Annotated in this window: 44 protein-coding genes and 1 pseudogene (1 of these 45 running past the window's edge); 20 read left to right on the plus strand and 25 right to left on the minus strand. The window is 57.8% G+C overall.

Annotated elements, in window-relative coordinates; translation table 11 throughout:
- The first annotated feature begins 57 nt into the window (after positions 1-57).
- Entirely contained in the window at positions 58-1,698 is a 1,641-nt protein-coding gene (locus tag BN3911_RS16475) for a Na/Pi cotransporter family protein (protein ID WP_066867538.1), read from the plus strand.
- Positions 1,699-1,811: 113 nt separating this feature from the next.
- On the opposite strand, the gene BN3911_RS16480 is transcribed toward BN3911_RS16475, so the two are convergent.
- The 3 genes from BN3911_RS16480 to BN3911_RS16490 all read right to left on the minus strand — a co-directional run bounded on the left by BN3911_RS16480 (position 1,812) and on the right by BN3911_RS16490 (position 5,670).
- Positions 1,812-4,181 carry a CotH kinase family protein gene (locus BN3911_RS16480; protein ID WP_066867541.1) on the minus strand — a complete coding sequence of 790 codons (2,370 nt, stop codon included), beginning with the start codon at positions 4,179-4,181 and terminating at the stop codon, positions 1,812-1,814.
- 85 nt (positions 4,182-4,266) lie between these two features.
- Complete coding sequence (locus tag BN3911_RS16485) at positions 4,267-4,938, minus strand: DUF4956 domain-containing protein (protein WP_066867544.1); 672 nt, start codon at positions 4,936-4,938, stop codon at positions 4,267-4,269.
- Positions 4,939-4,992: 54 nt separating this feature from the next.
- Positions 4,993-5,670 carry a polyphosphate polymerase domain-containing protein gene (locus BN3911_RS16490; RefSeq protein WP_308211533.1) on the minus strand — a complete coding sequence of 226 codons (678 nt, stop codon included), beginning with the start codon at positions 5,668-5,670 and terminating at the stop codon, positions 4,993-4,995.
- Between the two features lie 263 nt (positions 5,671-5,933).
- Here BN3911_RS16490 and BN3911_RS16495 point away from each other — a divergent pair, with 263 nt between their 5' ends.
- The 3 genes from BN3911_RS16495 to BN3911_RS16505 all read left to right on the plus strand — a co-directional run bounded on the left by BN3911_RS16495 (position 5,934) and on the right by BN3911_RS16505 (position 8,364).
- Positions 5,934-6,614, plus strand: a complete 681-nt coding sequence (locus BN3911_RS16495) for a response regulator transcription factor (protein ID WP_066867547.1) — start codon at positions 5,934-5,936, stop codon at positions 6,612-6,614.
- Positions 6,611-7,870, plus strand: coding sequence for a sensor histidine kinase (locus tag BN3911_RS16500; protein WP_066867550.1), 1,260 nt, complete (start codon positions 6,611-6,613; stop codon positions 7,868-7,870). The genes BN3911_RS16495 and BN3911_RS16500 overlap by 4 nt, the downstream gene beginning before the upstream one ends.
- Before the next feature lie 140 nt (positions 7,871-8,010).
- Positions 8,011-8,364, plus strand: coding sequence for a HEAT repeat domain-containing protein (locus BN3911_RS16505; protein WP_207644526.1), 354 nt, complete (start codon positions 8,011-8,013; stop codon positions 8,362-8,364).
- Between the two features lie 294 nt (positions 8,365-8,658).
- On the opposite strand, the gene BN3911_RS16510 is transcribed toward BN3911_RS16505, so the two are convergent.
- From BN3911_RS16510 to BN3911_RS16535, 6 genes are all read right to left on the minus strand, one after another.
- Positions 8,659-9,276, minus strand: a complete 618-nt coding sequence (locus BN3911_RS16510; RefSeq protein ID WP_066867556.1) for an ABC transporter ATP-binding protein — start codon at positions 9,274-9,276, stop codon at positions 8,659-8,661.
- Complete coding sequence (locus BN3911_RS16515) at positions 9,266-10,213, minus strand: ABC transporter ATP-binding protein (protein ID WP_066867559.1); 948 nt, start codon at positions 10,211-10,213, stop codon at positions 9,266-9,268. Before BN3911_RS16515 ends, BN3911_RS16510 begins: the two co-directional genes overlap by 11 nt.
- Positions 10,214-10,223: 10 nt before the next feature.
- Complete coding sequence (locus tag BN3911_RS16520; protein ID WP_066867562.1) at positions 10,224-11,060, minus strand: ABC transporter permease; 837 nt, start codon at positions 11,058-11,060, stop codon at positions 10,224-10,226.
- A complete protein-coding gene (locus BN3911_RS16525; RefSeq protein ID WP_066867565.1) occupies positions 11,050-12,045 on the minus strand; it encodes an ABC transporter permease in 996 nt (331 codons plus the stop codon). Before BN3911_RS16525 ends, BN3911_RS16520 begins: the two co-directional genes overlap by 11 nt.
- Before the next feature lie 63 nt (positions 12,046-12,108).
- Complete coding sequence (locus tag BN3911_RS16530) at positions 12,109-13,791, minus strand: ABC transporter substrate-binding protein (RefSeq protein WP_066867568.1); 1,683 nt, start codon at positions 13,789-13,791, stop codon at positions 12,109-12,111.
- Positions 13,792-14,115: 324 nt separating this feature from the next.
- The gene (locus BN3911_RS16535) at positions 14,116-14,997 is read right to left on the minus strand and encodes an AraC family transcriptional regulator (protein ID WP_066867570.1); all 882 of its coding nucleotides are present in this window, start codon (positions 14,995-14,997) and stop codon (positions 14,116-14,118) included.
- Between the two features lie 214 nt (positions 14,998-15,211).
- Between BN3911_RS16535 and BN3911_RS16540 the strand changes: the two genes are divergently transcribed.
- From BN3911_RS16540 to BN3911_RS16555, 4 genes are all read left to right on the plus strand, one after another.
- A complete protein-coding gene (locus BN3911_RS16540) occupies positions 15,212-16,267 on the plus strand; it encodes a zinc-dependent alcohol dehydrogenase family protein (RefSeq protein WP_066867573.1) in 1,056 nt (351 codons plus the stop codon).
- A gap of 61 nt (positions 16,268-16,328) precedes the next feature.
- A complete protein-coding gene (locus BN3911_RS16545) occupies positions 16,329-17,345 on the plus strand; it encodes an aldo/keto reductase (protein WP_066867576.1) in 1,017 nt (338 codons plus the stop codon).
- Positions 17,339-17,800, plus strand: coding sequence for an RbsD/FucU family protein (locus BN3911_RS16550; RefSeq protein WP_066867578.1), 462 nt, complete (start codon positions 17,339-17,341; stop codon positions 17,798-17,800). Before BN3911_RS16545 ends, BN3911_RS16550 begins: the two co-directional genes overlap by 7 nt.
- A 72-nt stretch (positions 17,801-17,872) precedes the next feature.
- Positions 17,873-19,333, plus strand: coding sequence for an alpha-L-fucosidase (locus BN3911_RS16555; RefSeq protein WP_066867581.1), 1,461 nt, complete (start codon positions 17,873-17,875; stop codon positions 19,331-19,333).
- 94 nt (positions 19,334-19,427) lie between these two features.
- On the opposite strand, the gene BN3911_RS16560 is transcribed toward BN3911_RS16555, so the two are convergent.
- The 7 genes from BN3911_RS16560 to tpx form a co-directional block, all read right to left on the minus strand.
- Positions 19,428-19,826: an NUDIX hydrolase gene (locus BN3911_RS16560; protein WP_066867583.1), complete on the minus strand. Its 399-nt coding sequence runs from the start codon at positions 19,824-19,826 to the stop codon at positions 19,428-19,430.
- Positions 19,810-21,027: a hypothetical protein gene (locus BN3911_RS16565; protein ID WP_147578641.1), complete on the minus strand. Its 1,218-nt coding sequence runs from the start codon at positions 21,025-21,027 to the stop codon at positions 19,810-19,812. Before BN3911_RS16565 ends, BN3911_RS16560 begins: the two co-directional genes overlap by 17 nt.
- 188 nt (positions 21,028-21,215) lie before the next feature.
- The gene (locus BN3911_RS16875; protein WP_074039145.1) at positions 21,216-21,389 is read right to left on the minus strand and encodes a FeoB-associated Cys-rich membrane protein; all 174 of its coding nucleotides are present in this window, start codon (positions 21,387-21,389) and stop codon (positions 21,216-21,218) included.
- A 27-nt stretch (positions 21,390-21,416) separates the two neighbouring features.
- Positions 21,417-23,825, minus strand: coding sequence for a ferrous iron transport protein B (feoB, locus tag BN3911_RS16570; RefSeq protein ID WP_066867593.1), 2,409 nt, complete (start codon positions 23,823-23,825; stop codon positions 21,417-21,419).
- 99 nt (positions 23,826-23,924) lie between these two features.
- A complete protein-coding gene (locus BN3911_RS16575) occupies positions 23,925-24,146 on the minus strand; it encodes a FeoA family protein (RefSeq protein WP_066867596.1) in 222 nt (73 codons plus the stop codon).
- 32 nt (positions 24,147-24,178) lie between these two features.
- Complete coding sequence (locus tag BN3911_RS16580) at positions 24,179-24,391, minus strand: FeoA family protein (RefSeq protein WP_066867599.1); 213 nt, start codon at positions 24,389-24,391, stop codon at positions 24,179-24,181.
- A gap of 326 nt (positions 24,392-24,717) precedes the next feature.
- A complete protein-coding gene (tpx, locus tag BN3911_RS16585) occupies positions 24,718-25,233 on the minus strand; it encodes a thiol peroxidase (protein ID WP_066868129.1) in 516 nt (171 codons plus the stop codon).
- Positions 25,234-25,467: 234 nt separating this feature from the next.
- On the opposite strand from tpx, the gene sfsA reads away from it, so the two are divergent.
- Positions 25,468-26,169 carry a DNA/RNA nuclease SfsA gene (gene sfsA / locus BN3911_RS16590; protein WP_066867602.1) on the plus strand — a complete coding sequence of 234 codons (702 nt, stop codon included), beginning with the start codon at positions 25,468-25,470 and terminating at the stop codon, positions 26,167-26,169.
- Here the strand turns inward: sfsA and BN3911_RS16595 are convergent.
- Positions 26,148-27,266 (minus strand): LCP family protein, encoded by a 1,119-nt coding sequence (locus BN3911_RS16595; RefSeq protein WP_066867605.1) that lies wholly within the window; start codon positions 27,264-27,266, stop codon positions 26,148-26,150. The genes sfsA and BN3911_RS16595 overlap by 22 nt on opposite strands.
- A 39-nt stretch (positions 27,267-27,305) precedes the next feature.
- Positions 27,306-28,958 (minus strand): alpha-glucosidase, encoded by a 1,653-nt coding sequence (locus tag BN3911_RS16600; RefSeq protein WP_066868132.1) that lies wholly within the window; start codon positions 28,956-28,958, stop codon positions 27,306-27,308.
- Positions 28,959-29,206: 248 nt separating this feature from the next.
- On the opposite strand from BN3911_RS16600, the gene BN3911_RS16605 reads away from it, so the two are divergent.
- A complete protein-coding gene (locus BN3911_RS16605; RefSeq protein ID WP_066867608.1) occupies positions 29,207-30,217 on the plus strand; it encodes a hypothetical protein in 1,011 nt (336 codons plus the stop codon).
- A gap of 26 nt (positions 30,218-30,243) precedes the next feature.
- On the opposite strand, the gene BN3911_RS16610 is transcribed toward BN3911_RS16605, so the two are convergent.
- Positions 30,244-31,359 (minus strand): helix-turn-helix domain-containing protein, encoded by a 1,116-nt coding sequence (locus tag BN3911_RS16610; protein WP_066867611.1) that lies wholly within the window; start codon positions 31,357-31,359, stop codon positions 30,244-30,246.
- A gap of 134 nt (positions 31,360-31,493) precedes the next feature.
- On the opposite strand from BN3911_RS16610, the gene BN3911_RS16615 reads away from it, so the two are divergent.
- Positions 31,494-33,608 (plus strand): glycoside hydrolase family 36 protein, encoded by a 2,115-nt coding sequence (locus tag BN3911_RS16615; protein ID WP_066867613.1) that lies wholly within the window; start codon positions 31,494-31,496, stop codon positions 33,606-33,608.
- Here the strand turns inward: BN3911_RS16615 and BN3911_RS16620 are convergent.
- From BN3911_RS16620 to BN3911_RS16630, 3 genes are all read right to left on the minus strand, one after another.
- Positions 33,605-34,255: a lysoplasmalogenase gene (locus BN3911_RS16620; protein WP_066867616.1), complete on the minus strand. Its 651-nt coding sequence runs from the start codon at positions 34,253-34,255 to the stop codon at positions 33,605-33,607. The genes BN3911_RS16615 and BN3911_RS16620 overlap by 4 nt on opposite strands.
- A gap of 255 nt (positions 34,256-34,510) precedes the next feature.
- A complete protein-coding gene (locus BN3911_RS16625; RefSeq protein WP_242871167.1) occupies positions 34,511-35,656 on the minus strand; it encodes an S-layer homology domain-containing protein in 1,146 nt (381 codons plus the stop codon).
- 86 nt (positions 35,657-35,742) lie between these two features.
- A complete protein-coding gene (locus tag BN3911_RS16630) occupies positions 35,743-37,479 on the minus strand; it encodes an FAD-dependent oxidoreductase (protein ID WP_066867622.1) in 1,737 nt (578 codons plus the stop codon).
- A 502-nt stretch (positions 37,480-37,981) separates the two neighbouring features.
- Here BN3911_RS16630 and BN3911_RS16635 point away from each other — a divergent pair.
- Positions 37,982-38,560 (plus strand): manganese efflux pump MntP, encoded by a 579-nt coding sequence (locus BN3911_RS16635; RefSeq protein ID WP_066867625.1) that lies wholly within the window; start codon positions 37,982-37,984, stop codon positions 38,558-38,560.
- Positions 38,561-38,690: 130 nt separating this feature from the next.
- Entirely contained in the window at positions 38,691-39,491 is an 801-nt protein-coding gene (locus tag BN3911_RS16640; protein WP_066868135.1) for a ZIP family metal transporter, read from the plus strand.
- A gap of 307 nt (positions 39,492-39,798) precedes the next feature.
- On the opposite strand, the gene BN3911_RS16645 is transcribed toward BN3911_RS16640, so the two are convergent.
- A complete protein-coding gene (locus tag BN3911_RS16645; protein WP_066867628.1) occupies positions 39,799-41,730 on the minus strand; it encodes a glycoside hydrolase family 127 protein in 1,932 nt (643 codons plus the stop codon).
- 238 nt (positions 41,731-41,968) lie between these two features.
- Here BN3911_RS16645 and vanR point away from each other — a divergent pair, with 238 nt between their 5' ends.
- The 5 genes and pseudogenes from vanR (at position 41,969) to BN3911_RS16670 (ending at position 46,609) form a co-directional block, all read left to right on the plus strand.
- Positions 41,969-42,667 (plus strand): VanR-ABDEGLN family response regulator transcription factor, encoded by a 699-nt coding sequence (gene vanR / locus BN3911_RS16650; RefSeq protein ID WP_066867631.1) that lies wholly within the window; start codon positions 41,969-41,971, stop codon positions 42,665-42,667.
- Between the two features lie 40 nt (positions 42,668-42,707).
- The gene (locus BN3911_RS16655; RefSeq protein WP_082942337.1) at positions 42,708-43,793 is read left to right on the plus strand and encodes a sensor histidine kinase; all 1,086 of its coding nucleotides are present in this window, start codon (positions 42,708-42,710) and stop codon (positions 43,791-43,793) included.
- 362 nt (positions 43,794-44,155) lie between these two features.
- Positions 44,156-44,692 (plus strand): annotated as a pseudogene (locus BN3911_RS16660) (M15 family metallopeptidase); the annotation flags it as partial.
- Positions 44,693-44,928: 236 nt separating this feature from the next.
- Positions 44,929-45,690 carry a DUF2087 domain-containing protein gene (locus tag BN3911_RS16665; protein WP_066867644.1) on the plus strand — a complete coding sequence of 254 codons (762 nt, stop codon included), beginning with the start codon at positions 44,929-44,931 and terminating at the stop codon, positions 45,688-45,690.
- Positions 45,691-45,769: 79 nt separating this feature from the next.
- The gene (locus BN3911_RS16670; RefSeq protein WP_066867647.1) at positions 45,770-46,609 is read left to right on the plus strand and encodes a LysM peptidoglycan-binding domain-containing protein; all 840 of its coding nucleotides are present in this window, start codon (positions 45,770-45,772) and stop codon (positions 46,607-46,609) included.
- Between the two features lie 244 nt (positions 46,610-46,853).
- On the opposite strand, the gene BN3911_RS16680 is transcribed toward BN3911_RS16670, so the two are convergent.
- Both BN3911_RS16680 and BN3911_RS16685 read right to left on the minus strand, forming a co-directional pair.
- Positions 46,854-48,713 (minus strand): ATP-binding protein, encoded by a 1,860-nt coding sequence (locus BN3911_RS16680; protein ID WP_066867653.1) that lies wholly within the window; start codon positions 48,711-48,713, stop codon positions 46,854-46,856.
- Complete coding sequence (locus BN3911_RS16685; protein WP_066867656.1) at positions 48,707-49,453, minus strand: LytR/AlgR family response regulator transcription factor; 747 nt, start codon at positions 49,451-49,453, stop codon at positions 48,707-48,709. The genes BN3911_RS16680 and BN3911_RS16685 overlap by 7 nt, the downstream gene beginning before the upstream one ends.
- A 244-nt stretch (positions 49,454-49,697) precedes the next feature.
- On the opposite strand from BN3911_RS16685, the gene BN3911_RS16690 reads away from it, so the two are divergent.
- Together BN3911_RS16690 and BN3911_RS16695 are read left to right on the plus strand one after the other, a co-directional pair.
- Entirely contained in the window at positions 49,698-49,928 is a 231-nt protein-coding gene (locus BN3911_RS16690; protein ID WP_066860590.1) for a hypothetical protein, read from the plus strand.
- 19 nt (positions 49,929-49,947) lie between these two features.
- Positions 49,948-57,671: part of a GLUG motif-containing protein coding region (locus BN3911_RS16695; RefSeq protein ID WP_187127782.1), annotated on the plus strand (this coding region is incomplete at its 3' end). 82 nt of the annotated region lie beyond the right edge of the window; the window shows 7,724 of its 7,806 annotated nt.

The following is a 57,671-nucleotide window of genomic DNA, read 5'->3' on the forward strand; positions in this document are numbered from 1 at the left end:
GAATTTTCTGCAAGGCAAAGCAGCAATCACCCCTTTGGAAAGGATTGGACGAAAGCCATGAAAGTAGCTGATATTCTGGGTCTGCTGGGAGGACTGGCACTTTTCCTGTATGGTATGCAGATGATGAGTTCCGGCCTGGAGGCCGCCGCAGGCAACCGCATGAAACGTATTTTGGAACGTCTGACCTCCAATCGCTTTTTGGGCGTGGCAGTAGGGGCGGGAATCACCGCGGTGATTCAGTCTTCCTCCGCCACTACAGTTATGGTGGTCGGTTTTGTCAATTCCGGAATGATGACCCTTTCACAGGCGGTATGGATTATTATGGGCGCCAACATCGGTACTACCATTACCGGCCAGCTGATTGCCCTGGACGTAGGGGCTCTGGCCCCCCTCTTCGCTTTCTGCGGCGTGGCCCTGGTTGTGTTCCTGAAGAAAGCTGTGTTTCATCACTACGGCCAGATTATTGCGGGCCTTGGCATCCTGTTTATCGGCATGGAAATGATGAGCTCCGCCATGATGCCCCTGCGGGAATCCAAAGCCTTCATTAACCTGATGACCCAGTTCAGCAACCCTCTTTTGGGAATTCTGGCAGGTATGATTTTTACCGCCGTCATCCAGTCTTCCTCCGCCTCGGTAGGCATTTTGCAGGCCCTGGTCGCCAGCGGCCTCATCGGTCTGCCCAGTGCGGTTTACGTCCTCTTCGGCCAAAATATCGGCACCTGCATCACCGCGGTGCTGGCCGCCATCGGCACCAGCAGAAACGCCAAACGCACCACGGTGCTTCACCTGCTCTTCAATGTAATCGGCACAACGCTTTTCACCCTGGCCTGCATGTTCACTCCTCTCACCCCGCTGGTCGCATCCTTCACCCCTGGCAACCTGCCCGCTCAAATCGCCAATATGCACACTGTGTTCAACGTGGTGACCACTCTTCTGCTGCTGCCCTTCGGAAACTATCTGGCAAAGCTTGCCGTGCGCATTCTGCCTGAACATGCCTCTGAGGAAAGCGCCGGCCCCAGGCTTCTCTACCTGAAGCCCGTGGAAAGCTCCCATGAATACCAGATCGGCACCTCGGCCATCGCCCTTAACGGCGTCTGGAAAGAGCTGGCGCGCATGTCGGAAATGGTCCATTCAAACGTGGAAAAGAGCTTTCAGGCCGTGGAGCAGGAAGCGCCCCAGCTGTTGGGGCCGGTAGAGGAGGCAGAGGAATACCTTGACTATCTCAACAAGGAAATTTCCAAATATATCTCTCATGTAATCGTCTATGAGAACAACGAGAAAGATTCCGCCCAGATCAGCGCCTTCTTCCGTGTCTCCGGCAATCTGGAGCGCATCGGCGACCACGCCATGAACATCTGCGAGTACACCAAGCGCATCGCAGAAAAAGGAATCTCTTTTTCACCTGCAGCCAAAGCTGAAATCGCGGAAATGCGTAAGACCAGCCTGGCTGCCTTGGACCTGCTCGGAAACCTGCAGGGAATTTCTGTAGAACGGCTTTCCCAGGTTGCAGCCGCAGAACAGAAAATTGACGACATGACGCTGCGGTACCGCCAGAACCAGATGGACCGCATCCGGGACGGCCTCTGTTCTGATGAGGCCTGCGTGCTTTATTCGGAAATGCTCACCGATTTTGAGCGCATCGGCGACCATATCCTGAACATCGGTCAGGAGCTGACGCAGATAGACATTCCGGATTAGTTTAAAAAGGGGACGCTGCAGGATGAAGCTGCAGCGTCCCCTTTTTTGTTTCCTCCCAAGTTTCCAACGGCCTGAAACGTCTTCAGGAGAATAGGACATGGCGTTGCGGGAAATCAACGGTAAAGCTTGGCAAAGATCAGCCCGCCCGCCAAAAACAACGCCGAAACTCCCAGCAGAAGTCCCGTTTCCAGGGAAGCGGAGGCAGCCTGACCCGCAGACTCGGAGCCGGGTATCCCCGGCATTCCGACGCCCGCCTGCCCACGGCTCCAGTTTTCCCAATCCTGTCCGGGCTGTTCCGCAGGAGGCTCTGTCTCCGGGCCGCTTTCCCCTTCCGCAGAATCCGCGGGGGAATCCTGGGAAGCCTCTGAAGAGGAAGAGGAGGTTTCCTCTTTCCCCCCGCTCTTGAAGCCTTCCGGAACCTTCCCGTTCTCTGGGGGCTGCATTCCCTGCCCTTCTCCATTGGGAAGCTCCGCCCCATCCGGGGGCTCCATTCCGTCCGGAGGCGAAAATGCACCTTGATTTTCCCTTCCATCCGCCGCCGGCTGGGCCGCTGTCACTGTTATCGTTTTCTCAGCAACTTCTTCGTCTCCTGCTGCAGCCGTCTTGTTTTCCGGCTGCTCCTGTTGCCGTTCCGTCTCGTCCTCTTCCGGAAGCGCAGCGCCGGTTTTCCCTTTTTCACCCCAGCTGCCGAATCCCATTCCGTTTCCGCCGCCCATCCCCTGGGAGCCCATGTCGGATACTGTCAGGTGGGAAGCGTCGATGAGAGCGCTGGAATCCGCTGTTTGTCCCTCTGAAGTGGAAGGAATGGAACCATCCAGCTGTCCCCGGATACTCTCCGCCCGGAGCAGGCAGAATTCCTTCAGCGTGTCGGCCCCTTTGAGAAATTCCTCATAGGTACAGAACGCGGTGGGGTCCTTCTCCACATAAGGGGAAATCAGGGCCAGGGTTTCCTCGAAGAACTCCTCAAAATAGCCGCTTTCAAAATAGGAGGAGATAAAATCGTCAAAGGCTTCGTGATATTGCTGCGTGTAGGCGTCATTTTCAAAAATCCAGGCAACCATAGGGCGTTCGGAAAGCTCGCCGCTGGAAACGGGGGAATCGATGGGGGAATTCACAGAGGAAGTGGCGCCATCCCCACCCCCCATAGCTCCCATCCCCATACCCCCGAAAGCCAGGTTGTAGTCCCAGGCGATCATGGAAAGAAGCCCTTCGTCCTCATGGAGGTAATAGTTGTGGATAATGCTGCCGGTATAGCTGTCGCCGTTGAGCACAAAATTGTGCGCTACAAAATAGCTGATCACCTCATCCACATTTACAGATTCCTCGATGTTCCCCTCGTTCAAATTCTTCAGGGCCTGGATGAGCCGGTCCTTATCGGCATTCGTCACATCAAATACCGCGTTGTCGAAGATATTGGGGTAGCTGTCGTAAGATTCATCCGTATAGACCAGCAGAACGTCCGAGCTGCCTCCCATCCCTGCCATGCCGCCAAAACCTTTTCCTTCGCCGCTTTCTCCTGCATCGGGAAGCTGCATCCCCCCGCCCTCGGAGAAACCCCCGCCCTGCAGGAGGGACGCCAGTCGCTGCAGTTCTTCCGGCAGCGTGATTCCGCCCTCTTCCAGACGGGCGAGGATGGCCTGAAGGTCATCCGGCAGGACCAAAGCTCCGGACTCCAGCTCTTCCAGAATGGTTTGCACCTCTTCAGGATAAGCGCCGCTCTCATCTTTCAGGCCTTCCAGCAAGGTCTTCCAATCGCCGAACGAATTCCCGCCGCCGGGGCCGCCTTCCATCCCTTCCGGCAGTTCCTGTCCCACTTCATTTCGATTTTTGGCTTCGGCTCCCCGACCGCCTCCGCCCATAGACATGCTGTCGGGCTTGTATATCGCGCCGTAATCGGAGCCGTAGGTCCGCTCGGCAAAACTCTCTTCCACACCCTCCGCGGCGATATAGAGGCCCCAGTCCTCGCCGTTTACCGTGATCCAGACATAGCTTGTCAGCGGCGTTTCCGCGCCCGTATAGGCCATCATCTGGTAGCAGAGATAATCCTTCATATAGGTGTTATCCTGTATGACATTGTTCAGGCAGAGCTTGTCGAGGCCGTAATAGGTAGAGGTGCTGTCATAATGGTCAAACTCAATTTTGAAGCTGTACCGGTCGGAATCCGAATTTGCCACCGTGCTTAGGGAGGTGTTCCCCTTAGGCCGGATTCCCACATTTTTATAGCTTTCCCCATCAATGACCAGCGCGCAGGAGATATATTCCTCCGCCATGGCGTTTGAGAGCATCTCCTGCCAGTCGTCTTCATCGGCCACAATATCTACCGTATGAACCCTGCTGGTATCAAAAATTCTGGACACATAGGGCATATCTGCGGCGGCGGCTTCCAAAAATATACCGCCTCCGCCCAGAAACAGCACCGTGACCAGCACCATAAAAACTGCCGTCACCATACAGATGAGATCGATGCGCTTGCTTTTGGACATAGTTGGAGTTTTCCCCCTTTCTTAGGCCATCTATCTTTGGTATGTTTCAACTGACCCGGTATTCTTTGTCCCAGGGAAGCACCATTCACCCCATATACTCCCCATTGTAGCTGACGAGCACCGCACTGGTGACGCCGCTGATTCCGGTAAGCCCGTTGACAAAGGAGGTGTCGCTGCCCTTCAGGCGGATTTCGTAGTTGAGCTCGATCTGATCCCTGGTGACGGTTTTGCTTTTTACCACGCTTTTCTCCACCGTTGCAGCCAGAAAGTCCCGAGCCATCTGTTCGGCGTGATCATCCTCACAGGTGATCACCGCAAGATAGGGGTTCTGATGGGGCTTCCGGTTCACAAATACCAGCAGCATCACCCCGATGACTACGCTGCCGATGACAGCCAGAGGGATCATGCCCGCTGCCAGGACGATTCCCGCGGCAATGGCCCAGAAGAGGAAGGCGATGTCCAGCGGTTCCTTGATGGCGGTGCGGAAGCGGACGATGGAGAGCGCGCCTACCATGCCCAGAGAGAGCACCACATTGCTGGTCACCGCCAAAATGACCAGGGTGGTGATCATGGTCATGGCGATGAGAGAGACGCCGAAGCCGGCGGAATACATCACGCCGCTGTAGGTCTTTTTATAGACGAAGAAGATGAACAGGCCCACGCAAAAGGAAAGCACAATGGCCAGGACCATATCCAACACTGTGACGCTGGTCACATTTTCCAAAAAATTCGATTTGAAGATATCGCTGAAAGTCATAAAGGTTACTCCTGTTCTGTTTTTATTTTTGACGGCGCCTGACCCGGTTCTCCCTCAGCCGAAAGCCCGGGAGGCCGCATATTTGGAAAACGCGCCCGCCTGCCGGTTTCCCAGCTGCACCAGATCCCGGATCATCTCCGGCAGAAATTCATCGTATTTCACCTCCAGCAGGACGCCGTTTCCCGCTGGAAGCATGGCAAGGGGCTTTTCCAGCAGATCGGGCCGAAACGGCGCCGTGTGAAGCTCCCGGTCCAGCGTGATCCGCACGTTCCCAGGAGGGAACACAAAGGGCTCCCGCAGATAATCCACCACCGTTTTCGGCCTCAGCTGCTGCGTCTTCATCTTACCGTAAAGTTCTGCCGCCACCGGACGGCCGGACACCTTCATCCAGCCCGTGTCCCCATGGAACAGCCGGTCCGCTTCCTGAGCCGTGATGCTGTCTCCCTTTTTGCTGCAGAGGCCGTCCCGTTTGCTCTTTTTTTCCAATGTGAGATAGGAAAGCTCGCCGTTGTAATACCGAATCCGGAATTTTTCCCGGTTGTTCACGCCGTCCAGCTTTTCCCGCAGGGCCTTGTCTTCCAAATTGTCAAAATAGACGCTGCGAATCCCATATTCCCCTGTGGTTCCTGCATGGGGATCATGCCGCAGCGCCGCCAAAAGACGGGAGCGGACGATGAAATAGTCGCTCACGCTGAGGGCAAACTTGTATTCATGCCTGTACTTCAGTTCCAATTGCAGTCATCCCTTCTCCGGTTGTTACCGGTTTCTGTGATGTTCCCGATTGTAGAAGCTCCGCCTTAAACAAGCCTGAAAATTTCACGTGGATTTTACGTTCTGGATTTCAGGTTCCTTTCAGATTCTACTGCTAAAATGTGATATAATATAAGATCTAAAAGACAACGCCTCTCCCTCAAAGCCTGCAGCGCCTGGAACTGACCGAAAAGCCACAGAAGCCGGAGAGCGCGAAACAAGTAAGAAAAAAGGGGAGATTTCTGATGCGCATTCTGGTTGTGGAGGATGAAAAAAGGCTCGCAGACACACTGTGTGAGCTGCTCGCTTACCACAGGTATACCGCAGATGCGGCGTATGACGGCGAAACCGGACTTGACAACGCTTTGAGCGGCATCTATGACGCCGTGATTCTCGATGTGATGATGCCGAAAAAAAACGGCTATCAGGTGGTGCAGGAGCTCCGGAAGGCAGGCGTCAGCACTCCGGTGCTGATGCTCACTGCAAAATCTGAAACCAGCGATAAGGTGGAGGGCCTGGATCATGGCGCAGACTACTACCTGACAAAGCCCTTTGAAACCGAAGAGCTGCTGGCCTGCCTGCGGGCTCTGCTGCGCAGGCAGGAGGAAATCGTGCCGGAGGAGCTGACCTTTGAGGGCCTTTCCCTGAATCTTTCCTCCTGTGTGCTCAGCTACGAGGGCCATTCCGTACGCCTGAGTTCCAAGGAATTTGAGATGATGCGGCTCTTGCTTTCCGGCAGCGGAAATGTCATCCCCAAGGAAACCCTGCTTTTGAAGGTATGGGGGTATGATTCCCAGGCGGAGGATAACCATGTGGAGGTTTATATTTCGTTCCTGAGAAAGAAACTGTTTCACATCCATTGCCCTGTCACCATTGAATCGGCCCGCCGCCTGGGCTATTTTCTGAAGGGAACGGACACGGTATGATTCAAAAGCTTCGCAGAAAATTTGTGGCCGTCGTCATGGGCGTAGCCGCCTTCCTTCTGCTCGCCGTGTTCGTCATTCTGCTGGTCACCACCCAGACCGGGATGGAACGGCAGGGCATGGACATGCTGGGAAGCGCTTTGGACAGCGCCCTGCGCAAGGACGGCTTTTTCAAGCAGGCCGTACCGGACGGCCTGCTTCCAGGAGAGGCAGAAAACAACGGCAGAAAGTGGAACGGGCGGTTTAACGTCTTCACCGCGCTGGTGGACGGCGGCGGGAATGTCATTGTCCAGGCCAAGGTATCCTTTCTGCAGGAGGAGCTGGACTCGGAGGCCATTGAGGAACTGGTTCGTACGGCTGCAGCTTCGTCCAGCTACTCAGGCGTGCTTCCTGCCAGCCATCTCCGCTATCTGAAAAGGGACGTGGGAAACAGCATGATCGTGGCCTTTGCCGACACCTCGGGTGAGGCCAGTGCTATGGCGGAGCTGATCAAGAACTCCCTGATCGTAGGCCTCGCAACCCTGCTGGTATTCTTCGGCGCCAGTCTCCTTCTAGCCCGCTGGGCAGTCCGCCCCGTGGAGAAGGCCTGGCAGCAGCAGAAGCAGTTTGTAGGAGACGCCTCCCACGAGCTGAAAACCCCTCTCACAGTAATCTTATCCAACGCCGACATGATCCTCAGCCATCCGGAGGAGCAGCCCCGGCGCTGGGCAGAAAATATCAAGGCGGAATCGGTGCGTATGAAGCATCTGACGGAGGAGCTGCTCTCCCTGACGAGGTCAGAGGACGCCCAACGGAAACCGGTGCTCCAACGGGTGGATTTTTCCTATCTGGTGACCGACAGCATCCTGCTGTTCGACGCTTCGGTGTTCGAAAGCGGGAAAGCTTTATCCTACGATGTGGAGGAGGAAATCCATGTGGTGGGGGACGCCCCTGCCCTCTCCCAGCTGCTGGAGATCCTGCTGGACAACGCGGTGAAGTATTCCCCGGAGGGCGGAACCATCGCCCTCCGGCTGGAAACGGCAGGCAGAAATGCAAAACTTTCTGTCTCCAATACGGGGCAGCCCATACCTGAACAGGACCTTCCCCACATTTTTGAACGCTTTTACCGGGGAGACCCTTCCCGCCAATCCACCGGAGGCCATGGCCTCGGCCTGGCTATTGCCCGGAGCATCGTGGAGGTCCATAAGGGTAAAATTTGGGCAGAATGCCGAAATGGGCTCGTTATTTTTACCGTTTCACTCCCCTGTGAGAAAAAATAGCCGGAAAATAGGTTATAAATTTTACGTCCATTCACAAAAAGTTCATCTTTTTTCAACAATTTCGCAATCTAGTTTCGGTATGCTTGCTGTTAGCAGACTAACAAACTGAAGTGTAGTCTGCTGAAGGAAGAACAACATAATTGGAGGTCGTTGTTATTATGTTCGGCAACAAATTAGACAAAATCCCAAAATTAGTAGAAGGCGGAAAAGAAGCTGCTCTCATCAAGCTGGCAAAGGACAAGGACAAGACTGTGAAGCTGGCCGCCATCGCAGCCCTGGGCAAGATCGGCAAGGATGATTCCTTCAATATCATGGTTCCCGATATGCTCATTGATGACGATCCGGACGTCCGCATCGCCGCTGCCCTGGCCCTCGGCGAGATGAAAAACGCCCATGCAAGCGCCCATCTGCGTTATTATCTTGAGCGTGAAAAGGACGCAAAAGTGGTTACGGCCATCAAGCAGGCAATTACCAGCCTGGGCGGCAGCGACTGAGTTTCCCTTTCTCTTTTTTTCCATCCATCTTCTGCTTGTAAGCCTTTCCGGGTTTTCCGGAGAGGCTTTTTGTTTTTATCCTCCCCGGAAGCTTTCGGTTCTTTTGATTCGCTGTTAGATAAAAACACAGCCAGCCATACTAAAATTGGACTTTTTTTAAGTGAGATGATATGACACATGCCTGCATAGGAAGTCCGGGTTCAAATCTCTCTGAAAACGGCCTTTCCCTATGCTCTTTCCGAAAAAGGACACAGGACCGCGTGCGGCAATTCGCATGCGATCCTGTGTCCTTTTCTATTCTCCGTCTGTCTCCACAGACAGTTCTACTACCCGTTGGCACACCCGGTCTGCCAGCGCCCGGTTATGGGTGACCATCAGCAGGCCCAGCTGCCGCTGTTCCACCTCTTTCAGCACCAGGTTCCAAATCTGTGCCTGGGTGATCACGTCCAGCATGGTACTCATCTCGTCGGCCAGCAGAAATTGTGTGCCCTCGAACAGGGAACGGGCCACGCAGAAACGCTGCAGCTCCCCGCCCGACAGCTCCCGGGGATACCGGCTGAGCCATTCCTCTTCGATTCCCAAAGCCTCCATGATTTCCCGGCGGAACATGCCGGATTCTTCCAGCACCTTCTTCATCTTCCACCTGGGGTTGATGGCCTTTTCCGGGTGCTGGTAGATCAGCTGGACCGGGCAGACGCCCTTTTGGGGCAGCGGCTTTCCGTCCAGCAGGATTTCTCCGGAAGCAGGCTTGAGATATCCTCCCATCAGCCGCAGCAGGGTGCTCTTGCCGTAGCCGCTGGGGCCCACCAGCCCAACCCGCTCCCCTTTTTCCACGGAAAGGCTGATCTCCCGGAGAATCCAAGGGGAATGTTCCCGATACCGGAAGCTCACGTTTTTTGCTTCAAGTCGCATGAATACACCTCACCATCCCGCCTCGCAGCTCTCTCATGGGGATTTCCCCACCGCATTCCTCCGTCCGCCAGGGGCATCTCGGCGCGTACAGGCAGCCCTTGGGAAGCGCCTTGGCATAGGGCTGAAAGCCAGGAACCGGCTGAAAACCGTTTTGGGGCAGCGCGTTCCACAGCGCCTTGGAATAGGGGTGGCGCAGCGCCTCCGGCCCCCGGAGGAAATCCCCGGAGGGAGCGGTCTCCACCGTGGTTCCCGCATAGAATACTGCCACCCTGTCGGCCACTTGAAAGGCCAGATCGATGTCATGGGTGATGAGGACCACCGCCCTGCCCTCGTCCGCCAGCTCCCGAAAACATTGAAGAGCCTCCAGCGCCATCTCCAAATCCATGCCGGGCGTGGGCTCGTCCGCCAGAATCAAACTTGCCCCGCTGAGCACCGCCGTGGACACCAGCACCCTTCTGGCCATGCCGCCGGAAAGCTGAAACGGGTAAAGGCGATCTACCGCCTCTGCCAGATGAAACCGATCGAACACCTCTCTCTGCCGCTGTCTCCTCTCACGGCTGGGACGGGGCCCCGTCACCTGCGGTCCCACCTTCATGGAAGGATCCAGAAAGGTGACCGACTGAGGAACCAGGGCAAATTCCTTTCCCCTGAGCCGTTCCATGTCCTTTTGCTCCAGGAGCTTTCCTCCATAGGAAATCTCCCCTTCCACAGAGGCGTTTTCCGGCAGAAGGCCCATAACGGCATGGGCCAGCAAGCTTTTTCCCGAACCGCTGGAACCGGCTACCGCCACAATTTCACCCGGCCTCACATCCAGGTTCAGGTTCGAAATCACCTTCAGGTCGTACTGCTCCAGGCCCCTGTCGTACATCCGGAAGGACACGGAGAGGTTTTTCACCTCCAAAACAGGCCCGGCGACAGCTGTGCTCTTTCGCTCCATTTCTCTCCCCCTATTCATGCGCGCTGTATGGATCCATAATTTTTTTCAAATTCTCTCCCAGCCGGTCAAACAGCAGAACAATCACTACCAGCATCAGCCCGGGGAAAAATGCCAGCCACCAGGCCCCTGTAGAAAGGTATTTCATGGATTCGGACAGGATGATGCCGATGGCGGGCTGCTCCGGAGACAGCCCAAAACCCAGGAAAGTCAGCGAAGATTCATGCATGATCGCGTGAGGGAACATGAGGATGAGTCCGATCAGAAATTGGGGAACCATGTGGGGCAGAATGTGCTTTCCCGTAATCCACCAGCTGCTGTGCCCCAGCTTGCGGGAAACCTCGATATATTGCTGCGAACGGATCTGCAGCACCTCGCTGCGAATGATACGCGCAAGCCCTGTCCAGTGCGTCACCGCCACGCCGATCAGCACGCCCTTCAAGCCCTTGCCGCAGGCAAATGCGATGAGGATCAACAAAACCGTGTGGGGAATTCCCATCACCAGGTCAATGAGCCAATTCATGAAATGATCCAGCTTTGTGGAGCCGGTAGCCGCCGCCACCCCAACAATGAGGGCGATTACCGCGCTTACCGAGGAGGCCACTGTTCCCACTATGATGCTGATGGAAAGCCCCTTGACCGTGCGCACCAGCATATCCCTCCCCAACAGATCCGTGCCGAAGGGATGTTCCCAGGAAGGCTGCAGCCCTTTTTGGGAAAAATCAGCCTGCACCAGCTCATCCCCCAGCAGGACGCCTGCCAGAAAAATTCCGGCCAGAACCGCCGCAATCATTGCAGCAGCAGCAATGGTACGGGTTCTCCGGTTGATTTTGAAGGCCTTATGTTTCATGGTCGAAGCCCTCCCTGATCTGCGGATCCGCAATGGAACAGATGATATTGGCAAGCAGATTACCCACAAACACAAACACCGCGCTGAACAGGGTGATGCCCAGCAGAAGGGGAATGTCCGACCCCATTCCCGCGGCGGCTGCCGCGGCCCCCAGGCCCGGATAGGAAAACACATTTTCCGCCAGTACAGACCCGCCGAACAGCTCGCTGAAGGAGCCGAACTGCATGGTGACGGCAGGCAGCAGGATGTTCCGCAGCCCATGGCGCCGCAGCACCTGGAACCGGGATTCCCCCCGGGCCCTCGCAAACAGCACATAATCGCTTTCCAGGACGTCCACCAGCTTTTCCCGGGTGTGCAGCGCTATATTGGCAAAGGACAAAAAGCTCAGCGTGAGGGCAGGAAGGATTAGGTGATGAATCCGCTGCCAGATGGTGACCTGATCGGCGGGCAGCCCTTTCGGGACGCTCATACCCATGGGGAACCAGCCCAGCTGCACCGAAAAGAGCATCAGGAACACGATGCCGATCCAAAAGGTGGGGATAGAACACATGGTCAGGCACAGCTTTTTGAGAATTTTATCCGGCCATTTTCCATGAAAATTTCCCATGATGCAGCCGATGGTGAAGCCAAGGATTCCAGAAAAGGCCCAGGCTGTCAGCATCAGCGCCAGAGAGGCCAGAAACTTTTCCCCAATGATATCCAGCACCGGCCTCCTGTAAATCAGGGAGGTGCCGAAATCCCCGTGCAGGATGGAGCCCGCCCACAGAAAGAACCGCTCCAGCGGCGGCTTATCCAGGCCCCAGTATTCCGCGATTTTCTCACGCTGCTCCATGCTCACGTTGGGCACGGCGCCCACATACTGCTGCACCGGATCCACCGGCGACAGGCTGACCAGCACAAAACTGACGATGCTGATGGCAATCAGAAGCGTAACAAACCGAAGCGCATACCTGCCTACATTCTTCCAGATTCTTTTTCCGCTCATCTTCTCCCCCTCATCCTTCCCATGAAAAAGGAAGACGGAAGCTGCTTCCGCCCTCCTGCCATATCATTCCGTCCAGGTCCACTCGGCCAGGTTCGCCACCAGCGGCCAGGCCGCTCCATGGGCGTGAATTCTCTGCCGGCCGATATCCAGCCCGTCTTTCACGTAGTACAGGTGGGACATGTTGACATAGAAGGCCCAGGGCGCTTCCCCTCTCATAGAGGTGCCCGTGGTTCCGTCCCACTGAGCTTTCTTCCACCATTCCAGGGATTCCTCCATGGATTTGGAATTCATGGCCCTGTCAAGGTATCCGTCCACCGTCCCGCTGGTAAAAAATTCCGGGTTGTAAAAATCTATCTTTCCCGCGTTGCTGCTGTGAAAGAGCATATACGAGGTCATGGGACTGTCGGAGCCCCAGCCCATGATCATCGGCTCGGAAAACATCCGTGCCACCGTATCGTTGGCGCTGACTCCCTCCACCGTGACGGCGATTCCCAGGTTTTCCCTTGCCTGGTTCGCCACCGACATGGCCACCGCCTGCCGCATGGAATCCCCCGCGAAATACATCAGGTTGAACGCCGCTTTCAGGCCGTCCTTTTCCCGGACGCCGTCTCCGTCGCTGTCCTTCCAGCCGGCCTCTTCCAGCAGCTGCACCGCATAGTCCACGTCCGTCTCAATCACATCCTCCTCATTCCACCAGGGAAGCCCGTCGCATTCGGAATAGGCAGGATGCGCAAACCCGTTTAAGGCCTCGCTGATGATCCGGTCCCGGTCAATCCCATAGGACATGGCCTTGCGGACGGCCAGGTCGGAGGTGACGTTGTTGCCGATTTTGTAGCCGTCCTCCGTGGTTTTGCCTTCCTCCGGCAGGACAGGAAAGGTGATCCCCCTGTTGTCCACAGAGTCCACGGAGACCACGCGCATTCCATCGATCTCCGTGCCGGCCAGGGTTGCGGAGGTCAAAGCGATATCTACCTCTCCCGCTTTGGCAGCCACAAAGCGGGCGTCCTCCTCCTGCACCAGGAAAACCGCCTTTTTGATGGCGGGCTGTTCCCCATAATAGCTCTCGTTTGCCTCTAAAATAAACTGCTGGCCCTTGTCCCACTGGGTCAGCCGGTAAGGCCCCGAACCGATGGGCTCCATCCCGAACTTGTCGGTATAGGAATCCTTCGGCACAATCCCCGCACCCGCCACCGTATAGATGAAGGTGACGCAGGGCCTGGTCATTTTAAACTCCACTGTGGAGCCGTCCAGTGCGGTACAGCTCTCCATCATGGTGAGGTCCACATAGGTTGCCTTTTCTTTTGTGGTATTGAAGGTGAACGCCACGTCTTCTGCGTCCAGCTTTTCCCCATTGCTGAAGGTCACGCCGTCCCGGAGCTGAAAGGTCCAGGTCAGGCCGTCCTCACTCATGCTGTAGCCGGTGGCCAGGTCGTTTTCCAGCTGGTTTTCACCGTTTACCTTGACCAGCGTACTGAACAGCGGCGAACCGGAATAGCCGAAACCCTCGCAGGGGTCCCAGGTATCCGGATCGCTGGAAAACCCGATCGTCACCTCCGTTTTCCCAGGGGTATTCTCCCCGTCTGAACCGGACCCCTCTATCGTACCGGCGGAGGAAGCTGTTCCCGGCTGTGCCTCGCCCTGCGTCCCCTTTCCCAAATTCGTACCTGAATCCCCGGAAGGAGCGCATCCTGTCAGGAGCAGCGCGGCTGTGATTACGGCGGCGGCCGCCCTTACTATTTTTTTCATTTCTGCTTTCCCTCTTTCCCGTCCTGGCTTTTTCCCGTCATAAAAAAAGAAGGCGCAACAATTCTGTTGCACCTTCCAGCGCCCAAACAGCCTTCTTTGGCTGTAAATCCTTCAAAACATTGAGCAGTGAAACCGGGTTTGCTCCTGCAAACAAAGACGGCTTCCTGCCGCTTTTCCGAGGTTTATCGTAGCATGCAGGCAGCGATTTGTCAACCGTCCGCCTAGTTTCAAAACGAAATTTAGGCATAACAGCTAAATTTCATCAGGTTAAAGCAGACTCTACATGCAGCTATTTTCCAGGAAATTCCCACCGCAGCCTACAGCCTAAACAGCGCCGGGCGGCGCGCCCTGCTTCCGGTACGCCCTAGGGCTGCAGCCGTAGAAACTTTTGAACGCCGAGGAAAAATGCTCTACCGAGGAATAGCCCAGCAGTTCCGCTATGGCGGTGACGCTTCTGCCCTCGTCGGAAAGCAGGAGCACCGCAGCCGACATCCTGGCCTCGGTCTTTTTCTGGAGAAAGGTCTTTCCGTAAAGCTTCTTCAGCAGGCGTTCCGTCTGCCTGGCGCCAAGCCCCAGCCTGTCCGCCAGTTCCTCCAGGGAAAGGCTCTGGTATTCATAGAGAAAATAATCCTCGATGATCACCGCCGATTTCTCCGTCAGAGAGGAGCGGCCTGCCGGAGCGTCGGTTCCGGCGTATTCCTCACAGCTTCTCACCAGCTTCACCACCAGGGATTTCAGCAGCGCCTCCGCTTGAATCACGTATCCTGTCCGGCGCTGCTCCAGCTCCTCAAACACCTCCTCCAGCAGAACGCCCACCCGCTGGGTATCTCTTCCGAACCAGAAGGAGGTGCGGGCAAAGGCCCGGAGCACTGCTTCCTCCCCGGGAGCCCGGCCGCCGTGCCTGCGCCCTTCCTCCAGCTTGAAATAGACGCAGTATTCGCACATGGGGTCCCGGCTGTCCGGCGTCTGCGCGTGTTCCGTGTGGGGACCGGTTACATAGAGCGTGCCGGGAGAAATTTCATACCGCCTGCCGCCGACCTGCGCTGTCCCGTATCCGGAGGCAATATAATGAATTTCAAAGCTCCCCCCGCCATGGCTGTGGCTGGGGATGGTGCGCCGCAGCTGCTCATAAACCAGGTTCAGTACCTGGAAGACAGCGCCTCCCAGGGAAAAGCTCAGATCCAAATCACCGAAGCCCACCCGCATCGCAGAAACCTCCCTCTTTGCTTCCAGTGTAGCATATGCGCGGAAGCGAGACAAGCAAAACCTGCGCTGACACGACAAAAATTCCTGTAAGTAGTCGATTCCCTCTCTAATACTTTTTTCTCTTCCACACTATAATGGAGACAACAGGGAACGGCCAGGAACTATGAGGGCACGTTTCAAAACCGATACGTTATTTGTAAGGGAGGTTGTCAATATGGAAGGAAACAGAAGCATGAAGGGCGCGGTTCTGCCAGGAAACAGCACGGTGGAACTGCGGGATTTTGAGATTCCCAAACCCGGCCACGGCGAGGTGCTGATTCAGACCAAGGCCACCACAATCTGCGGGAGCGACATCCGGTGTATCTACCGGGAACACGTGGGCAAGGGGCCGGAGGGCTACATTCCCGGCACCATCGCAGGCCATGAGCCCTGCGGCGTCATCGTGGAGGAGGGCGAGGGGCTCAGGCGTTTCCACAAGGGGGACCGGGTGATCGTCTACCACATTTCCGGCTGCGGCCTGTGCAACGACTGCCGGCGCGGCTATTACATCTCCTGCAAAAGCCCCTACCGCCGGGCATATGGCTGGCAGCGCAACGGCGGCATGGCCCCCTACATTCTGGCGGAGGAAAAGGATTTGATCGCTCTGCCCGACAGCCTGACCTATAAGGACGGCGCTCAGGTGGCATGCGGCTTCGGCACGGTCTACGAGGCCATCGAAAAGATCGGCGTGAGCGGAAACGACGCCGTGCTGGTAACCGGCTTGGGCCCTGTAGGTCTGGCGGCCCTCATGCTCTGCCGGGCCATGGGCGCCAATCTGCTCATTGGCGTGGAGACCAACGAAGCCCGGATCGAGCTGGCCAAAAAGCTGGGGCTTGCGGATCATGTGTTCTCTCCCGAGGGGGCGCTGGAAAAGGTTCTGCAGCTCACGGGAGGAAACGGCGTGGAGCGCTCCATCGACGCCAGCGCCAGCGACCCGGGCCGGCAGCTGGCCATCCGGGCGACGCGGGATCGGGGAAAAATCGCCTTCGTAGGGGAAGGCGGCACCTGCACCTTCGAACCCAGCCCGGACATCATCCACGGGCAGAAGACTATCTACGGCTCCTGGGTGACCTCTTTGTGGAAAATGGAGGAGCTGGTGGAGCGGCTGGTACGCTGGGGGATCCACCCTGAGGAGCTCATCACCCACGAATTCCCGTTGGAACAAGCCTCTGATGCCTATGCCCTGATGGCGGGAGGCAGCTGCGGCAAAGTGGCCGTGGTGTTCGAATAAATCCGGAGCAAGAGCCGGACTTCGGCCCGGCGCAGAAAGAAAGGATGAGAGGAAAAACCATATGAAGGAAGAAAGCATCCAACAGGAACGGATTCCCCGCCGTATTCTGCCGGGCGGCGATGCTGTGCCCGCCATTGGCCTGGGCACTTTCGGTTCCGACAAATACGGCCCAGAAGAGGTGGCCCGGGCCGTTTACGGGGGAATTCGCCAGGGCTACCGGCTCATCGACTGCGCCGCGGTCTATCAGAATGAGGCCCAGGTAGGCGAGGCGCTGGAACATGCTCTGGAAGAAGGGCTCGCCAAGCGGGAGGAGCTGTTCCTCATTTCCAAGGTCTGGAACGACAGGCATGGAGAGGGCGAGGTGCTCGCCTCCTGCAGGCAGAGCCTAAAGGATCTGCGGCAGGATTATCTGGACCTCTATCTGGTGCATTGGCCCTTTCCCAATTATCATGCGCCCGGCTGTTCCGGCGACGCCAGGAACCCCGATTCCCGTCCCTTCCGCGTACAGGAATTCATGAAGGTATGGGCCCAGTGCGAAGAGCTGGCCGGCGCGGGGCTTGCACGGTACATCGGCATGTCCAACATGACCATTCCCAAGCTGGAAGCTGTGCTGCCGCTGTGCCGCATCAAGCCGGCCTTTCTGGAAATGGAGCTGCATCCCTCCTTCCAGCAGCCCGAGCTGTTCCAATATGCGCTGGACCACGGGATTCAGCCCATCGGCTACTGCCCCATCGGTTCCCCCTCCCGTCCCGAACGGGACCGGGACGCCGGGGACGTAGCGGACACAGAGCTGCCGGAGATCGCGGAGATTGCCCGCGCCCACGGCATCCATCCCGCCCTGGTTTGTCTGAAATGGGCTGTGCAGCGAGGCCAAATCCCCATCCCCTTTTCCGTCAAGGAGCCCCAATACCGGAGCAATCTGCAGGCCGTCACCGAGGACCCCCTATCTGAAGCGGAGATGGAGTCCATCCGCCGGGCTGACAGGAACTGCAGGCTGGTAAAAGGCCAGGTCTTTCTGTGGCCCCATGCCGGGAGCTGGGAGGATCTCTGGGATCCGGACGGGAGCATCTCATGCTGAGAGGAATTCCAAGGCTTTTGTCGCCCGAGCTGCTGAAGGTGCTCTGTGAAATGGGCCATGGAGACACGCTGGTACTTGCAGACGGGAATTTCCCCAGAAATGCCTATGGAGAACATGCGCGGATAGTGCGCATGGACGGCCTGGGTATCCCGGAGCTTCTCCGTTCCATCCTGCCCTTCTTTCCCCTGGACAGCTATGTGGAGAAGCCCCTCACCCTGATGCAGCTTGTTCCGGGAGATCCGGTGAAAACTCCCATTTGGAACGTCTATGAAGGCCTTGCGGAGCAATACGATCCCCGCGGAAAACTGGCGATCGGGCATTTGGACCGCTGTACCTTTTACGAAAAAGCCCGCCGGGCCTACGCCGTGCTCGCTACCGGTGAAACAGCCCTGTACGCCAACCTGATCCTGCAGAAGGGCGTGGTACAGAACGGACCGGAGGCCGCGGGAGACTGAACGGAAAACACAGTGCGTACGCCCTCTGCAGAGGTGCTTCGCCCTGTATTTGAAACAGAGAGGAATCAGAGTATGGACTGGACAATGGAGCAAATCAACCAAGTCATCGCCGCAGGTCCCTACCGGGACGATTGGGACAGCCTGCTTTCCCACCCGGCGCCGGAATGGTTTACCAAGGCAAAATTCGGCATTTTTATCCACTGGGGCGTCTATTCCGTCCCGGCCTTCGGCAGCGAGTGGTATCCCAGGAACATGTATCTCCAGGGCTCTCCGGAATTCGAGCACCACGTGAAAACCTACGGCCCCCACAAGGACTTCGGCTACAAGGACTTTATCCCCCTGTTCTGTGCGGAACGCTTCGATCCTGCCGCGTGGGCAGAGCTTTTCCGGGAAGCGGGAGCCCAGTATGTGGTCCCCGTGGCAGAGCATCACGACGGATTCCAGATGTACAAGAGCGATATTTCCCACTGGAACGCCGCTGAAATGGGGCCGAAACGGGATGTGCTGGGAGAACTCAGCCGGGAATTGGCCAAACAGGGCCTGACACTGGGAGCCTCCTCACACCGGGCGGAGCATTGGTTCTTCCTGGGCCACGGCAAAGAATTTGACAGCGACGTCAAGGAGCCTCTGCAGCGCGGCGACCTTTACTGGCCGGCCATGCCGGAGGGCGGCATCGACGACCTGTTCAGCCAGCCAGAGCCGGACAGGGAATATCTGGAAGATTGGCTGCTGAGGACCTGCGAGCTCATCGACAGCTACCGCCCCAAGCTGCTCTACTTCGACTGGTGGATCCAGCACCGGGCCTTCAAGCCCTATCTGAAAAAGCTGGCCGCCTACTACTATAACCGTGCTGAAGAATGGGGCGAGCAGGTGTTGATCAATTACAAGCATGACGCTTTCCTGTTCGGCACGGCGGTGGTGGATGTGGAGCGCGGGCAATTTTCGGAAACCAAAAGCTACCCCTGGCAGACCGACACGGCGGTGGCGCTGAACTCCTGGTGTTATACCGAGGGCAACTGTTATAAGCAGGCTTCCGATATTCTCTGCGACCTGATGGATATTGTCAGTAAAAATGGAAACCTGCTGCTGAATATCGGCCCCAGGGCGGACGGGACCATCCCTCAGGAAGACGCTTCCATTCTCCGGGAAATCGGGGATTGGCTCAGGACAAACGGAGAGGCCGTCTACGGCGCCCGGCCCTGGAAAAAATTCGGGGAAGGCCCCACCCAGGTGGCGGACGGACAGTTTTCCGACAGCGTGAAAAAGGAATTCACTCCTGCGGACATCCGCTACACGGTGAATGGAGACGCGCTCTATGCCGCTGTTCTCAAGGGGGATCCTCTGGGAGAATACCATTTTACCCTGCTGAGCGAGCTGGGGGAGGATTCGCAGTTCCGCGGGCTGATCCGTTCCGTGGAAGTCCTGGATTCCGGCGGCAGCTGCACCTGGACCAGGGATCGGGCGGCCCTGCATGTCAGGACGGACGCCCCTCAAGGAAATTCCCCCATCGTCTTCAAGATTCTGATGGGCTGAAGTTTCTGTAAAACGGACTTGTTTTGATATGTTTAGAAAGGCACAGAGATGGAAAGGGATTTCCATCTCTGTGCCTTTCTACTGTTTGTGCGCCTTATTGCAGCAGGCCCTTTTCCCGCAAATCGGCAAAAATCAGCTTATCCACAGGCGAGACTCGTTCCAGGCCGGAACTGTCCAGCCAGGCAAGTTCCGCGATCTCTGAACCGGGCCGGGGAGTGCCGGAAAATTCCGCTGTATAACAGGTCATTTTCACCAGCACGCCTTCCGCCTTTCCGTGGGCCTGGGCCTGAAACACGCCGTAAAGCCGGGCTGTTTCGGGCCGCACCTCCACGCCCAGCTCCTCCTGAAGCTCCCGCACCAGCGTTTCCACGTCCGTCTCCCCGGCCTCCCGCTTGCCGCCGGGGATATAGTAGGTCTCCTTACCCTGGGAGCGGGTGCACAAAAGTCTACCCCGCTCCCAATACAGGAGCGCCACTTTATCGATCTTTTTCATAGGGCAGCCTCCCTCTCTTCCTCAGTCTTTCTTTTTCTTCCGCCTTGATGCAGTCCGTCAGCTCCAGCCTGATGTCGATCAGCTTCTCAAGCTGGGGTACCTCTTCCATTCCGGGGGTGAACGCCTTAAAATCTATGCCGCCGCAAAGGCATTTCCGGCGGCCCAAAATGGTGGCATAGCCGCCGTGATCGTGGGAGGTGGAGCAGCCCGTACAGTAATTCACATGCCGCTGTGCATACTCCTGAAGCTCTGCGTCCCGGCGGAGTAGCTGACCGTTGACCAGTTTTTCCCCATCCGGCCACCACCAGTACGCGCCGTTGACCCTGACATAGATCTGGTTTTTCAGGCTGCGGACGCTGAACTCGTCTATGCCGATCTGTACGGCCTGCACCCCGCGGTATTTGTAGTCCACCTTATGAAAGGTAGTACAGGAGGGGCGCGCTTTGTGGTCCAGCAGATACTGGTGGATAGCCCGCAGGGGACGCTGGCGCTCCCCATCCAAATGACGCACCACATCCTCAAAGGTTGGTTTACAGGGAGAGAGCAGGTGGCGGAACTCGCAGTAATGGATGCCGTACCAATCAAAGGGCTTGACCCTTTGGCCCGCGTCTGCCAGCGCCTTCATGGCGCGCAGCATCAGCGGCCGGCCGGGGCAGCACAGTACGCCGGACGCCTCTCCGCTTTCCAGCTCCAGTCCATACTCCCGCAGCCGGGCCAGCCGGAGAGGGTACGGGACTCCGGTAAGGAAGTCGTCTGGCCGCTGCTTCCGGTCTCCCCGGAACTCATGCATCAGCTTTTCCCAGGCCTTTCCCTCCAGAAAAAGCTGGTCTCCGCGGAGCGCTGCCTCCCGGCAGAACCGGTATAAAAAACGCTGATAGGTAGTGCCGGCGCTGTAGGTGACTGAGCGGAGTTTGTCATAGCCCTTGGGATCCTGCCGTTTTTTTGCATGGGGCTTACTGCCGTTCAAAAACGCTTCAAAGGCCCCTGCCGGCAGGCCAAACCGAAGGGGATCGTCATACAGGCCGGAAAGCAGCCGCTGCAAAAATTCATAGTACTGGCGGCATCCCTCCGCCAGATCTGCAGGAAGGTCCTCCTCATTCTGCAGGGATACCTCCAGGGGCACGAGAAACGCCCGTTCCAGATAGATGCGGTGGTGCACTTGGGATGGGAACTCCTGGAGCGTCGCAGGCCGACCGTTCATCCTTCCATCTCCTCTCCGTTTCCGGCTTTTGGCCTGATTATAGCGCAGGCTGCCGGAAATGTACAGAAAATGTTTGCCTCTTCCTCCGCCCTGCCGGAGCTGTTTTCCTTCCATTCCAGGCATCCCTGCCGGGAATCCCTATAGCAGCCGGAAGGGAGACGCAGAATTAATCCACGTCTCCCTTCCGGTCATTTCTTCTGGCGGCAGCTGCCGTTCATCGGGCAGCCGCCGCAGCCGCAGCCGCAGGAGGATTTCCCTTTCTTTCTGTCCCTGATTAGGGACAGGAGAATCAAAACGACAATTGCGGCCAGTACCAGACAGATCAGTACGGTTGCGAGATGAGCTGTTAACCAGGCTGCCATTTTCTTCCCTCCGTTTCCAGACCGTTTTTACGTTCTGATTTTTGTTCTCAGCACGTTCGGTTCCTGATAGGGCCTCACCAACAGGAATACCATCAGCGCCACCAAGACAAGCGCTGCAATAGAACCGGCCACATTCCCGCCGCCGGTGAAGAGCATGCCCAGCTGGTACACAATCAGGGCGGCGGCATAGGCGAAGCCGCACTGGTAGGCGATGGCAAACGCCGTCCATTTCCCATTGTTCATCTCACGCTTGATGGCGCCCATAGCGGCAAAACAAGGAGCGCAGAGCAGATTGAACACCAGGAAGGAGTAAGCGGCGAGAGGGGTGAACACAGCCTGCATATTGTTCCAGATCTGCCAGCCGTTTTCCGCCACTTCATCAAACCCGCCGAACAGCACGCCGAAAGTGCCCACAACGTTTTCCTTTGCAATGAGGCCGGTGATGGTGGCCACAGCCCCCTGCCAGTTTCCCCAGCCAAGTGGGACGAAAATCACACAGATTGCCGAACCGATGGCGGCAAGGATACTGTCGTTCATCTCCACCATGCCGAAGCTGCCGTCGGCCCAGCCGAAGTTTGAGGCAAACCATACCAGGATCGTGGCGAGCAGAATAATGGTGCCTGCTTTCTTAATGAAAGACCAGCCGCGTTCCCACATGGAGTGGAGCAGGTTGCCGGCAGTGGGCCAGTGATAGGCTGGAAGCTCCATGACAAAGGGCGCCGGTTCTCCCGCGAACATCCTGGTTTTCTTCAGCATAACGCCGGAGAGTATAATGGCGGCAATGCCCACAAAATAGGCGCTGGGCGCCACCCACCACGCCCCCTGGAACAATGCGCCCGCAATCAGGGCGATGATAGGAAGCTTTGCGCCGCAGGGAATGAAGGTGGTGGTCATAATCGTCATCCGCCGGTCCCTCTCATTTTCAATGGTGCGGGAAGCCATGATGCCGGGAACGCCACAGCCGGTTCCGATGAGCATAGGGATAAAGGACTTGCCGGAAAGGCCGAACTTGCGGAAAATGCGGTCCATTACAAAGGCGATCCTGGCCATATAGCCGCAGCTTTCCAGGAACGCCAGCAACAGGAACAGCACCAGCATCTGGGGGACAAATCCCAGTACCGCTCCAACTCCGGCCACAATGCCGTCCAGGAGCAGCCCCTGCAGCCAATCTGCACAACGGATGCTCTCCAGCCAGTTTCCAAGCAGCACGGGGATCCCCGGCACCCAAACGCCGTAATCAGCCGGGTCCGGCTCCTCTGCCTCTGATGCAGCCAGATAACTGCTGTAGGTCACGGGGATTTCTTTCTCCACATTGCCGTCGTCATCGTAGAGATAGGCGGTTGCGGTCAGCTCCTTCGCCTCCGCAGGGTCAAGTTCCGCCGCTTCAGCCGCAGCCTCAAAGGCGTCCTTGATCGCTCCCGGCTCCACATACGCCTCGGCCGCCTCCTCATAGGCTGCCGAGCCGATACCGAACAGGTGCCAGCCGTCGCCGAAAACGCCGTCGTTCGCCCAATCCGTGGCCCAGGCGCCCACTGTGGACACCGATAAAAAATATACCACGAACATCACGGCGGCAAATATCGGCAGGGCGGCCCAGCGGTTGGTAACCACTCTGTCGATTTTATCCGACGTGGTGAGCATCCCCGCCTTTTTCTTCCTGTAGCAGCTTTCCATCAGCGATGCGATGTATCCATACCGTTCGTTGGTGATGATACTTTCGGCGTCGTCATCGCATTCCTCTTCCGCCGCACGGATATCCTGCTCGATATGGGAAAGCAGATCGGGCTTCAGCTGCAGCTGTTCCAGCACCTTTTCATCCCGTTCGAAAATCTTCACCGCGTACCAGCGCTGCTGCTCAGCGGGCATATGGTGTACGGCAGCCTCCTCGATATGGGCCAGCGCATGCTCCACCACGCCGGAAAAGGTGTGTCTCGGCAGAGTTTTGGCTGACTTTGCCGCGTCGATAGCGGCTTGCGCCGCCTCCATAACGCCCTCGCCCTTCAGCGCCGAAATTTCCACAACCCTGCAGCCCAGTTCCCGGGAGAGTTCTGAAAAATTGATTTTGTCTCCGTTTCTCCGAACCACGTCCATCATATTAACGGCGATCACCACCGGGATGCCCAGTTCGGTCAGCTGGGTGGTCAAATACAGGTTCCGCTCCAGGTTCGTGCCGTCCACGATGTTCAGGACCGCATCCGGGCGCTCTCCGATCAGGTAATTTCTCGCCACCACTTCCTCCAGCGTGTAGGGAGAAAGGGAGTAGATACCGGGAAGATCCGTAAGGATCACGCCGCTGTGCTTTTTCAGCTTGCCCTCCTTTTTCTCCACCGTCACTCCCGGCCAGTTGCCCACGAACTGGTTGGAACCGGTCAGCGAATTGAACAGGGTGGTCTTGCCGCTGTTCGGGTTGCCGGCCAAGGCAATTCTCAATTCCATCGTTCTTGCTCCTCTCTTTTACAGTCAACCGCCAATTGGTAAGTTGCAACTAACTTAATGGCCAAAAAATAAGGGGATATTCCCCCACTGCCTGCCGCGTCACTCCACCTCAATCATTTCCGCATCCGCTTTCCGGATGGAGAGCTGATACCCGCGGACGGTGACCTCGATGGGGTCGCCCAGCGGCGCCACTTTGCAGACCTGCACCTCTACGCCCTTTGTGATACCCATATCCATAATGCGGCGCTTAACAGCACCCTCGCCATGCAGTTTGACCACCTTCGCCTTACTGCCGGCCCTAATCTGCCGTAATGTGTTCATTATGCCGTCCCCCTAACTCAATTTCTAAACTATCAAATCATAATTTTCTGTGCCATTTCCCTGCTGACCGCCACCCTGGCTTCCTTGACGTTGACGATTACATTTCCGCCCAGCACCGAAATCACCGTCACATTCCCGCCCGCCACGAAGCCAAGATTTTCCAAATGTTTCCTGACCTCCGGCTTTCCGCCTACCTTTTTGATCCTGTTTTCTTCTCCGACTGCTGCAAGTGTCAATGGCATCATAGTGCTCCCTTCTTCATCGTGCGGCTCCGGCAATCCGTGCGTGCGGAAACCGCGTCATTTGGTTAGCTTTAACTAACCAGCTGTTATCATACTCGATTTTCCTCATTCTGTCAATGCTGTTTCATAAAATTTTCTTTCGAAAATTTTCAAAACATATGGCATCCGCCAACGCAGAGGTTGGTTCTCCCCTTCTCTTACCGGCAGAAACTTCCCCAAAAAAACAGGAAAGAGGGAAGCCGCAAAATGAAACTTCTGCGGCTTCCCTCTAAAAACACAACTGTGGACTGCGGTCCGCGTTTGTAACCCTTTCCAGACCGGACGGGCCTTTATTCAGCTGCGCGGCAGCTGCCGGGAAGCTTCTTCAAGCAGTTCAAACAAGCCTCATAATCGGGGTGTTCCGCCACCTCCGGCACATATTCCACATAGACAAGATTGCCCTCTTCGTCCGCCACAAAGACTGCGCGGGTCAAAAGGCCCAGCTCCTCAATGCGGGTGCCTGTGGCTTTTCCAAAGCTGTGATCCCTGTAATCGGAAAGGCATCTCACCCGGTCAACACCCGCGGCGCCGCACCATCGCTTTTGGGCAAAGGGCAGGTCCATGCTGACTGCGTATACCGAAACACCCTCGAACTGTGCCGCTGTCTCGTTGAAACGCCGCACCTCCAGATCGCACACGCCGGTATCCAGGGAGGGGACTGTGAGCAGCACACGGATACCGGTAAGCTCACTTCCTCTGACCGTTTCCAGCCCGTTCCCAGTCAGTGTAAAATCCGGCAGACTGCCGCCCTCCCGCAGCGTTTTTCCACAAAGCGTCATAGGGACGCCCTTGAAGGTAACCGTCATATTTCCGCTTCCTTTCTTTCCTCTGGCAAATCTGTTTTCAGGACGGCGGCTCCTGATTTTTCCTGGAATCCGGAAGGCAGGGACAACTTCCGCCGCAGGCGCACGCCGTTCCTTTTTAGTATGCCCGGCAAAACGGAAAAACCGCATGCCGGCCCGGCTGTAAACCAGGCGTTGTGCGGTGTCAGGAGAAAATGTTATAATGAAAAAAACAGCAGAAAAAGGAAGCGTTGGCACATGCAGTATAAAACCGTAAAACAGGGAATTTTCCGGGCCAGGCCCAACCGCTTTATCGCCCATGTAGAGCTCGCAGGCGAAACCTGTGTTTGCCATGTCAAGAATACCGGGCGCTGCAGGGAACTGCTGCTGGACGGCGCGACCGTTTACGTGGAGGAAAGCAGGAATCCCGCACGCAAAACAAAGTATGACCTCATTGCCGTGGAAAAGGGAAACCTGCTCATCAACATGGACAGCCAGGCCCCCAACCGGGCGGCCGCGGAGTTTTTGCCGAAGCTGCTGCCCGGCCTCACCCTGCTCCGGCCGGAAACCGTCTACGGCAGCTCCCGCTTCGATTTCTATGCGGAGGCCGGAAGGGGCAAATGGTTTTGGGAGGTGAAGGGCGTGACTCTGGAAGAGGACGGCACGGCCATGTTTCCGGACGCCCCCACACAGCGCGGCGTGAAACACCTGAAGGAGCTGTGCGCCTGCCTGCGGGAAGGCTACCGGGCGGGGATTCTGTTTGTCATTCAGATGAAGGGCGTTTCCCGATTCATCCCCAACGACAGGACCCATCCGGAATTTGGGGAGGCCCTGCGCGCCGCTGCCGCCGCGGGGGTCCGGGTACTGGCATACGACTGCCTTGTCACCCCGGACACGCTCTCGCTGGACGCCCCGGTTCCGGTTTTCCTCAACAGCCCTTACGATACCCCGCTGCTTTGAGCGGAAGGCTGTGAGGGGCCCGCTTCGAGGAACTCGCGGATATGCCGGGCAGCCTGTTCGAAGTCATAAATAAAAACCCAGTTGTCGTCAAAATCCGGGTCGAGGCCTCCCCAGGCCTCCTCGCGGTCTCCCGGAACGGTGAGCGTCTCCACGGTGAAATCCGTCAGCAGAATTGGGGAAAGGGCCAGGATATCCTCCAGATCCAGGGACGTTTTACACAGCGGCATCACCGCACGGATGAGCTCGGCATAGTTTACCCTGCCGCCCCGTACCTTCTGCAGCACAGCCTCCAGCACCTTCTGCTGCCGCCCCGCCCGAGCGGCGTCGCCGCCCAGCACACGGATCCGGCTGTAGGCCACGGTCTGGTTTCCATTGAGGTGCGCCATTCCGGCCTTTTCCTCGATAAAATCCTCCGGTACAATCTCTGCCCGGGTGTCATCCTGAAGCGCCAGATTCAGGTTCGCATTGATCTGCCCGGCTTCCTCCGCCGTGATCTCCAAATCCACGCCGTCCACCGCTTCGATCACCTTTGCCGCGTTTCCGAAATTGACGGACACATAGTCCTGGATGTTGAGGCTGTAATCCTCCAGGGCAAAGGTTCGGTTCAGCGTATAGACGGCAAGGTCCGGGCCTCCGTAGGCATAGGCGGCATTGATGCGTGCGGGGCTGCCCTCCAGCTCAACCTTGGTATCCCGCAGGATCGAAATCAGCTTTACCATCTTATGGCGGTTGTCCACGGACACAATCATCATAATGTCGGAATTGCCCTCAAAGCTGTCCCCGCGGGTATCCAGTCCAAACAGGGCGATATTGGTGACGCTGTCATCCAATTCCACGTCCTCCGGGATTCCCAGCTTTTCCAGATCCTTGGACAGCGGCTGGGTGGTTAGGCCGCCGATCAGGCTGGTGGAGACATAGGCCATGGCGCTGCCCGCGCCGATCAGGCACACGCAGACCAGCGCCAAACAAAGTTTCAGGCACAGAAAAAGCCTTTTCCTTTTCTTTTTCCCCCGCTTCAAGGGGGCGGAATAGCTGGAAACATCCTCAAAGTCTGGATTCCCCACGGAGCCCTTTCCATTTCTTCCTGTTTTCATCATAAGCCTCCGCTTCCCCGGCAGGCCTCCTGCCGGAATCTTTTATCCAAGCCGGAATATGACGGATTCATAGGGCCGCAGCTGCGGCCCTCCATACCCGCCTTCACGGTCATAGCTGGAGAGCAGGACCTTCGCCTCCTTCGGTACCAGGTCCAGAGGAAGTTCTGCCCTCTCCGGGGAAAAATTGTGGAACACCAGCAAAGTTTCCCCCTCATAGCTTCGGCGGTAGCCCAGCAGGCTCTCCTCCGGCAGGTCAAAGAATTCCAGATCTCCCCGGGCGAGCACCGGGTGCTCCCTCCGCAGGGAAAGAAGCCGCCGGTAGCACTGCAAAATGGAATAAGGGTCATTCCTCTGGGCTTCCACATTGATTGTTTTATAATTGGGGTTCACAGGAAGCCAAGGGGTTCCCACTGTAAATCCTGCCTGCGGGGAACTGTCCCACTGCATGGGGGTTCTGGCATTGTCGCGGCTTTCCAGCTGGGCCTGCCGAAGGGCCTCCTCCTCGGAAGCGCCTTCCAGCAGCGTTTGGCGATAGCAGTTTTTGGCGTCCGGATCGTCATAGAGCTCAATGGAGGGAAACCTGACGTTCGTCATGCCGATTTCCTCGCCCTGGTAGAGGAACGGGGTTCCCGGAAGGGTGTGCAGCAGCATGGCCAGCAGCTTTGCGGAAACCTCCCAACAGCGCCCGTCGTCCCCATAGAGGGAAACCTGCCTGGGCTTGTCGTGGTTGCTGAAGAACCGCGCCCACCAGCCGGAATCCCGCAGCGCCTCATAGCTCTCCCGAAGATCCCGCTTCAGCTTTCCCGGAGACCAGGTGCTGATCTCCACCTTCGGCGGAACAAAGGGGATGGCCATATCAAACTCCCGCCGGGCCGTGCGCACATAGTTCATCAATTCCAGGGAAGTGGCCGCGGCTACCTCCCCCACAGTCATCACGTGATACTTTGAAAAAATTCTCTCGTTCATCTCCCGGATATAGGCGTGGGTGCCGGGACGGCCTGCCAGCTGGGCTATACAGAAGGAATAGCCGTCGGGCTCCGGAGCGGTGGGGGAATCGGGAAAATCTTCCGGCTTGTCCAGATAACTGATGGCGTCCACCCGGAAGCCGTCCACCCCGCGCTCTACCCACCACTCCATCATGCGGTAAATTTCCTCCCGCAGTTCCGGGCAGGCCCAATTGAGGTCCGGCTGCTTTTTAGAAAAAAGGTGGAGATAGTACTGTCCCCGTTCCGGCACATATTCCCAGGCGCTGCCGCCAAAGGCCGAAGACCAGTTATTGGGCTCTTTTCCACCCACCGGGTCGCGCCAGATGTAGTAATCGCTCTTGGGGTTCTCCCGGGAGCAGCGGGATTCCTGGAACCACCGGTGTTCGTCGGAGGAGTGGTTCACCACCAGGTCCATGATCAAACGGATGCCTTTGCTATGACAGGCGTCCCGCAGGCGTTCCCAATCCTCCATGGTGCCGAATTCTTCCATGATCTCCTGATAATTGGAGATGTCGTAACCGTTGTCGTCGTTTGGAGAACGGTAAACCGGGGATAACCACACCGCATTCACGCCCAATTCCTCCAGGTAGTCCAGCTTTTGCAGGATGCCGGGCAGGTCGCCCACCCCATCCCCATTGGAGTCACAAAAGCTGCGCGGATAAATCTGATAGATCACCAGGTCCTTGACCCAGTCCATTTCCTGTTGCATCGATGATACCTCCCTGCCGTCCCCACGGACCGCTGTATTTTTCTCCAATAAACCGCACCTGCGGCGGGCAAATTTTTCAACCGGCAATTTTCTTGTCAAGGAAGACGCAGCAAACCGATAAAACCTTACAGCGGAATCCTTTTTTTCAGGAAATTTTGACAGAACAGTCCCAGCCAAAGCGACTTTTTGTTCTGAACATCCGCTTCCGGCATACAATGAAATATCCATGAAAATAAGGAGGAATCCACTTGAATTCAGCCATCCACTATCTCCTCCATGCCAGCGGCCCCCAGCAGGTCTCCTACTTTGACTCCAACTTTTCCCGGCTGGAGCGGACGGTGCGCCTGAGCGGATACCCCCACAGCGCGCAGCAGACGCTGTTCGCCGCTGTGTGTAGGCGTGCGGAACAGGAAAACACACCGATAGAAATTGTTCACCACCGCCTGGATAATTCCATGCAGGGCGTCATTCTGCCGGAACGCTCCGCAGGCGCTTTCGGTTTTGACGTCTATGACCCTGAGGAACCCAATGTGCTGGCCGTACTGGCTCCGGAACAGCTGGCCCCCATCCTGGAAAATCTGGAAAAAGCCAGAAGCATTTTCGGCAAGGCCAGGCTGCTGCACGACGAGCAGGAAAAAATTTACCTCTCCCAGATGGATTTTTCCGCCGCCGACCGGCTGACGGAAAAAATGATTGACCTGCTGCTGGGCGGAAAACAGTCCGGCAGGCCAGGCAGGGAAATCCACCGCTTTTTCGGCGCTGCCACAGCCGACGGAAACCTGGACTATGTGCCGGAGGTAACGGCCTCCATCCCAAAGCGGTATTTCATCAAGGGGCGTCCCGGCACGGGAAAATCCACCTTCCTGAAAAAGCTCGCCCGGGCGGCCCTGAACCGGGGCTATACCGTGGAACGGTATCACTGCTCCCTCGACCCCAAAAGCCTGGATTTGGTCGCCGTGCGGGAGCTGGGCTTCTGCCTGCTGGACAGCACCGCTCCCCACGAATATTTCCCTTCCCGTTCCGGAGACGAAATCCTGGACATGTACCAGCTCTGTGTCACTCCCGGTACGGACGAAGCCTATGCCGCCCAATTGCAGAACCTGCAAACCGCTTATAAGGAGCTGGTTCAGACCGCCGTAAGCTGCCTGAAGGAGGCAAAGGGGGCCGCCGATCGGTTCGACGCCGCTCTGCCCCAGCCGGATCCCGCCGCTATGGAGCAGGTAAAAGCAAATCTGCTGGCCCAGCTCTTCTCCCCGTGATGAAAGGGCCGGGAAGGGGAATCTTTTTACCTGTCCCCCAGCTCCTGTTCCAGGTGTTCCACCAGCCTTCGGAAGCGTGGATCCTCTTTCAGAGGGGCAAACAGGGGATTCTCCCTCACTGCCTCTACCAACCCCCTGCGGATGAGCTTTTCATTCCGCGGCGCGGAGGCCCCCAGCTCCAGCCCTGAAATCCAGGGGTCAATCCGGTCAAAGAAGGCGTCGCCGCGGAGGGCTGCGGGAAAGATCAAACCGCACAGACGAGCATACTCCTGCAGATACCGGATGGTTTTCTCCCGCTCCCCCAGCTGGTACCAGCCGTAACCTCCCACATAGGCAACCTGTGCCGCCAGATAGGGGTGAAGCTCCTCCACTCGAAAAAGACTGCAAATCCCCTCTGCCCGGCGCATTCCCTCCTCAAACCCTTCGGGCTCGTCGGATACGAGCGTCAGATAGGAGGAAAGGTTGCTCAAAAGCTCCGTCACATGACGGTACAGACAGACCTGAAGCACCTCTTTGGCTCCCGAGAGATCCCCCTGGGACTGCATGGCGGCGGCATAGATGGATTCTTCCCCCAGCCCAGGCATGCGGTTGACGTCTTTTAAAAGCGCAGTCGCCTCTTCCGGCCTTCCCAGCATCAAACTGGCGGCGGCTTCCAGGGAATTTGCCGCACGCAGCAGCGTGACGTCCCCGCTGCCCTCCTTCACGCGGACGCAGAGCTCCGCCGCATATTCCTGCACCTGCCGGGCGAGCTTCCCGTTTCCCGCCAGCGCCGAATGGTTCAGCAGCAGCCCCGCCATCTGCAGCAGCAGAGGAAAACAGGAATAGTAATTCCGCACCGTTTCTCTGCACTGCGCCCAGGCCTCCTCAAAGGCGCCCCGGCAGAATTTTTCCGACAGCTGGGCATAGAGCCTGCGGATTTCCTCCCGGGTCATCTGGGGCTTATAATCCAGCAGGGCGTCCACGCTGATGTCAAAGTACGCGGCAATCTGGGGCAGCAGTAAAATATCGGGGCAGCTCTGCCCGGTTTCCCATTTGGAGACCGAAGCCTTGGAAACGCCCAGATAGGCCGCCAGTTTTTCCTGGGTCACCCCCTTCTCCCTTCTCTTTTCCGCCAGCATATGGGCCAATCCCAGCTCTTTCACAGCGCTCTCTCCTTTTTCTCACTTTCGGTTCACGGGTTTCCCGGCATGGGGCCCCTGAAAAAAGCCTTTACTTCTCTCTCCGCTTTCTGTAAAATAGGGTCAATAAATGTCTGTACAAGCAGGAGGAATTTTCATTGAAACGAATGACAGTCACAGAAAACGGGCTTCATCTGGTGTTTGAAATCAACGGGGAAAACGAGATCAAGCTGCTGCATTTTTCAGCCCTGCCCTTTGACGAACGGACCCTCACCTCCCAGGACGGGACTGTGGGGTTCCGTCTGGCAGAGGTGCAGATTTCCGGCCTGGACCGTCCCGGTGAGCGCCACGGCCTGAAATATGTGCGCACCGCACCGGGTTACCGCCTGAAATACCAGGATTTCTCCGACACCCGCAACGAACTGGGCAGGAAGCTGGTGATCACCATGGCGGACGAGCCCCTCTCCCTGATTGTGCGCAGCCATCTCCAATTTTATGACGGCGTCCAGGCGGTGCGTTCCTGGACCGAGGTGGTCAATTCCGGCGGCGCGCCCAGAGGCCTGGAATACGTTTCCTCCTTTGCGCTGACCGGCGTCGAAAAGGAAGGCCTGCTCCCCTTCGACCAAAAACTTGCCCTGTACCTGCCCCACAACGGCTGGCAGAAGGAGCTGCACTGGAACCGCTATACTCTCGCCGACCTGGGCATGTCGGTTTCCCAGCCCGCGGAAACCATGCACACCTCAAAATACATCAACATCTCCAACACAGGCAACTGGTCCACTAAGGAGTATCTGCCCATGGGCTGCCTCTATAATCAGGAGACAAATTCCTCCCTCTACTGGCAGATTGAGCACAACGGCTCCTGGCACTGGGAGATCGCCGACCAGGACGGCCACCTCTACCTGCAGCTTTCCGGTCCCACGGAGAACCAGTCCCACTGGTGGAAAAACCTGAAGCCCGGCGAAACCTTTACCACCGTTCCCGTCTGCGTCGGCTCCTGCCCCGGAGGCTTCGACGAGGCTATGGGCCAGCTGACCGCCTACCGCCGCGGCATCCGCCGGAAAAACCGAGACAACGAAACCCTGGCCGTCATTTTCAACGACTACATGAACTGCCTGTGGGCGGACCCCACCACTGAGAAGGAGCTGCCCCTCATCGACAAGGCGGCGGAGGCGGGGTGCGAATACTACTGTGTGGACGCGGGCTGGTATTCCGACGGCTTCTGGTGGGACAACGTGGGCGAATGGAAGCCTGCCGAAGGCCGGTTTCCCGGCGGCCTGAAAGAGGTGATGGATTACATCCGGAAAAAGGGCATGGTGCCCGGCGTCTGGCTGGAAATCGAGGTGATGGGCATCAAATGTCCCCTGGCCGACCAGGTTCCCAGGGAGTGGTACTTCCTGCGCCACGGCGAAAAGGTTTACGACCGCAGCCGGTACCAGCTGGATTTCCGGCATCCCGGAGTGATTGCTCACGCCAACGGGGTGATTGACCGGCTGGTGCGGGAATACGGCGTGGGCTATATTAAAATGGATTACAATATAGAGCCCGGCATCGGCACGGAGGTGGACGCCGACAGCTTTGGCGACGGCCTGCTGGGCCACCAGCGCGCCTATCTGCAGTGGCTCGACTCTGTGTTTGCGCGGTACCCGGAGCTCATCATCGAAAACTGCTCCAGCGGCGGCCTGCGTATGGATTACGCGCTGCTCTCCCGCCACAGCATCCAGTCCACCAGCGACCAGGAGGATTACCGCCGCTACGCCACCATCTCCGCCAACGCCCCCTCCGCCCTGACGCCGGAGCAGGCCGCCATCTGGAGCTATCCCCTGTCCGAGGGGGACGAGGAGGAAGTTGTCTTCAACATGGTAAACGCCATGCTTCTGCGCATCCACCAGAGCGGCCACCTGGCAAATCTCAGCCCGGAACGCTTCGCACTGGTGCAGGAGGGCATTTCCTGCTACAAGGGCATCCGGCAGAACCTGAAAACCGCCGTCCCCTTCTGGCCGCTGGGGCTCTCCTCCTATGGGGACGAGTGGGTTTCCCTGGGGCTCAAATCCGGCCCGAAGACCTACGTGGCCCTGTGGCGCAGGGGAAGCGCCTCTCCCGTCTGCACGCTGCCGGTGAAGCATCTGCTGGGCAGGCAGGCGGAGGCGCGCTGCCTCTACCCGGCCCGGGGGGACTGCAGCTTCCGGTGGAATCCGGAAGCCGGCTCCCTCACCGCAGAACTGCCCCATCCGATGAGCGCTCGGCTTTTCGAACTCACCACTGGGGATTAAGCCGCCCAAAGCGGCGCTGCCAGCAGATACAGGGCGCCCCAATAGAGGAGCATCACCAGCTTGTGGAATTTCGGGTCCAAACCTGTGAGCTCCCCCTTTGCCACCAGCATGTCGGAAATAAAAAAGCACAGCGCGCCCACAGCGGCTGGCCAGAGCGCCGGACCCGCAGTGAAGGGCAGGGGCGCGGCCAGCGCCAGGGAGGCGCTGAGCACCGCGGGATACAGGCAGAACGGTATTGTCAGCCTGCCAAGCTTGGGGATTTCCCTGCGGAACAGCACCGCAGACGCCCCGTAGGGCACGGCCCAGAACAGCAGGCTCCACCAGGTGGGCGGAGCAATCCCCCAAAGCCAGAACAGCAGGCACACATGGGCCGCGCCAAACACCAGCATGCCCGCCACAAACTGCAGTTCCAGCAGGGCGTCCGCGATGGTGCAAAGTACGAAAAACCAGAATATCCCATGGCACAGCGGGTTTTCTCCCCGCAGGCAGAGCGCCAGACCGGCAGAACTCACCGCCAGAAAGCTGCCCGCACATTTGGCGATCAGGCTGTGGCGCATCGTCCGCCGGTCCCGTCGCAGCAGGAAATACAGGGCAAAAATAGCCGCCCACAGCGGCAGGGCCATACAGGAAAACAAAAACAGATTCACAGAACGCACCTCCTACCAATTCCACGCGCCGGACAGTTTCTCCGGCCTCTTCTCCATTATAGCCGCTGTATGTTCCAAGAGCAATCAAAATTCACCGAGTAGAATTTCAAACGTCAAAAGAGCCGCCGCCGGCAGCTGCAAATGCAGCCCGCCCGCGGCGGCCTCTTCATTTCCGATAGGATTACCCCAATCCTGAACGGCACAGATACCGGTGTCGTACGGCGGCCGCCAAGCAACCGCCGCCCGGCTTTTAACTCAATAGACCCTCTGCAGCTCAAACCGGTGCAGTATAGCGGCAACTTCAGCGCGGGTGGCCAGACCCTGAGGGTTCAGCCTGCCTTTCTCGTCCCCCTTGAGAATGCCCTGGCCCACCGCCCAGGACATTGCATTCTTCGCCCAACTCTGCACCTTTCCCCCGTCGGCAAACTCATCCAGTTTTCCGGTGGGGTTGGCGTTCTTGTCTTCCGTGACCATCATGGTAAAACGGCGAAGCATGGCGGCCAGCTCTTCCCGCGTGATGTTGGAGTTCGGGCGGTACCGGTTGTTTCCCTCGCCGTCCGCAATTCCCATGAATTTCAGCCAGCAGGCTCCTTTGTAATAATAAGCGTTCGCGTCCACATCATCAAATCGGATTTCAGGAGGATTTTCTACCTCTTTATCCGGTTCATTTACCAGCCGGTACAGCACCGCGGCCAGCATGCCCCGCGTCAGATTCGCTTCGGGAGAAAAGGCCGTCTCCGACGTGCCCATCAGCAGTTGGTTCCGGAAGCTCCACAGGATATCCTGCTCGCCCCAATGGCCGGAGATATCCGTAAACAACACCGGCGGATCCCCCTCCGCCACAAAGTTCACCCCATGCTCCACCGCATACCGGTGCGCCCCGGAATCCGTGGGCGCGTAGATCGTGAAGTTCTCATTCCTCCAGGGCAGCGCCTCCTCCGGGATATGACGTATGCTGGCCGGAAGATGAGCCTCCTCCAGATACCTGAACCGTGCCGTGCCAAAGCGTCCTACGCCTTCAAGCACTACAATTTTTCGCAAGCTGTCGGGGAAAGCCTGGTCATCGGGCGTATAGGGCTCTTGGAGAGAATCCATCGTGCCCGGAAAGGTGATGGAAGCCAGGTCGGAAAATAGCAGCCCATATTCCTGACTCCAAAAGTCATAATAGACCGCTGTCACCCGATATCCGTCCACCTCCGAGGGAATCACCAAATCTCCTGTCAAATCTTTAGAATTTGTAAGCAGCAGCGTAGTTCCTTTCTGCCACATCTCTTGTTTATAAAATTCAATGTATCCGCCGTTCGTCTCATACAGAATTCTATAAGGATCCGGGTATTCCAGCGCGGATGCGCCCAGCGTACCGCAGCAGGCTAGCAGGACTGCCAGAAACAGGGAAATCATTTTTTTCAATCTGACCAAGCCTCCTATCGCAATGGGTTTAGACGGGAAGGCGGGACAGCCTGTCCCGCTCTCCCACACTTTCTCTTTTATGAATTAGAGTACGACTTCTTATCCAGCCTCACATCCTGTCCTTTCAGCCTGGTCCGAAGCGTCGTAATGTCCGCGGAGGAAAGGTTGTAAGGCCACTTTTTGGTGGAAGAGGACGCATTGTATTCCGCGCAGTAGCCAGCCGCCACGCCCGCCGCATCCCCCAGCACCGCCAGATTGGGCGCCACCCTGGCCTTTGCCCAGGCATAGGAACACATGTTGGCCGCGTAGCCCGGCAGCAGCAGATTCGCCACATACCGCGTGGTCAGGGCGTTGTAAGGAACATAGACAGGCTTAGGGGGACTCTTTGACGAATCCCGGGTATATTCCGTCCCCCATACATAATTCCCATTGACCTTCATCTCCTCTATCTTATAGGGGTGCATATCGGTCCCATAGTAGATGACGCCCACAGCGGTGGGCTTATAGGCAAGATCAGCCCCCGTCTGTGCAGCTTCCGATGTGCTCGCATCTTTCGACGCCGTCATGGTGATATGATAATTGGTATCCTCTGTCCCATGAGCGCGGTTTGTGGAAACATCCGACATGTGCACGGTCTCCCGAAGATACAGCACCTCGCCGGTGACCACCTTCCCATTGCGGATTACCAGCTCCGCATTTGTGAACTGGGGCCCCAGGGACTGGATGCATTCCGTAATCGTCTTCCGTTCCGTTGTATTGTTCAGCAGGTTGTTGGCCTCCGCCCAGGATTTATCCACATTCCAGCAGCCCCCCACCACATTGTTGGGGTAAAATTTAGTGCCCACGTCCCGTTCGTTTGCCCTGCCGTCCACGTGGAAAATCATCAGCGTGTTGATCCACCACTCGTCGCTGTCGTATCCGTCCCGGGCCATATTGTAGCCCTTGAAAGCGTACCTTCCGCCATGGCTGTCGTTAAAGGTCTTGATCGGGCCATTGGGGTTGACCAGGCCCACCCTGCCGCCTGCGGATTCACAGCACTTTCCGTCGCTGCGGTAAGTGGAGCCGGAAGCGTTCTGGCTTCTGTAAAAATAATCCCATTCTGCGCCATTTGCATCCACGATCCGGTCGGTTCCGCTTGGAGGAGCAGCCGGCGGGACAACCCCCTTGATTTTGAACATCAGCGTCGCCGCCTGCTGCCTGCCGGTGCTGTCCGCTCCGTCCAGCAGCTGCTTCCCATTTTCCGACCAGGGCCAGTCATACCGGCCCACCGTGACGGAGGTATTGGCCATGCGCGCCAAGCGCCCTTCTTCGGAGGCATCCACAAAGATATCCCCCGTTTTCACCACTCCCGTCTCATTTTTCCAGACGATATATCCGCTGGAGTTGCGCTCGATCCCCTTTAAAGTGACGGAGGTGATCCGGTAGGGGCTGCCGGTTGTGGCAAAGTCGCAGATATCCGTACGGTACATCACTTCGATATTCGTCCGTTTCCCCACCATGGTGGCAAACTTCTGGGCGAGGGTGTCGGTGCTGTAGCCCTTCCCGGCGTAGTCGCTCACCTTGTTCCCGTTTTTGTCAAACAGGTAATCGCTGAAGGTATAGTAGAAGGAACCCTTTTGCTGAAAGTCTGCCCTTGCCGTACCTTCCTGATCCCAATAGTTCTGCCCGCCGACCGTGACGATGCCGCCCAGCTTTCCCGTGGTATCCGGCACGACCAGAAGGACCTTCCCGCTGGTGATCTGCGACGCCGCCTTGCACGCCGCGAACACCGCCTGCAGCCCGTTTCCGTAAACGATCACTTTGTAATCCGACATAGGTAACGCTCCTTTCGCATCCGGAACCGGATGCCGCTCATCGCTTGTTTCCGCTTTCTCCCTACGTCAAGCCAAAATACCGGCAGGCAATCATCTCTTTTCGACTGTTTCTGATATTTATAAATTCACATTACCACGTTCCGACCTCTAAGTCAAGAATCGGCACTAAATATATATCAAATTACACATTTTATATACATTTTTAATATTTTGCACAATCCATGTCTCGATTCATGCCTACCATATCTGACTGCGGAACAGGGCAAGGGCAGTTCCCAAAGGAACTGCTTGACAAGCTTTCCATAATCAGATAAAATAATAAAACACCCTGTGGGGGAGTAGTTTGCGGGATACCGCGGCATTGCCAACATATTGATGGAAATCTGGTTCTGCCTGAAAAAACGAGACTCACGGAAAGCGGCGTTCTGCCGCCTTCCGCTGAGTCTTTTTTTGGCTGCGTGGGCGGCCGCCGCGGAGAAACAGAGAGGGGAATTGGAAAATTATGGGACTTTTCGAACTTTTCACACTGGCTGTAGGCCTTTCTATGGACGCTTTTGCGGTGGCCGTCTGCAAGGGGCTGGCCCTCAAGGCCGCCAAGCCGCGGAACATGGTGATAATAGGCCTGTGGTTCGGCGGTTTTCAAGCGCTGATGCCTCTGCTGGGGTACCTGGTAGGCATCCAGTTCCGGGACAGCATCACGGCTTTTGACCACTGGATCGCCTTTGTGCTGCTGGGCCTGATCGGCGCCAACATGATCCGCGAGGCGGTCTCCAAAAAGGACGGCTGCGAAGACTGCGGCGAAGCTGACGCTTCCCTCTCTTTCCGCTCCATGCTGCCCCTGGCGCTGGCCACCAGCATAGACGCCCTTGCCGTGGGGGTAAGCTTTGCTTTTCTGCAGGTGGATATCGTGCCGGCGGTCTCGTTTATCGGCGTTATCACCTTCCTGCTCTCCGCCCTGGGCCTGAAGCTTGGCAGCCTGTTCGGCGTGCGCTATAAGAGCCGCGCAGAGCTCATCGGCGGCATCATCCTGATTCTCATCGGCCTGAAGATTCTGCTGGAGCATTTGGGTGTTCTTGGATAAATTGAGAATTAGTTTTAAAATTCTACATACTACCAGAAAACCCGGGCTTTTTCACTTGACAAAGCCCGGGTTTTCCTGTACCATGTTAGAGGATACTAACTGATTATAAAGAATCTTTGAGGTGATTTTTATGACTGCGCAGTCCATACTCTGGGCCGCCGGAGGAACCGGCTTCACCTTCCTGATGACCACCCTGGGCGCCGCCCTGGTTTTCTTCTTCAAAAACAAAATCAGCGCTGACGTGCAGCGCATTTTTCTGGGGTTTGCAGCCGGGGTGATGATCGCCGCCTCCGTATGGAGCCTGCTTATCCCGGCCATTGACCAGGCGGAGGGATCCGGCATGCCGGGCTGGCTGCCCGCTGCGGGCGGATTCCTGCTGGGAATCCTTTTCCTGATGGCGATGGACGCCCTGCTGCCCCATCTGCATGCGGGCGCGGCCAGAGCGGAAGGCGTTGCCTCCCCTTGGAAACGCACCACGCTGCTGGTGCTGGCCGTCACCCTGCACAACATTCCCGAAGGCATGGCTGTGGGCCTTTCCTTTGCCTTGGCCGCCCAGCATGCCGGAAACGACCCGGCCCTCTATGCCTCCGCCATGGCGCTGGCCATCGGCATCGGCATACAGAATTTTCCCGAGGGCGCAGCCATCTCCCTGCCGCTGCGGCAGGAGGGGCTCTCTGCCGGGAAAAGCTTTCTTTACGGCTCCCTTTCCGGCATTGTGGAGCCCATTTTCGGCATCCTGGTGGTCTTGGCAGCCGGTACCATCCAGCCCTTGATGCCCTGGCTTCTCAGCTTTGCCGCAGGGGCCATGATGTACGTGGTGGTGGAAGAGCTGATTCCAGAGGCCCACCTGGGGGAACACTCGCACCCGGGCACCTTGGGGGTCATGGGCGGCTTTCTCATCATGATGATTTTGGATGTGGCGCTGGGATAAGGGCAGGCCGCGGACTCTTCTGCACCCCATCACCACCTTTTGAAAAAGCCGGGCGAAAACTTTACTTTTTCCAATGGCCCGCAGCCCGGCAAGAACAAGCCGGCAGCGGCTAAGGGACGCGGGAACAAAACCGAACGTCAGATGATCGGGAGGAGCGCGGCGAACGACCCTCCGCCACTTAAAAAAGGCCGTCTTTTGGAAGAATGACGGCCAAAGGCTTTTTTTATACAGCAGAAGGCCGTCAGCGGGGAAAAATCCCCTGCTGACGGCCTCTCCGTTTTTCTATCCGCATTCCTTCCGAACCCGGTCAGGCCTCCGGCAGCCAGACGCGCATCTGGTTCAGGCCGCGGTTTCCCCAGGTATAATAGGGCACCATGCGGATTTCCGTTTTCTCCCTTCCGGGCCGGCTGGCCGTGTACAGGTCTTCCATCTGCTGGGTACGCCATCCATCCGCCAGCACTGGGACCACACCGCCCAGAAGTCCGGCATCAAAGTCCTCCTCCCGCAGAGCCCCATCCCGGTTCAGGGATAGGGAGAGGATATCGCCTCCATTGTCCACACCCTCCGCGCAGTACACCAGGGGCCCGCGCTGCACCGCCGCGCAGCCGGTATCCGCCGGAATTTTGGAGGAGGCAAACACCTTGCGGGGCGTCATATCCAGAGTAAGCTCGATCACGTCGCCCTCATGGAACTGCCTGTTCAGCATGGCATAGCCGTCCCTGACAGCCGCCGCCAGATCCACAGCTTCTCCATTGACCGTGAGGGCCGTGTTCCGGCTCCAGCCGGGAATCCGCAGGGCCAGGACAGCCTCCTGCTCCCCATGGAACACATAGCGCACAGCGCCGCAGTGGGGATAACCGGTTTCACAGCTGAGGGAATATCCCTTGGCAGACTTTACGGTCCCGCCCAGATAGAGATGGAGGAACAGGGCCTCCTCCCCTTCGCTGTAGGCATAGCTGCCGATGGAAGAAAGTACCCTCGCCACATTGGGCGGGCAGCAGGCGCAGGCGTACCACTGGGGACGCTGGGGCAGGTCATGCCGCTGGGTGGCTGCTTTTCCGGAAATCCCCGGCACCACCTCCAGCGGGTTGACATAGAAGAAGCGTTTGCCGTCCAGCTGCATACCGGCAAGCACCGTGTTGTACAGGGCGCGCTCCATCACATCCGCATATTCGCCTTTGGCCTCCAGCTCCAGCATGCGCCGGGCAAAGAACATCAGGCCGATGGAGGCGCAGGTCTCCGCATATACGGTGGCGTTGGGCAGGTCGTAATCCACTGTAAAGGCCTCTCCGATCACTGTAGAGCCGATGCCGCCGGTGACATACATCCTGCGGTGGGTGATGCTCTTCCACAGCGTTTCGCAGGCCTCCTTCAGGCCCGCGTCCCCCGTCTCGTTGGCCAGGTCTGCCATGGCGGTATACAGATAGACTGCGCGCACGGCATGTCCCACCGCGTCTTTCTGCTGGCGGACAGGCAGGGTGCTCTGGGTGTAATCGGTATCCTCGGCGTCATTGCCGGTAGGCCCCCAGACGTTCCAGCCCCGCTTCGCTTTCTCTTCCATAAAGTAGTTGGGCGCTTCGCCGCGCACATCCACAAAATGCTGCGCCAGCTCTTTATATTTGGAATTTCCGGACGCCCGGTACAGCCTCATCAAGGCCAGCTCCACCTCGGGATGGCCGGAATACCCCTTGGGGCAGTGATTCATAAACTGCTCGTAAATGCAGTCTGCATTTTTTTCCATCACCTTCAGGAAGCCGTCCTTGCCCGTAGCCTCATAATAGGCGCAGGCAGCCTCCATCAAATGGCCCGCGCAGTACAGCTCGTGTGCCTCCTGCAGGTTGGTCCAGCGGCGCTCCGGCTCTTTGACGGTAAAATAGGAATTGAGATAGCCGTCCTCCTGCTGGGCGGAGGCCAGCAGCTCCACCACGCCGTCGATTTCCTTTTCCAGTTCCGGGTCGGGCTGCACGGTCAGGGAATAGGCGGCGGCCTCCAGCCACTTGGCCACGTCGCTGTCCTGAAACACCATTCCGTAAAACTCTTCCGTTACAGGATTCCCGGCGGTTTTCTTTGCCGCAATGCGGAAGTTTTCCAGCGCATGGCTCTTCTCCACGCCCTCCAGCCTGTCGTTGAGAATCTCATACTGGTAGGGAATCACCTGCTCTTTTACCAGCCGCTGACAGTCCGGCAGAAAGCCCTCTCCCGGCTGAAATGCCGTAACCGGCACAGACCTGCTTTTCATCGTTCAAATTCCTCCCGTTTCTACCTTCGAGTTTCGGTTTCCCGATGGACACATGATAGCATATTCGATTTGTACGTACAAGCGTTTTTCTCTATTTTCTTTTCGTTTTTGGAAGAATCCCCCAGCATTGCTTTAAAAGAAATGCAGCGTAAGTACAAAAACCCGGGAAACTCTGGTAAAATAGCAGAAGGAGTACTTGCGCGGACAAAATATCCTGAACTGCAGAAAGGGGTTCTTTATGCAACGAGATAAAATACTGATTGTCGATGACGAGCATGAAATAGCCGATCTCGTCTCCCTTTATCTTGAAAATGAAGATTTTCAAGTTTTTAAATTTTACAACGCTATGGATGCGCTCCGCTGCATCGAAACAGAGAAGCTGGATTTGGCCGTATTGGATGTGATGCTCCCTGATATGGACGGCTTCCAGCTGTGCCAGAAGATCCGGGAACAACATCAATATCCGGTTATCATGCTGACGGCCAGAGGCGAGGGAATTGACAAAATCAACGGCCTGTCCATCGGAGCGGACGATTATATGACAAAACCGTTCCAGCCTCTGGAACTGGTCGCCAGAGTGAAAGCGCAGCTGAGAAGATATAAACGCTACAATGCCGGCCCGGAGCATGACAGTGAAATTATCGTCCTCTCCGGACTGTCTCTGGATATAAAGTCCCATACTTGTACACTGAACGAGCATCCGCTCTCCCTGACCCCTACCGAATTTTCCATCCTGCAGATTTTATGTCAAAATAAAGGGCGGGTGGTCAGTTCGGAGGAACTGTTCCGCCAGATTTGGAAAGACGAGTATTATACCAAAAATAACAACACCATCACCGCGCATATCCGGCATCTGCGGGAAAAAATGGGGGATTCCTATGAAAATCCAAAATACATCAAGACCGTCTGGGGATACGGGTACAAAATTGAGAACTGAAAGAAAGAAAACGGGTTATACCGCCTTTCAAGTCAGGATTATGCGGCGTTTCTGCATCAGCGCGATCATTTCAACCGTGATCGTGGTCGGCCTTTACCTGTTCTTATGGAAACATCGCATGGGCGATTGGATCATCTCCCTGATGGAACTGTGGATGGACATGGACCATGAAGAGGCGTTTCTCCTATATAATAACTATTTTCGGGGCTATAGGGAAATCTTTTTTGCTGTTGCGATCATTCTCGTTTTTTTGCTGCTGCTCTGGTACCTGTTCCGATGGATGGCCCGGTACTTCAGGGAGATCAATTCCGGAATCGACAGCCTTCTGTCTGACCACGCGGAGCGAATCCAGCTTTCCCCGGAGATGGAGCCCTTTGAAAACAAGCTGAACTCGGTGCAGAACATTCTGACACAAAGGGCACAAGCGGCCAGAACTGCTGAACAGCGGAAGAATGAGCTGGTCATGTACCTGGCGCACGATATCCGGACGCCCTTGACCTCCATCATCGGGTATTTGAATTTGCTGGAGGAGATTCCCGATCTCCCCGCCGTGCAAAAGGCAAACTACATTCACATCTCCCTGGAAAAAGCATACCGTCTGGAAAAGATGATAGACGAGTTTTTTGAAATTACCCGTTACAACACCCAGCAAATCACCATCACCCCCAAGCCTGTTGACCTGTATTATCTGCTCGTACAGGTGATAGACGAGCACATCCCGCTTCTTAATGAACATGGAAACTATGTCGCTTTCCAGGCGGAGGAACCGCTGCAGGTTTGCGGCGACGCGGAGAAGCTGGCCCGTGTATTCAACAATCTTCTTAAAAACGCAGCGTCATACAGCGAATCCGGAGCAGAGGTCATCGTACGTGCCGAGGATAAGGGGGAAAAAGTTGTTGTGTCTGTCTGCAGTTACGGAAAAACCATTCCGGGGGAAAAGCTGGACACCGTGTTTGAAAAATTCTATCGCCTGGATGAATCCCGCGCTGCAGGCACAGGAGGAACGGGGCTGGGGCTTGCCATAGCAAAGGAGATCGTCACCCTGCACGGCGGGACGATTACAGCCAACAGCGAAAACGGATGGACACGCTTTACCGTTACACTGCCCATTGCAAAAAAAGCATAATCCCTTCATTTTTTCTTAGGAAAAGAACTGTTTGATCTTTAAAATCACAAGGCCCCTGTCTGGTAAAATAACAGCCAGACAGGGGCTTTTGCTTTGCCCTGCATGAAAGGAGCTGCTTAGTCGTTATGGAAGAAAAAAAACAGTTTGGCCGCAGACGTCAGAGGCGCCGGCGGCGGAGCTGGCCGCTGCTTCTGCTGCCCGTTGTTTTAGTTCTATGCCTTGCAGCGGCTTATTGGATAAGCGGGTATACTTTCCCGCAAGAACCTGCCGTGGAATACCCCCTGCAGAAAATTCCTGTGACAGTGACAGGCGCGCCACAGGACGGCGAGCCTGCTGCTGAACCGGAGTCCGCTGCTATGCCATGGTATCTCACCTTGGTAAACCGCTGGAACCCGCTCCCGAAAACGTATGAGATCACTCTGGCGGAGATTCCGGGCGGGGAAAAAGTGGATGAACGGATTTACGAGCCCCTGATGGAAATGCTGGAAGCGGCTAAAGAAGACAATTGGGATCAGCTGCCGATGGTAGTATCCGGCTATCGGACTTCAGAGAAACAAAAGAGCTTGTACAATGATAAAATCCGGGAATATCAAAAACAGGGGTATTCCGTGGAGGAGGCCGCAGAAATGGCAAAGGAATGGGTCGCTGCCCCTGGATACAGCGAGCATCAACTAGGCTTTGCGGTGGATATTAACGGCGCGACCTATGACCTCTATTTCTGGCTGCAGGAAAACAGTTATAAGTACGGCTTCATTTTTCGTTATCCAGGCAGCAAGACCGATATCACGGGCACTGCTGAGGAAGTCTGGCATTACCGCTATGTTGGAAAAGAAGCGGCGGCAGAGATTTACGAGCAGCAAATCTGCCTGGAAGAGTATTTGGAACGCATAAAGGAATAATTCCGGAAAAACGGGCGTCCCGCAGGGCGGCACTACAGCATAGCCTTTCCATAACAATCCGGCAATAGACGGTTCCTCTGTCTTCACAGCCGAAGTTCTGTAAAGTATTTCGGCTTTCCAGTTTTGCAAGTGAGGCAGTAAAACCGACGCAAAAGATCAGCAAATTTATGTTGACAAATTTTATAAACTTAATTATAATAAGTTTATATTATTCCGAAACAAACTGAGGGAAGAAGATGAAATTCTTAGAGGAACAGGACATTGCCTGCCTGAAAGCGGGCTATTCCTTCGACGGGGAAAAAGAGGCTTTTGTCTGCCCGGTATGCGGGGAGAGCTTTGACGCGGAAGAGATTTTCTGCGTTGAGGGCCGCTACCTCACCGCCCGCAGAGCTGCCGCCCGCCACTGCGAGAACCGTCACGGCGGCCCGCTGGCCGCCCTGCTGGAAAGCGGGAGCAAATATCTTGCCTTTACGGAAAACCAGCGGGAGCTGCTGGAGCTTTTCGCCTCCGGCCTTTCGGACGCCGCCGTGGCCAAACGGCTGGGTGTGACCGCCTCCACGGTGCGGCACCAGCGGTTTACCTTCCGGGAAAAATGCAAAACAGCCCGGATGACCCTGGCGGTTCTGGAGCTCGTTATGGAATTGGCAGAACAAAACAGAGAGAGCGCCGACGAGGCGCTGATTCCCGTACACGGAGGTGCAAAAATGTTGGACGAACGATATGAAATTACCGAAGCGGAGGAGAAAAAAATCCTCTCCGGCGTGTTCTCTTCCCTGGAACCGCTGAAGCTCAAGGTCTTCTCCGCCAAGGAGAAGAAAAAAGTGGTCATCCTGAAACGGATTGCCCAGGAATTCGAACCTGGGCGGAGATACACGGAGGGAGAAGTCAATGCCCTTCTGAAGGAAATCTACTTCGATTTTGCCACCCTGCGCCGCTATCTGGTAGAATACGGCTGGATCAGCCGGGAGAAGGACTGCAGCGCCTATTGGCTGAACTAGCGCCGTTCCTCCCGGAAGCTTTCCGCAAAGCACCGCCTCCTTCCCTTTCGCATAGCATAAAGGGAAGGAGGCGGTTTTTATGGCGATTCATGTGGTGAGCCCGGGGGATACGGTGTGGAGCATTGCCCGGCAGTATGGGGTGTCTCCCCAGCGCATTCTCAGCGATAACGGGATTCTGAATCCTCAGGCCCTGCCCTCCGGCCAGGCTCTGCTCATTCTGATTCCCAGCGTGCTGTATACGGTGCGTCCCGGAGACACCTTATCCTCCATATCCAGCAAATTTGCCATTCCCCAGCTCACGCTGCTGCAAAACAATCCCAGCCTGATCAATTCCCCCTACCTGCAGGTCGGACAGACGATTGTGATCGCCTTTGAAGAGGAAAAGCAGCGGCGGATCACCGTAAACGGCTACGCCTATCCCTACATCCGGGAGGATATCCTGCGCCGCGCCCTCCCCTACCTCACCTATCTCACCATATTCGGCTACGGCTTCACGCCGGACGGTGCTCTGATTCCCATCAACGACGAGCCTCTCATCCGCATGGCCTACGAATACCGTACAGCGCCGGTGATGCTGCTCTCCTCCGTCACAGAGGATGGGAATTTCAGCGGGGAACGGGCCAGCCTCCTCTTTCAGAACCAGGCCCTTCAGGAAACGGTGATGGACAATATTCTTGCCTTGATGCACAAAAAAGGCTATGTGGGCCTGGATGTCGATTTTGAATATGTGGAGCAGAAGGACGCAACCGCTTTTCTGGGTTTTCTGGAATACACAGCCTCACGCCTGCATGCGGAAGGCTTCTTCCTCCACACGGACCTGGCGCCCAAAACCTCGGCGGCCCAGGCGGGGCTTCTCTACGAAGCCCACAACTATGGGGAAATTGGCAGAATATCCGACACGGTGCTGCTTATGACCTAGGAATGGCAGTCGCTAGCACACTGGCTGAAACCATTGTACAGCAAGGCCTTTAGGCCGAAAAGGGCCACCCTGTTTGGGATGGCTTTTGGTCTCCTAGAAAAAACACGGCAGGACGCATTTCCTGCAAAAACAACTCCCATCGTGGACCAAATAAAAAACCGGCCCTGCGCTTCCCGGATAGGAAAGCGCAGGGCCGGTTTTTCTGATCCATCGAATTTCCGAAGACAACTCGGTTTGCATCCATTTACAGGATCAGCTGTATCCTGAACCAGCCGTCCTTTTGTTCGTAGGAGCAGACAGCGCCGTGCTTTTCGCAGAAAGCGGCGATGGAGCGTGTGCCCATTCCGTGGCCACGGCGTCCAGTCACGGGCAGGCCGTTCTGGTCCAGCCGGACTTCTCCCACACAGGTATTCGCCACCTCAAACATAAGCCGGGGACGGTTGATACACTTGCAGACGATTTTCCGTTCCCCTTCCGGAAGCTCCGCACAGGCGTGGATGGCGTTCTCCAAAGCGTTGGCAAACACGGTGGACAGCTCCACGGCATCCACGGGCAGCTTATCCGGGACAGCGAGGCTGGCCTCCACCTGAATCCCCTGCTGCTGCGCCTGACTGAAGTAGGAGGAAAAAATAGCGTCCAGCACGGAGTTTTGGCACCAACGCACCGGCTTCAGCTCGTCCAGGCGGGCCTGGGACGCGCTGATGTAGGCAAGGGCCTCATCGCTTTCTCCCTTTTTTACCATTGCGGCCACTGCCTGCAGCTTGTGCCGCAGATCATGGCGCTCAATGCGGATGGCCTCGTCGGCGGAGTGGGCTGCTTCCAACCGGCCCTGCAGGGCGGATACCTGCAGGGTGAGCATGTCCGCCTGAACCCGGCTTTCCGCCATCTGATGGATCGCATCGCCCACGCTCATCCCGGCGCACAGCACGAACAGCGCCACGCCGCACCAGTAGAGGGGCAGAGTGGGCAGGCCGCGAACCGCCTGTTCCAGCACCACGACTACCTGGGCGGCAAGCCCACGGGAAACCAGGCAGGCCGCGGCCAGCGCCGCGACAAGCGCTCCCAGCCCCAGAAAAAATACCCGGAATCCCCGGTTCCCGCTCCGGGCCTCCAATGCGGCGTACACCAGCGCCGCAGCGATGGAGAGATAGAGCGCCTGGGCGCACAGCGTATAAAAGGGGGCGAGCAGGGACAGCCCCAGCGCATAGAACAGCGGCGGAGCCAATGCCACGACGGCAGGGATCAGGATCAGGGCTGCCCGCAATTTCCTGCGGCCCAGCTCCATCCGGCACAGCAGGTAGCAGAGGGGCAATGCCACAAAAAGAGGTGGAACCAGCGCCGACGCGGGGATATCCAGCGCGGAGTGATACTTCAGCTGCAGGCCGTATTCCCAAAGCTGATAGAACGCCTGCAGCGCAGCCGCCAGCGTCAGCAGGAGCATAGGCCAGTCCCAATTGCCTTGAACCCCGCTGTAGAGAAACAGGCCCAGTAACAAAAGAGCGGCTGTCATGTAGGCCGCGGCGGGCATTCCCAGCCGGTTTGCCGTGGCGGCGGTGCTGGCAATCTCCACCGCCCGGCTGGATAGGATTACCCTCGGCGTCCCGTAGGAATCTGCGTCCCGTTCAAAGGCCAGCGTAAGCATTTTGTCGCCGTAGCCGGGGGGCAGGGTGAGCCGGGGGACCTCTCCGGCAGCCGGAACCTCATAGCCCGCGGGCAGCTCCACACACTCCGCCCTGTCCCCGGAGCCGGGGGCCGTGGTGTAGAGCAGTTCCCCATCCAGAAACACGCTGACCGGCCCATCCAGTTCCAGCGTGGTATAACCGCTTTCTTCATAGGCCGGGTCCAGCACCCGGGAGAGGTAGACCGTGCCGGTCGTCTCCGCCGCCTCTTTTGGGGCGAGCGCCACGCGCCCGCCCGCGTCGTCCAGCCGGTAGATATCCCATCCCCCGGCGTCGGCAAACGTTGGGGTGAGGAACAGCTCTTCCTCGTCCGTCACCGTATAGGAGTGGAACAGTGCCAGCGCCGCCACTGCCAGGGCCAGATAACAAAGTGCCGGTATCCACGCCGGGACGCGCCCGGTTTTCTTTGATTGCCTGTTCAGCACGGCCCACCGCCTCCCTTCAGCCAATATTCCCCCCACTGCTTTTTCACCTGGGTGACAAGCCTGCGGGGCAGCGGGATGCTGAAATGATTCCCCACCGTCAATTCCCCCTTGTCCACAGCGGTTACATAGTGGAGATTGACCGCGAAACTGGAGCCGCACAGGACAAACCGGGCGTCCTCCAGCAGCGGGGCGATTTCCGCCTGAAACGGGCCGTGAAGGGTCATGGTGTCCACCGTCTCCCCGCCGGTGAGATGGTATCGCGCCAAACGCCCCGCCAGTTCCACATAGAGGATTTCGTCCAACGGCGCCAGCCGCACACCGCTTTTGGTCTTGATTGGCATAGAGACGGCGCGGCGCTTTTCCAAAAGCGCCGCCGCCCGGTCCAACACCTCAAACAGCTGGAACCGGTCCACTGGTTTCAAAATGTAATAGAATGCCTGGGCCAGATAGGAATCCACCGCGTAATCCGGCGACGTGGTGAGATAAATGATGGGCGCGTCGCTCCCCAGCTCCCGCAGCTTGACGCCCACGTCGATACCGGACAGCTCCGGCATGATGACGTCCAGCACATAGAGGTCAAAGCCCCCTTCCGCCTCCGCCTGTTCCAGCAGTTCCTCCCCGGAGGAAACCACGGTGAGCCGGGCGGCGAGGCTGGGGCGCTGTTCCATATATTCCCGGAGCAGTCCGCCCGTCAAGCTGCGCTGCCCCGGCTCGTCGTCACAAAGAGCGATTTTCAACATGATAGGTTCCCCTTGTCAAGCGACTTTTTCCCCAGGACGTGCAAATTTCGCACAAAACCATACCAAATTTACACTTTGCCCCACAAGCCGGCTTTTTTTCATTAGAATAACAGTAGCAAAAGACCGGGGGGTCTGTCAAGGCCTCCTGCAATAAGAGGATCGATTCAGTTGAGGGGCATGCCCCTCAACTGTTTCCGGGGGTTCCCCCGGAAACAGGAAACCTGTTAGGAGGAGGAGATGGGCAATGGGCACAGAGTTGGGAATCAACCGCCGCGCCGAAGACCGTCCGCTGAAGGAACCGCGGGTGGGCGGGAGCGTGTGGCCGCGCCAACGCTGTCCGGCGTTCACGCCCCGTGCCGCCGTACTGCCGGTGGAAAAGGAATGCTGGTACTGTAAATTTGCAGATTTTCATTTGAAGGAGCGGATCCCTCTGGATGTGGGCATCTGCTGCTGGCCGAACAAACAAATGGACTGAGGACTGGGAGGATTTGACCATGCGAAAAGAAACCGTACACTACAAAAGGAGCTCTCGCGCCGGACGGAAAGCCTTGGCGCTCCTACTCTCCTGCCTGATGGCGTTTGCTGCGCTGCCCACGCCCGCGCTGGCGGCGACAGAGGACGGCGGCGCGTCCGCTGCGCAGAATACGACCTCCTTCGGCGAATCGCTGGAGGATAACACCCTGTCCGGCACGCCGGAGATCGGCGGTCTGCCGGGCGAAACGGATGACGAGCCGATAGACGCCCCCGCGCCCACGGTGGAGGGAGACTGCATCTTCGCCAACGGCCTCGCCCTTACCATTGCGGAGGGCGAGCGCCCCGGCACGTCCGCCGTTACCTACGGCGAAGAAAATACGCCGTTTCTCATCGACGGCGAAGCCTCCCTTGACCTTTCGGGCTTCACCGTCTACGGCGGAGGCAATGATACGCCCGTGGACGGCGACACCGCCATCACGATGACCGGCGGCACGGTCAAGTCCATCTACGGCGGCGGCAGCGGCGAAAACGGCACGGTCGGCGGCACAGTCCGCGTCACCGTGGGCGGCGTCGCCAAAATCGGGGCCGCGTCGCCCGAAAGCGGCGTCTATCTCAACGGAACCGGCGTCACAAACGGCGTGGACGCGCTCGCCTACGGCCCCGCGCTGACGGACGGCGCGGCGGTGTACGTGGTCCTCCCGACGGATGCCGACAGGGCCGCTTTTTCGGTGGACAGCGCCTATGTGCACCTCTCCGGCGAAGCCCCGGTGACAAACGAAATCAGGCCCTATAGCGATAATACGCTTCCCGCGCAGAACGGCGGCGACATCGCAAATGCCACGTCTTTAGCGTCGAATACAAGCTACACCGTTTCCACGGCCGCGGGTTTGCAAAAGCTGGCGGAATTGGTAAACGCGGACGGGAACACCCATAACGGCTACACCATCACAATGACGCAGGATATCGACTGCGCTGGCGCAACCATGACGCCCATCGGCGGCAAATTGCCAACCGATGAAACGTATGATTCGTCTGCAGAGCCCCCGGCCCCCGCGTTTTCGGGCACCTTTGACGGTGGTAATCATACGATTTCCAATCTGACCATTGAGGATACCGACCAATATTATCTTGGAACCGGGCTGTTCGGCTACGTGTCTTATGGCACTGTGAAAAATCTGAATGTCTCCGGCACATTTAACGGAAACAACCAGGTCAGCGTCATCGTTGGCGCATGCGACCACGGCACGGTGACTGGCTGCAAAGCCTCCGGCTCGGTCGACGGCAGTTGGTCTGTCGGCGGCGTCGTTGGCAAAGCCATAGGCGGCACGATAGAAGAATGCGGCAGTGATGTCACAGTCGACGGCACGCACTGGATCGGCGGCATTGTGGGCTACGCTGAAGGCACTACCGGCAGCGTGGACCTCACCATAAGCGGCTGTAATTTCAGTGGCTCCATCAATAAGCTTGACGAGGCTGAACCCGCATCCGGCTACAGCAGCAACATCTATTATGTTGGCGGCATCGTGGGAAGCGCCAATTACTGCGCGATGACGGGCTGCACAAGCACCGGCACAGTCGCAGGTATGAGCAACATTGGCGGCATTGCGGGCAGCGCGAGTGATTCCACCATCACCGGCTGCCGTTTTGGGGACGAAATAACGTCCCGAAGCGGTGCTTCCGCCGCCGTCACCGGCGAGTACAGTATCGGCGGCATCGTCGGCGGCGCAATGGACAGCGTGGTAAGCGGCTGCAAAAGCGCCGGCACGGTCACCGGCAACGTGCAAGTCGGCGGCATCGTGGGGTTCAACTCTCGCATCCGCTCCACGCCGGAGCCCGTTTTGCTGACGAATGAGTCGCTCGCCCCCGCCACGGTGGCAAACTGCGAAAGCGCCTGCACAGTCTCCGGCTGTGCATCCGTCGGCGGCATTGTGGGTATCGCTCTGATAAGCAGCGGTGAAAACAGCCTTTCCTCCAACGGCGCGCCCACCGAAGAAACCGCCGTCGGCCCCGTTATCATCGGCTGCACCTTTACGGGCACGGTCGGGGTTGCCGAACTTGAATCTAATGTCAGCATCCAATATTTCGGCGGCATCGCGGGCCTCGCAGAAAACAGCACAGTGAGCGGCTGCAAAAGCACCGGCGCAGTCATCGGCAGCTCGTATGTCAGCGGCATCGTCGGGCGGGCAGAAAACAGCGCGATCAGCGGCTGCGAAAGCACCGGCGCAGTCACCGGCAGCTCGTATGTCGGCGGCATCGTAGGGTACAGCATTTTTTACGATATGAGTATCAATTCGCTGAACAACGATCTGACCTCTCCCGTCCCCGGCACGGTGACGAACTGCGAAAGCGGCTGTACGGTCACCGGATACAAGGGTGTCGGCGGCATCGCGGGGCAATTCGTCTGCGAAGGCGACGGCAACTACCCGGAACTCACCATATCCGGCTGCACCTTTAAGGGCGAAGTGATCGCCGACGCTTCCAAACAGCCTGCGCCTGCCAGCGAGTACGCTTACAGCAGCACCCCGGAAAATTTCGGCGGCATCGTGGGATGTATCGGCGTCGGCGCGGTGGAAAACTGCAAAAACGAAGGCAAGGTCAGTTGCATTGCCACCGACGAGGACGGCAACAAGAGCGGCGCGCAATTTGTCGGCGGCATCGCGGGACAAGCCGTTAGCTGCATGGTGATCGGCTGCACCAACTCCGGCGCGGTCTCCGGCGTGCAACCTGTCGGCGGCATTGTGGGCGAAAACGCGGATGGCAGTTCTTATAGCCTTTCGCAGAATTACGCCCCCGCCACGGTCCAAAACTGCGTAAACACCGGCAATGTCACCGGCGTGGCCAGTGTGGGCGGCGTCGTGGGAGATAATTTTTACGGCACGGTGACGAGCTGCTTCTCCACCGGCACGGTTCAATGGGAAGGCTCTTCTGAGGGGGACTCACTTGGCGGCGTCGCGGGATATAATTTAGGCACGGTTACAAACTGCTACGCCACCGGCGACGTCATTGGCCTGATTAACGACACGAACCAAGCATACGGCGCGAACCTTGTCGGCGGCATTGTCGGCGAGAATGGCGGCACGATCGACCACTGCTACGCCACCGGCGACGTGTCCGGCTGGAACTATGTCGGCGGCGTCGCGGGCGACTTTGCAACGTCCAACGCAATCGGCGACGACGCGCCGATCATCCAGTACTGCGCGGCGCTGGGGCTTGCCGTCACGGCGGCGGGGGGGACAGGCGGCGGGCGCGTGTGCGGAAATGATGGGGGAACCCTCGCAGACAATTTCGCACGCGGTGATATGCTGGTGAACGGTTCGGCGGTGACGGACAACAACAACATCGGCGGCGAAAAAGTCCACGGCGCGACCGTCACCGTGGGTACGAGTACATACGGCACTGTGTTCAGCGAAACGTGGCGCGGCGACGCTTGGGAGTATCCCGACGGCATTAGCGATGCGACCGTCCTTAAAAACCGCGGCCTGCTGCCCACACTGACGGGCATTTCCGCCGACCAGATCGAGCAGAAACCTTTCCTGCCGGGTCAGGCGCCCGTGGCGCAAATCACGAAAGACGGCACGACCACGGAGTATTCCACCCTGGCGGAAGCCGTGGGCGGGGCGAGCGCGGGTGATACCATCCAGGTGATCGCCGATATCGCGCTTACCAACGAGGTGGACTTCGGCAGCACCCTCACGCTGGATCTGAACGGCTTTACCGTCTCCGGCCCGGCGGTCTACGTGACAAACGCGGGCAATTTGACCGTGACGGACACGAGCACCGCAAAAACCGGCAAAATCGACGGCGGCAGCGAAAAGTACGCAATCGGATGCGCGGGCGCGCTGACGGTCAGCGGCGGCACGCTCACCTGCGCGGCGACGAGCAACGGCACGATTGAAATGACCGCCGCGACCCATCTTACCATAAACGAGGGCGCAAAGGTAGAAAACACGGCGGAAAACGGCTACGCCGTCTATTTCAGCAATGCGGGCGTCACGGTGGACAATCTGAGCACATACTTCACCCGCGCCGACGGGGCCACCGTGGGCCGCGTCTATCCCCATCCCATGCCGACGGTGGAAAAACCCGGCGGCAAATATGAGCTTTACGCCAACGGCACGGATTTGAAGCTGGAAGCGGGCACGTCTGACGCCGCCAAAACCAAAATTTTCTACCGCGAAATGGGAAGTGAGGGCGACTATCTGCCCTATACGATCACGAGCGATACCAACATCAGCGGCTCTCTCGATGACGGCTACGATCTCTCCGGCTACGCCGTCTACGGCGGCAGAAACGGCAAGGCGCTCACCGGCGGCACAAAAATCACCATGGCGGGCGGCAAGGTTCAGAGCGTTTACGGCGGCGGCAATAAAGGCGGCGTCACCGGCAGCACCGAGGTCGCCATCGGGACGGGCGCGACCGTCACAAGCAGCGTCTACGGCGGCAGCAGCGAAGCTAATGTCACCGGCACAGCCACGGTCACCATTTCCGGCACAGCCGGCACTGTCTACGGCGGCGGTCACAACGGCGGCGCGGTCGGCAACGCCGGGACAACCGCCGGAACGGTCAGCACCAAGGTAACCATTGAAACGGGCGGCAAGGCTGCCACCGTCTACGGCGGCGGACGCGGCGACGTGAACGGCAGCACCGAGGTCACCGTCAAGGGCGTGGTTACCGGCACTGTCTACGGCGGCGGCATCAAAGGCACCAACTACAGCGGCATAGTAACCGGCAATACCACCGTCACTGTCAGCGGCACGGCTGTCACCGTCTACGGCGGCGACGGCGGTAACGCAAACGGCGGCAACAATGCCGGCGGCGCGGTGAACGGCGATACCAAGGTCACCATCAGCGGCACGTCTAACGGCACCATCTACGGCGGCGGCTCTAACGGCACGGTCGGTGGCAATACCGCCGTCATCGTCAGCGGCACAGTCACCATCGGCACCTCCAGCGGCGACGTTTACGGCGGCGGCTACGGCGGCTCGGTCAGCGGCAATACCAATGTCACCATCGCAAGCGGCGGCTCGGTGAAAAACGTCTACGGCGGCGCGGGGTATGTCAGCAGCACCAGCTCCGGCGGCACGGTCAGCGGCAACACCGTCGTCACCATCGAGGACGGCGGCAAGGTGACGCAAAACGTCTACGGCGGCGGCTACGGCGGCACGGTGGGCGGTTCGGGCGATAGCGCAAAGGGCAACACCACCGTCACCGTCAACGGCAGCGGCTCGGGCACGAGCGCCACCGACTTCGCGGCTGTCAACGTCTACGGCGGCGGCTTCATCAATGCCGCCGGCACAACCACGGTCGAAGGCAAGGCCACGGTCGTCATTAACGGCAAAGTTTCCGGCAACGTCTACGGCGGCGGCTGTCAAAACAGCGCCTCCAGCACCACCGCCAGCGCGGTCACCGGCAGCACCGAGGTTACCATTGCAAGCGGCGGCGTGGTTGGCAGCAGCGTAAGCACCTCCGGCAACGTCTACGGCGGCGGCAGCGGCAAAGGCAGCACAGTGACCGGCGACACCAAGGTCACCGTTGCGAGCAACGGCACGGTTGGCGGCAGCGCAAGCAACTCCGGCAACGTCTACGGCGGCGGTTTCATCGGCGCCACTTCCGGCACAACCACGGTCAGCGGCAAAACCACGGTCGTCATTAACGGCACAGTAAAAAAATACGTTTTCGGCGGCGGCAATCAAAGCAACACCTCCAGCAGCTGCTCCGCCAGCGCGGTCACCGGCGACACCTCCGTCACCATTGCGAGCGGTGGCTCGGCTTCCACCGTGTACGGCGGCGGCAATCAAGACGGCAAAACCGGCAGCACCGCCAGCACGGTCACCGGCGACACCGAGGTCACTGTTGCGTGTGACAACACGGCTCTCTACGTTTACGGCGGCGGCAACAGCAGCAACGGCGCCAGCACCAGCGGCAGCGCCAAGGTAACCATTGCAAGCGGCGGCAACATTAGCACCGTCTGCGGCGGCGGCAGCGGCGCGGGCAGCACGGTAGACAGCACCGATGTCACCATTGCGAATGGCGGCAAGGCTTCCTACGTCTACGGCGGCAGTGTCAGCGGCGAGGTCACCAATCATACCAAGGTCACCATCGGCGGCGCGGTTTCCGGCAGCGTCTACGGCGGCGGCTATAACAATACCGGCACGGTCGGCGGCAATACCGAAGTCATTGTCAGCGGCACGGCGGCAAACGTCTATGGCGGCGGACTAAACAGCAATGTCACCGGCAACACCGCCGTTACCGTCAGCGGCACGGTTTCACAAAGCGTCTACGGCGGCGGCAGCATTTCCAACGGCGCCAGCAGCGGCACGGTTTCTGTAGTCGGCGGCGACACCTCCGTCACGGTCGGCGGCGCGGCGAAGATCGGCGGCAGCACCAACAAGGGCATTATCATCAACAACGGAACCGACGTTACAAACGGCGTTGCGAGCTTTCAGATCCAATCCGATCAGCCCCTGACCGCCGACGCGAGCGTGTACGTCGTTCTGCCGTCCGGCTTCGCACCCGGAGGCACCATCGCCACCGGCGCAAAGGACGGCGACCAGGGCTATATCCACCTTGTCGGCTCCAACACGTGGCATCTCGTCCCCACCTATGACGGCACCGGCGAGGTAAAGGCGATCAAGGCGTCCTATCCCGCGCCGATCACGCTGACAAGCGAAAGTACGGCGGATGCGCTGCGCGCTCTGCTGGGCGATTATGTGACCGTCAGCGGCGAAAAAGGCGCGCTCACCCTTCAGTTGACCAACAACAAGACGCTGATCACCACGATCAGGGTGGAAAGCGGCGCGCACACGCTGGATTTGAACGGCAAAACGCTCACCATACCGGTGTTCGGCACATTGGCTGACGGCGGCACGGGCGCGAACGGCTGTATCGAGGTCTCGGGCGGCAAGCTTACCGTCACCGACGGCAGCACCGGCAAAATCGAGCCCGGAACCGGCACACCGGCGGCGAATTTCGGCGTACTCACCGTGTCCGGCGGCGAGGCGGAACTTTCGGGCGGCTCGATCGAAAACACAAAGACGAACGGCAGCTGGGCCGTCCGTGCGACGGAGGACGGCGTATTCAAAATGACCGGCGGCGCGCTCTCGGGCGATTCGACGAACGGGCAGGCGCTTTACGCGGCGGGCGAGAAAAACGCCAAACTGTCCGGCGGCATGATTGACGGCGGTGGAGACGATAAAACTGCCATTACGGCAGGAACCGGCGCGGTCGGCAAGCTGCTGGCGGAGGGCTGCTACTATTATAAGGTCACATTGGCCTCACCGAATGGCAAAAAGGTCACGGACGTTTCCGGCGACACCCTTTCCGGCAAGTACATCGTCGACAACCGCACCGTGGCGCAGTACACCACGGACGGCGGCACGACCTGGGCCGACTGCGACACGCTGACCGAAGCGCTTGATGGCGCGAAAAGCGAATCCTTTGCGGAAAAGAATCGGGTGCGCCTGACGAAGAACGTAAAAACGTCCATCAATATCGGTTTCGGCGGCTTCACCCTCGATTTGCAGGGTCACACCTGGACGTGCGTCGCAGGAGTCAGTCCCCTGGCGCTGACCGGGACTGTTCCGGTCGTCGCCACCGACAGCGTGGGCGGCGGCAAGATGACAGGGCCGGACGCGGTCGACGGCAACGCCGCCCAGCCCGCCATTTCGGTGGCAACCGGCGCGGCACTGACCCTGACCGGTGAGAAAGCGTTCACCGTGCAGGGCGGCAAGGGGCTTGACAGCGC

This window comes from Neglectibacter timonensis (assembly GCF_900048895.1).
Lineage (GTDB): Bacteria > Bacillota > Clostridia > Oscillospirales > Acutalibacteraceae > Acutalibacter > Acutalibacter timonensis.

What these genes read in the sequence shown, in the direction of transcription:
- BN3911_RS16475 (WP_066867538.1), top strand. Translation starts at nt 58, where the DNA reads ATGAAAGTAGCTGATATTCTGGGTCTGCTGGGAGGACTGGCACTTTTC.
- BN3911_RS16480 (WP_066867541.1), bottom strand. Translation starts at nt 4,181, where the DNA reads ATGTCCAAAAGCAAGCGCATCGATCTCATCTGTATGGTGACGGCAGTT.
- BN3911_RS16485 (WP_066867544.1), bottom strand. Translation starts at nt 4,938, where the DNA reads ATGACTTTCAGCGATATCTTCAAATCGAATTTTTTGGAAAATGTGACC.
- BN3911_RS16495 (WP_066867547.1), top strand. Translation starts at nt 5,934, where the DNA reads ATGCGCATTCTGGTTGTGGAGGATGAAAAAAGGCTCGCAGACACACTG.
- BN3911_RS16500 (WP_066867550.1), top strand. Translation starts at nt 6,611, where the DNA reads ATGATTCAAAAGCTTCGCAGAAAATTTGTGGCCGTCGTCATGGGCGTA.
- BN3911_RS16510 (WP_066867556.1), bottom strand. Translation starts at nt 9,276, where the DNA reads ATGCGACTTGAAGCAAAAAACGTGAGCTTCCGGTATCGGGAACATTCC.
- BN3911_RS16515 (WP_066867559.1), bottom strand. Translation starts at nt 10,213, where the DNA reads ATGGAGCGAAAGAGCACAGCTGTCGCCGGGCCTGTTTTGGAGGTGAAA.
- BN3911_RS16520 (WP_066867562.1), bottom strand. Translation starts at nt 11,060, where the DNA reads ATGAAACATAAGGCCTTCAAAATCAACCGGAGAACCCGTACCATTGCT.
- BN3911_RS16525 (WP_066867565.1), bottom strand. Translation starts at nt 12,045, where the DNA reads ATGAGCGGAAAAAGAATCTGGAAGAATGTAGGCAGGTATGCGCTTCGG.
- BN3911_RS16530 (WP_066867568.1), bottom strand. Translation starts at nt 13,791, where the DNA reads ATGAAAAAAATAGTAAGGGCGGCCGCCGCCGTAATCACAGCCGCGCTG.
- BN3911_RS16535 (WP_066867570.1), bottom strand. Translation starts at nt 14,997, where the DNA reads ATGCGGGTGGGCTTCGGTGATTTGGATCTGAGCTTTTCCCTGGGAGGC.
- BN3911_RS16540 (WP_066867573.1), top strand. Translation starts at nt 15,212, where the DNA reads ATGGAAGGAAACAGAAGCATGAAGGGCGCGGTTCTGCCAGGAAACAGC.
- BN3911_RS16545 (WP_066867576.1), top strand. Translation starts at nt 16,329, where the DNA reads ATGAAGGAAGAAAGCATCCAACAGGAACGGATTCCCCGCCGTATTCTG.
- BN3911_RS16550 (WP_066867578.1), top strand. Translation starts at nt 17,339, where the DNA reads ATGCTGAGAGGAATTCCAAGGCTTTTGTCGCCCGAGCTGCTGAAGGTG.
- BN3911_RS16555 (WP_066867581.1), top strand. Translation starts at nt 17,873, where the DNA reads ATGGACTGGACAATGGAGCAAATCAACCAAGTCATCGCCGCAGGTCCC.
- BN3911_RS16560 (WP_066867583.1), bottom strand. Translation starts at nt 19,826, where the DNA reads ATGAAAAAGATCGATAAAGTGGCGCTCCTGTATTGGGAGCGGGGTAGA.
- BN3911_RS16565 (WP_147578641.1), bottom strand. Translation starts at nt 21,027, where the DNA reads ATGAACGGTCGGCCTGCGACGCTCCAGGAGTTCCCATCCCAAGTGCAC.
- BN3911_RS16875 (WP_074039145.1), bottom strand. Translation starts at nt 21,389, where the DNA reads ATGGCAGCCTGGTTAACAGCTCATCTCGCAACCGTACTGATCTGTCTG.
- feoB (WP_066867593.1), bottom strand. Translation starts at nt 23,825, where the DNA reads ATGGAATTGAGAATTGCCTTGGCCGGCAACCCGAACAGCGGCAAGACC.
- BN3911_RS16575 (WP_066867596.1), bottom strand. Translation starts at nt 24,146, where the DNA reads ATGAACACATTACGGCAGATTAGGGCCGGCAGTAAGGCGAAGGTGGTC.
- BN3911_RS16580 (WP_066867599.1), bottom strand. Translation starts at nt 24,391, where the DNA reads ATGATGCCATTGACACTTGCAGCAGTCGGAGAAGAAAACAGGATCAAA.
- tpx (WP_066868129.1), bottom strand. Translation starts at nt 25,233, where the DNA reads ATGACGGTTACCTTCAAGGGCGTCCCTATGACGCTTTGTGGAAAAACG.
- sfsA (WP_066867602.1), top strand. Translation starts at nt 25,468, where the DNA reads ATGCAGTATAAAACCGTAAAACAGGGAATTTTCCGGGCCAGGCCCAAC.
- BN3911_RS16595 (WP_066867605.1), bottom strand. Translation starts at nt 27,266, where the DNA reads ATGATGAAAACAGGAAGAAATGGAAAGGGCTCCGTGGGGAATCCAGAC.
- BN3911_RS16600 (WP_066868132.1), bottom strand. Translation starts at nt 28,958, where the DNA reads ATGCAACAGGAAATGGACTGGGTCAAGGACCTGGTGATCTATCAGATT.
- BN3911_RS16625 (WP_242871167.1), bottom strand. Translation starts at nt 35,656, where the DNA reads ATGATTTCCCTGTTTCTGGCAGTCCTGCTAGCCTGCTGCGGTACGCTG.
- BN3911_RS16630 (WP_066867622.1), bottom strand. Translation starts at nt 37,479, where the DNA reads ATGTCGGATTACAAAGTGATCGTTTACGGAAACGGGCTGCAGGCGGTG.
- BN3911_RS16635 (WP_066867625.1), top strand. Translation starts at nt 37,982, where the DNA reads ATGGGACTTTTCGAACTTTTCACACTGGCTGTAGGCCTTTCTATGGAC.
- BN3911_RS16640 (WP_066868135.1), top strand. Translation starts at nt 38,691, where the DNA reads ATGACTGCGCAGTCCATACTCTGGGCCGCCGGAGGAACCGGCTTCACC.
- BN3911_RS16645 (WP_066867628.1), bottom strand. Translation starts at nt 41,730, where the DNA reads ATGAAAAGCAGGTCTGTGCCGGTTACGGCATTTCAGCCGGGAGAGGGC.
- vanR (WP_066867631.1), top strand. Translation starts at nt 41,969, where the DNA reads ATGCAACGAGATAAAATACTGATTGTCGATGACGAGCATGAAATAGCC.
- BN3911_RS16655 (WP_082942337.1), top strand. Translation starts at nt 42,708, where the DNA reads ATGCGGCGTTTCTGCATCAGCGCGATCATTTCAACCGTGATCGTGGTC.
- BN3911_RS16665 (WP_066867644.1), top strand. Translation starts at nt 44,929, where the DNA reads ATGAAATTCTTAGAGGAACAGGACATTGCCTGCCTGAAAGCGGGCTAT.
- BN3911_RS16670 (WP_066867647.1), top strand. Translation starts at nt 45,770, where the DNA reads ATGGCGATTCATGTGGTGAGCCCGGGGGATACGGTGTGGAGCATTGCC.
- BN3911_RS16685 (WP_066867656.1), bottom strand. Translation starts at nt 49,453, where the DNA reads ATGTTGAAAATCGCTCTTTGTGACGACGAGCCGGGGCAGCGCAGCTTG.
- BN3911_RS16690 (WP_066860590.1), top strand. Translation starts at nt 49,698, where the DNA reads ATGGGCACAGAGTTGGGAATCAACCGCCGCGCCGAAGACCGTCCGCTG.